Raw genomic sequence first — 57,671 nt, forward strand, 5'->3', positions numbered from 1 at the left:
TACAACAAGTAGCTTACAACAAGAAGCTGCACGTAAATTAAACTTTAGAACAAGAAAAACGATGATGGTTGCCCAACAATTATACGAAGGAATTTCACTTGGACGTGGCGGTGCAGTTGGTTTGATTACTTATATGAGAACCGATTCAACTCGAATTGCAGATAGCGCTAAAGCTGAAGCAGCTGAATTTATCGTAAAAGAATATGGTGAGGAATATTCTGCAACCAAATTTAAAAAATCAAAAAATGCTCAAGGTGCGCAAGATGCCCATGAAGCGATTCGTCCTTCAAGTGTGCTTAGAACACCTACAGAATTAGAAAAGCATCTATCAAAAGATCAATTAAAACTTTATAAGTTAATTTGGTCGCGATTTGTAGCTAGTCAAATGACACCAGCAGTTTTTGACACAATGAAAGTTGATTTGGTTCAAAATGATGTCTTATTTAGAGCAAATGGTCAAAAAATTAAATTTGCAGGATTCACTAAAGTTTATATTGAAGGCAATGACGAAGGTAAAGAAGAAAAGGACAATATTCTTCCTGAGATGGAAAAAGGGGATACTGTTAAATCAGTTGATATTGAACCTAAACAACACTTTACTCAACCACCTGCTCGTTTTACTGAAGCAACCTTAATTCGTTCTCTTGAAGAAAATGGCGTAGGGAGACCTTCCACATATGCACCTACATTAGAGACGATTCAACGTCGCTACTATGTAAAATTACAAAGCAAACGTTTTGAGCCAACAGAACTAGGCGATATCGTAAATACCATGATTGTGGAGTTTTTCCCACAAATTGTTGACATTCATTTCACTGCTGAAATGGAACAACAGCTTGATCATGTGGAAGAAGGCAAAGAAAACTGGGTTGGCGTAATTGATCGATTCTATAAACCTTTTGCGATTGAAGTTGAAAAAGCAGAAGAAGGAATTGAAAAAATTCAAATCAAAGATGAGCCAGCAGGATTTGATTGTGAATTATGTGGCCATCCGATGGTAATCAAATTAGGCAGATACGGTAAATTTTATGCTTGTAGTAATTTTCCTGAATGTCGAAATACAAAAGCCATTGTAAAAGAAATTGGCGTAACATGCCCTACTTGTAAAAAGGGTAATGTCATTGAGCGTAAATCGAAGAAAAATCGTTTGTTCTATGGGTGTGACAAGTACCCAGAGTGCGAATTTGTATCATGGGATAAACCAGTTGGACGCGATTGTCCTAAATGTGAGCATTATTTAGTTGAGAAAAAATTAAAAGGCGGCAAACAAGTTGTTTGTAGCAATTGTGATTACCAAGAAGCGGTTCAAAAATAATTTATTTAGGGAAAAAAGAAGTTTTTGCTTCTTTTTTTCTTTAATCTTTTAATGGAATAAGATGAAAGAAGGTAATATTATTGGTTGAAACAAGTTTTGTAAACGTTATCGGAGCCGGATTAGCAGGAAGTGAGGCGGCTTTTCAGATTGCTGAAAGAGGAATTGAGGTTCATCTTTATGAAATGCGTCCAGTAAAAAATACAGAAGCTCATCATACGTCAGATTTTGCTGAGTTAGTTTGTAGCAACTCATTGAGAGCGAACCAGCTAACGAATGCAGCGGGTTTATTAAAAGAAGAGATGCGACAATTTAATTCGCTTATCATTAGTGAAGCAGATCAAAATGCAATTCCTGCAGGCGGAGCATTAGCTGTTGATCGAGATAAATTTTCGCAAGGTGTAACGGAAAGAATTAAAAAGCATCCATTGATAAAAATTTTTTCTGAGGAAATCAAAACATTACCGAAGGGACCGACTGTTGTTGCAACAGGCCCGTTAACATCTGTTGCTCTAGCAAAAGAGATTGCAGAATTTACCGAATCAGATGGACTCTATTTCTATGATGCGGCTGCACCAATTATTGATAAAAATAGCATTGATTTTGATAAAGTATATTTAAAGTCCAGATATGATAACGGTGAGGCTGCCTATTTAAATTGTCCAATGAATGAAGAAGAGTTTAATCGCTTTTATGATGAATTAATTGGAGCTGAAGTAGCACCGTTAAAATCGTTTGAAAAGGAAAAATTCTTTGAAGGCTGTATGCCTGTTGAAGTGATGGCCAAACGTGGACGTAAGACATTGCTATTTGGCCCGTTAAAACCCGTTGGCTTAGAAGATCCTAAGACAGATAAGCGGCCATTTGCAGTTGTACAATTACGGCAAGATAATGCGGCAGGGTCTCTTTATAATTTAGTTGGTTTCCAGACGCATTTAAAATGGGGAGAGCAAAAACGGATTTTGCAATTGATTCCAGGTTTAGAACAAGCCGAAATTGTTCGATATGGAGTTATGCATCGAAATACGTTTATTAAATCTCCTGACTTATTAAAAGCAACCTATCAGTCAAAAAAACGTTCAGATTTGTTTTTTGCTGGACAAATGACCGGCGTAGAAGGATATGTAGAAAGTGCCGCAAGTGGTTTAATTGCGGGAATGAATGCAGCTAAGCTAGTTTTAGGAGAAGAATTAGTAACTTTTCCTATAGAAACTACGCTTGGCAGTATGGCTTATTATATTACCCATGCCGATAGCAACTATTTTCAACCAATGAATGCAAATTTTGGTTTGTTTCCACCCTTACCAGAAAAAATTAGAGATAAAAAACTTCGAAATGAAGCGTATGCAAATCGGGCATTAGAAAGTATTTTAAATTTAAAGAAAATTCTCTCAATAGAGGTCTGAATAGATTGAATTCTCTTTGTTGATATGATAAAGTATCTTTGTCGTATCAACAGGGGGGATTTTTTTGGATGAGTCACAATGGATTTCTATTTTTTTACAGTATTTAATGATTGAAAGACATTACTCTGAATTAACAAAAAAAGCCTATGAAGAAGATATTCTAGAGTTTAAAAAATTTCTTGAAGAAACTGGTGAAGCTTCTTTCAAAGCAGTTACGCTTTCTGACGTTCGAATTTATTTAGGTTTATTAAATGAAAAACAATTAAGTCGCAACTCAGTTTCAAGAAAAATATCAAGTATGCGAGCGTTCTATCAATTTTTATTGAAAGACCAACTAGTAGAAGACAATCCTTTTTCATATATTCATTTGAAAAAAAAATCACTAAGATTGCCACGCTTTTTTTATGAAAAGGAAATGGAAGCCCTGTTTACAGCCGTAAAAGGAGATAGACTGTTAGATTTTCGGAATGAAGCTTTATTAGAAGTATTGTATGGTACTGGTATTCGAGTTAGTGAGTGTAGCAATATCCAAATCAAAGACTTAGATTTTGAATTAGGGGTGCTGCTAGTTCATGGGAAAGGCAACAAAGAACGTTACGTTCCATTTGGGCATTATGCAGCAATTGCGATTAAAGAGTACCTTGAAAAATGCCGAACACCTTTAATGACAAAATACCATAAAGAACATCCCTATTTATTTGTAAATCATTATGGCGATCAGATAACGCCAACTGGAATTGAATATGTATTAAACCAAGTAATAAAAAAAAGCAGTTTAACCTCTAATATTCATCCTCACATGTTGCGCCATACATTTGCTACTCATTTATTGAATAATGGTGCAGATATGCGAACTGTTCAGGAATTATTAGGTCATGCAAGTCTTTCTTCGACACAAATTTATGCTCATGTAACGAAAGAGCATTTACAAAAAAATTACCGACAATTTCATCCAAGAGCGTAATGCTTTAAGAAGAAATGAATTAATAGGAGGAATAAACAATGACAACAACTTTTCACGCAACAACGATTTTTGCAGTGAGTCATAACGGGGAATGTGCAATGGCTGGCGATGGTCAGGTAACGATGGGAGAATCTGTTATCATGAAAGGCACAGCACGTAAAGTTCGTCGTATTTATAACGGTGAAGTGCTAGTTGGATTTGCTGGAAGTGTAGCAGATGCTTTTACATTAGAAGAAAAATTTGAAGCTAAATTAAATGAATACAAAGGCAATTTAAAACGAGCTGCAGTAGAGCTAGCTCAAGAATGGCGTACAGATCGTGCAATGCAAAAACTTGAAGCATTATTAATTGTCATGAATAAAGATGAAATGCTAATGGTGAGTGGCGGTGGTGAAGTGATTGAACCGGATGATGGTATCTTAGCGATTGGCTCTGGTGGGAATTATGCACTTTCAGCAGGCCGAGCATTAAAAAAACACGGTCAACATTTAAGTGCAAGTGAAATTGCCAAAGAGAGCTTAACGGTAGCAGCAGATATCTGTGTCTTTACCAATCATAATATTATCGTGGAAAAACTTTAAAAGGAAGTGTCTACAATGAATACAACTATTAATATGACTCCTAGAGAAATCGTTCAAGAACTTGATAAATACATTATTGGACAAAATGAAGCTAAAAAATCGGTTGCGGTAGCTTTACGTAATCGTTACCGTCGCCTACAGTTAGAAGAAGAAATGCAACAAGAAATTACGCCCAAAAATATGTTAATGATTGGGCCTACTGGCGTAGGTAAAACGGAAATTGCACGTCGTTTAGCAAAAATCGTCAATGCGCCTTTTATCAAAGTAGAAGCAACAAAATTTACTGAAGTAGGCTATGTTGGACGTGATGTGGAATCGATGGTTCGTGATTTAGTTGAAGTTAGTATCCAAATTGTTCAAAAGCAACAATATTCAAATGTCTATTCACAAGCTGAAAAACGCGCAATTGATCGTGTAGCCAAATTACTTGTTCCAGGAATTAAAAAGGAAAAGAAAAAGGCTGCTAATTTAAATCCTTTTGAAAATATGTTTCAAAATATGGGTGTTGATATGGCTCAATTTAATCAAGAAGAGGTCGAGGAAGAAGTGACCGAAACGATTTCATCAAATCGTGAAACAATGAAGCAACAAATTCGGGATGGCTTGCTAGATCAAAGAGAATTAACAATTGAAGTGAATGAGAGTAAAAAACCGGTCAATTCTCCTATGGGAGCTGGCCTTGAACAAATGGGGATTGATTTGAATGATACCTTAGGAGCCTTAACTCCAAAACGCAAAATCAAACGGACAGTGACTGTTCAAGAAGCAATTAAAATCTTTATCCAAGAAGAATCTGAAAAGCTCGTTAACCCAGAAGACATTCATTCACAAGCCATTAAACTTGCTCAAAATACAGGGATTATCTTTATTGATGAAATTGATAAAATAACTTCTAAAGCAAGTCAGTCTGGAGAAGTCTCTCGTGAAGGTGTGCAGCGCGATATTTTACCAATTGTCGAAGGATCACAAGTCAACACAAAATATGGCACAATCCAAACAGATCATATTCTATTTATTGCTTCAGGTGCGTTCCACGTTTCTAAACCAAGTGACTTGATTCCAGAATTGCAAGGACGTTTTCCAATTCGTGTAGAACTGAATGATTTAGATGCAAGTGATTTTGTTAAGATTTTAACAGAACCTAATAACGCATTGATTAAACAATACATTGCAATGCTTGGAACGGAAAATATCAAAGTAACCTTTACCTTTGAAGCGATTGAGCGTTTAGCAGAGATTGCCTTTAAGGTGAATCACGAAACCGATAATATTGGCGCACGCCGTCTGCATACAATTTTAGAAAAATTATTAGAAGATTTATTATTTGAAGCTCCAGATATGCATATGGGAGAAATTACAATTACAGAAAACTATGTGAACGATAAAATTGACTATATTGTCCAAGATAAAGACTTAAGTCGTTATATCTTATAAGAGCTGGAGGAAAAACGAGTGAACAATTTACTTCTTAAAATGCGTAAAATCAGCAGTATGCTGCAACAAAAAGGCGGTGTAGCGTCGGTTTCTGATCGTTTGCCATTTAACAATATGGCAGAGATATTAGGAGATACTCTAGATGCGAATACCTACTTGATTAGTGAGAACGGAGTATTACTTGGATACAATGAAAAACACGGGATTAACAATGAGCGAGTGAAACAAATGCTTGTTGATGAAAAATTCCCAGCAGATTATACAGCTAACATGTTAGGTATTACTGAAACAAAATCGAATATAGGTGTAGAAAGTGACTATACAGCTTTTCCAATTGAAAATCGTGACCTATTTGCTGAAGGGCTAACAACGATTGTCCCCATTCGTGCTGCTGGCGAACGATTAGGAACGATTATATTAGCACGTTTGCATTCGGCGTTTGATGATGGAGATTTAATTTTAGCAGAATACAGTGCAACTGTGGTGGGAATGGAAATTTTATACCACAAATCAAATCAAATCGAAGAAGAAACAAGAAGTTTGGCGATTGTTCAAATGGCGATTAAAACACTTTCTTATAGTGAACTAAAAGCCGTTAAAGCCATATTTAATGAACTAGATGGCTTAGAAGGACGTCTAACGGCATCTAGTATTGCTGATAAAATTGGCATCACTCGTTCAGTTATTGTTAACGCATTAAGAAAACTTGAATCAGGTGGGATTATTGAATCTCGTTCACTTGGAATGAAAGGGACCTATATTCGGGTAAATAATCCAAAATTTATAGAAGCCCTTGCTAAAGAATCTGTTTATTAAACAAAAATGATTTCGATAAAGTTTATCGAAATCATTTTTTATTTAAATTTACCTAAAAGCTGAAAATGGTTTCAAATAAAGAGTTAAACTATGATATAATCAATTTTATTGAATGCATTAAAAGGAGGGAAAGGATTATGATCAAACTTGAAAATGATACATTAACCGTTACTATTTTAACTAAAGGCGCAGAACTTACCAGTATTAAAAGAAAAGACAACAAGATTGAGTATTTATGGCAAGCAGATCCCAAATACTGGGGGAGACATGCTCCTGTTCTTTTCCCATTTGTCGGACGTTTAAAAGAAGACCGCTACGAAGTGGCTGGAAAAACATACCCAATGGGTCAGCACGGATTTGCACGAGATTGTGAATTTGAAATAATGCATCAAACAGATAGCACCGTGACATTGAAATTATCAGATAGTCCAAGTACTAAAGAGCGCTACCCATATGCGTTTCATTTGCTGATTACGTATACTTTAACTGGGAATACTGTGACAACAGCCTATCATGTTGAGAATCCAGCTTCTGATGAGCCACTTTATTTTTCAATTGGCGCACATCCTGGATTTAATATTCCGTTGACAACTGATACGAAGTTTGAAGACTATTATTTTTCTTTTTCACCAAGAAAAACCAGAACAACGATTCCGTTGTCAGGAGCGTATTTAAATACACCATGTAAAACATTGGCTCAAACAAATACAGATATTGCTTTGACTCGTAGTTTATTCGATAATGATGCAATGATTTATGAAACGAAAGGTGAAAATATTTTTACCATTAAATCTGAAAAAACAGAACATTCTGTAGCTGTTCGATTCGTTGACTTTCCGTATGTGGGCATTTGGTCGCCACCCCAAACGGACGCTCCTTTTGTTTGCATCGAACCATGGTTTGGAATTGCAGATGATATGAATGCTACCGGCAAGATTGAAGAAAAATTAGGCATTCAAACATTGGCCCCTCAAAAATCATTTGAAGCAGCTTTTGAAATAACTGTAAATTAATAAAAAACCTCTTATGGATTGAATTGTTCAATCCATAAGAGGTTTTTGCTAGTTTTTAGTTGTTTTCTTATAGCCTAAGCCAAAAGGTACTTTATTTTCAGTGCCATTTTTAATGCGCTTAATATTGTCTTTATGACGATACGTAATGAAAAATAATAAAATAAAAGCAATGGTTGTTAAAATCCAATCGTGATATACGAGACTAAGTGGGGCAATAATCAACATTCCCAACATACTTGATAGGCTCACCATTCGAGTCAGGTAAATCAGTGTGACAAATAGGCAAGCGCAGATAATGAAATATTGTGGATTATAAGCTAGCAATGTCCCAGCACTTGTCGCAACGGCTTTGCCACCTTTAAATTCAGCAAAAATTGGAAATGTATGACCAATAATGGCGCCTAGTCCAATAATCAATGGGTTAATGTCACTATGAAAGAAATAAGGCAAACTTGCAGCCAACGTTCCTTTTAAAATATCCATCGCTAAAACAATAGTTCCAGCTGTTTTTCCTAAAACACGGTACGTATTCGTTGTTCCAGAATTGCCACTACCAAATTGGCGAATGTCTTTTTTATAAAATAATTTTCCAATCCAGACACCAGACGGAATCGATCCTAATAAATAGGCGATAACAAACATAATTATGATTTTCAGCAAATGAATTCGCTCCTTATAACTTCAAAATATCCTTCACTCGCAATATTTTAGCATTTTAGCGTAGTCTTTACTAGTTAAATTACTGAAATTCACGATTTAGATTTGCTTTTTTCAAAAGAATGCGTTAGATTAAAGAAGCAGTTCATGTTAGATGAACGTATAAAAACACTGTGCTTTAACCTTATTTAGTAATGTGAATTTAAATCAAATTACATAAAAACTGAAAATAAAAGTTTTCTCAAATAAAGCGAACGTATTTTCGATAGTTTAGTAAAAAAGATGATTTTCGCTTTCCATTACTTGAAAGATAGAGTATCATTGTGTAGATGCGCCAGTTATACAAGTAATATGCGCCTATTTTCTATGGTCTAAGGAGTTTTGAGAATGCCAAAAAAAATAAATATGGAATACAACGATGAAGCAATCCAAGTTCTAGAAGGACTGGAAGCTGTCAGAAAACGCCCAGGAATGTACATCGGTTCAACCGATAGTAGAGGGTTGCATCACTTAGTCTATGAAATTGTAGACAATTCAGTAGACGAAGCTTTATCCGGTTATGGAACTGAAATCACTGTAACTTTACACAAGGATAATAGTGTAAGCGTTAAGGATAATGGACGTGGGATGCCAGTTGGGATGCATGCTTCAGGAATTCCAACCGTACAAGTAATCTTTACGGTGTTACATGCGGGAGGAAAGTTTGGACAAGGTGGTTATAAAACGTCAGGTGGACTTCACGGTGTTGGTGCCAGCGTTGTAAATGCTCTATCAGAATGGCTAACAGTTACCATCGTTCGTGATGGTGTAATGTATCAACAAAAATTTAAAAATGGCGGAATTCCCGCAGATACATTAAAAAAAGTTAAAACCACAAAAGAAAAAAATGGAACAATCGTGCACTTTAAACCAGATGAAACTATTTTCTCGACAGTTAAGTATTCATACGATATTTTATCTGAACGTTTAAGAGAATCTGCTTTCTTATTAAAAGGTTTAAAAATTGAGCTAATTGATGAGCGAACTGAAAAACAAGAGATTTTCCATTACGAAGAAGGCATCAAAGAATTTGTTGAGTATTTAAATGAAGAAAAAGATACATTAAATCCAGTTGCTTATTTTTCTGGCGAAAACAACCAAATCGAAGTTGAATTTGCTTTTCAATACAATGATGGCTATTCAGAAAATATCTTGTCTTTCGTTAATAATGTGCGAACAAAAGATGGTGGTACTCACGAATCGGGTATGAAAGCGTCTTTAACAAAAGCCTTTAATGAATATGCTCGCAAAGTAAGTTTATTAAAAGAAAAAGATAAAAACTTAGAAGGAAGCGACTTTAGAGAAGGATTAGCTGCAATTATTTCTGTGCGTATCCCTGAAGATCTTCTTCAATTTGAAGGACAAACAAAAGGCAAGCTAGGTACTCCGCAAGCTAGAGCTGCTGTTGATGCTGTTATTGGGGAACAACTTGGTTTCTATTTAATTGAAAATGGCGAAGTCAGTCAAATGTTGGTTCGTAAAGCCATTAAGGCGAGAGAAGCTAGAGACGCGGCTAGAAAAGCCAGAGAAGAAAGTCGTAACGGGAAAAAACGTAAAAAGAATGAATCGCTTTTATCAGGGAAATTAACGCCTGCACAAAGCAAAAATCCAAAACGGAATGAAATCTATCTAGTCGAAGGAGATTCAGCCGGAGGTTCTGCTAAACAAGGCCGTGATCGTAAATTTCAAGCGATTTTACCTTTACGCGGAAAAGTAATTAATACAGAAAAAGCGAAGCTACAAGATATTCTAAAAAATGAAGAAATCAATACCATGATTTATACAATCGGTGCAGGTGTTGGTCCTGAATTTGATTTAGCAGACTGTAACTATGACAAAGTCATCATTATGACCGATGCGGATACTGATGGTGCTCATATTCAAGTACTGTTATTGACATTCTTTTATCGTTATATGAAACCGTTGATTGAAGCTGGAAAAGTCTATATCGCATTACCGCCTTTATACAAATTGTCAAAAGGAACCGGTAAAAAAGAAGTGATTGAATACGCTTGGACAGATGAAGAATTAGAAGCTAAAACAAAAACCTTTGGTAAAGGATATATTTTACAACGTTACAAAGGACTTGGTGAAATGAACGCCGACCAATTATGGGAAACGACGATGGATCCAGAAACAAGAACTTTAATTCGTGTTCGAATTGACGATGCTGCTCAAGCAGAACGTCGTGTTTCCACCTTGATGGGAGACAAAGTAGAACCACGTCGTAAGTGGATTGAATCCCACGTTGAATTCTCATTAGAAGAAGGCGGAAGTATCTTAGAAAATAATCAAATGATGGATTCACTTGAACCGGAAATTGAGCAAGTTGAATTATTAGATGAGCTAGAAGGAAGTGGCGAAAATGGAGATTAGATCGGATATTCAGGAATTAACCCTGGAAGAAGTGATGGGGGATCGTTTTGGTAGGTACTCTAAATATATTATCCAAGAACGTGCACTCCCAGACATTCGTGACGGTTTAAAACCCGTTCAAAGACGAATTTTATACGCGATGAATGTTGAAGGCAATACTGCAGAAAAAGGGTTTAGAAAATCTGCTAAAACAGTCGGAAATGTTATTGGGAATTATCATCCACATGGAGATTCTAGTGTTTATGAAGCAATGGTTCGCTTAAGTCAAGATTGGAAATTACGAGAAGTTTTAATTGAAATGCACGGGAATAACGGAAGTATGGATGGCGATCCTCCAGCTGCAATGCGTTATACAGAAGCCCGTCTTTCTAAAATTTCGGCGGAACTTTTAAAAGATATTGACAAAGAAACAGTAGATTTTGTATTAAACTTTGATGACACGGACGAAGAGCCAACTGTTTTACCGGCTCGTTACCCAAACCTTTTGGTAAATGGAGCTACTGGTATTTCAGCTGGATATGCAACCGATATTCCTTCTCACAACTTAGGTGAAGTAATTGACGCAACTATTCATTTGATTGATAATCGCTCAGCAAGTGTGGCAGATTTAATGAAGTATTTAAAAGGCCCTGATTTTGCAACTGGTGGAATTTTACAAGGTTTGGATGGTATCAAACAAGCTTATGAAACGGGTAAAGGCAAAGTGATTGTGCGTTCTAAAACGCATTTTGAAGATTTGCGTGGTGGCAAACAACAAATTGTCATTAGCGAAATCCCTTATGAAGTGAATAAAGCTGTCCTTGTGAAAAAAATGGACGAAATTCGTTTAAATAAAAAAATTGATGGCATTGCAGAAGTTCGTGATGAATCCGATCGAACAGGCTTGCAAATTGTTGTTGAATTAAAAAAAGAAGCAAATGCTGAGGGAATTTTAAACTATCTCTTAAAAAATACCGATTTACAAGTTTCGTATAATTTTAATATGGTAGCAATCGATAAAAAACGCCCGCAACAAGTGGGAATTGTTCGTATGCTTACAGCGTATATTGATCATCAAATTGAAGTCTTAACTAGAAGAACGACTTTTAATTTAAATAAAGCTCAATCAAGACAACACATTGTTGAAGGTTTAATCAAAGCTCTTTCAATTCTAGATAAAGTAATTGAAACGATTCGTAGCAGTACGGATAAAAAAAATGCGAAAGAAAATTTAATCACAGCTTTTGATTTTTCAGAATTACAAGCTGAAGCGATTGTTTCCTTGCAGTTATATCGTTTGACGAATACAGATATTACTGCACTTGAAAAAGAAGCGAAAGAATTAGCAACAACTATTAGCCAATTGACAAAAATTTTAAAAGATCCTTCTGAAATGGCTCGTGTGATGAAAGAAGAGTTAACAGAAATCAAAACAAAATTTGCCAACCCAAGAAAAACGGTTATTCAAAATGAAATTGAAGAATTGAAAATTGATACCGAAGTTTTAGTGGCGCAAGAAGAAGTGATGGTCTCTGTTACAAAAGAAGGCTATTTAAAACGCAGTAGTTTACGTTCTTACAGCGCTTCGAAGCCAGAAGAACTAGGTATTAAGGATACTGACTTCCCTATCTTTGTGAAGCAAATGAATACCTTAAATCATGTTTTAATGTTTACAAGCAAAGGAAACTTGATTTATCGTCCAGTCCATGAAATCACAGATTTACGTTGGAAAGATATTGGGGAGCATATTTCTCAAACAATTGGTTTAGCGGTTGACGAAACCATCGTTAAAACCGTTGGATTAGTGGACTTTCTTCCAGAAGCAACCTTTACTTTTATTACCAAAGATGGAATGATCAAACAAACAGCAGCCAAAGATTTTATTGCTGGACGTGGTTATAAAACGAAAGCTTCCGTTGCGATTAAGTTAAAACAAGCAACAGATGAGTTAGTGAATGTTATTTACTCAACGGACACTGCAAATCAAGATGTCTTCCTAGCAACGAACCGTGGTTTTGGTTTAAGATACCCAGTTACTGAAGTTCCTGTTGTAGGTGCAAAAGCAGCGGGGGTTAAAGCCATTAATCTTAAAGACGGAGACAGCGTAATAGGCGGATTGCTGATTAATCGTAATCAAGCTAAAACCGATGTCATGATGATTACTCAACGTGGCAGTGTGAAGAAAATGAATCTTAGCGACTTTGACACATTAGGTCGAGCAAAACGTGGGCTGATGGTTCTAAGAGAACTTAAAAAAATGCCGCATCGTCTTGTTGCAATGGTTGAAGTAACGAAAGAAACTGAAATTGTTATCCTGACTACAAAAGATAAAGAAATTTTATTAAGTAGTCAAAACTATCAAGTAAGTGATCGCTACTCAAATGGCTCATTCGTTTTAGATGAATCAGTTGATGGGGAGCCTGTGTTAGTTCAAGTAGTTTTACCATATCCAGTAGTATCAAAAGATGCGCCAAAATAAAAATAGAAAGTGTCAAATTAAGAAGAAATTCTTAGTTTGACACTTTTTTTGTAAACTAATTCGTTCAAAAGTGAACTTGATTGAACTATCTGTATTATTTTTTATTTATTATAAGATGAAAAAAGATCTGTATTATAGTACAGATGGGGTGTTTCAAGTGTAACAGAAAACGGAAAAAATATAGAAAAAAAGGGAAGTTAAATAACTATTTCACATACTTGATATGTTGTTAAATCAATGTTTATAAGTATAATATTTAAATAAAATGAAAGTTTGTAAAATAAATACGAATAAAAACCTTGTTTTTTTAAATCGACGTGTTATACTGTCTTTGTAAGAACTGTTACATTTAGTTAAAAGTTCATTAAAAAACAAAAAACAGTTATCATAGGAGGCTCATTTTATTATGGAACAATGGAATGGATTTAAAGGCGAAAAATGGAGAACATCGGTTAACACAAGAGATTTCATCCAAGCAAACTACACAGAGTACACAGGCGACGATTCATTTTTAGAGCCAATCGCACCAAGTACTGACAAACTATGGACTAAACTGCAAGAATTATTCGATGTGCAACATGAAAAAAATGGCGTTTACGACATGGATCGCAATATTCCTGCAACAATTACCTCACACAAACCAGGCTATTTAATTAAAGAAGAAGAAAAAATCGTTGGATTACAAACAGATGTACCATTGAAACAAGCATTCATGCCTTTTGGCGGAATCAACATGGCCAACAACGCATTAACTGCTAACGGTTACGAAGTTGATGATGAAATGACAAATATCTTTACTGACTGGCGTAAAACACATAACCAAGGTGTTTTTGATGCTTACACTCCTGAAATGCGTGCAGCTCGTAAAAACAAAATCATTACGGGTTTACCAGATGCTTATGGCCGTGGCCGTATCATCGGTGACTACCGTCGTATCGCTTTATACGGTATTGATTTCTTAATGAAAGAAAAAGCTAAGGATCATGCAAATACTGGGAATAAAGTAATGACTGATGACGTTATTCGTTTACGTGAAGAAATTTCAGAACAATACAGAGCATTAGGTCAACTTAAAGAAATGGCAGCATCATATGGTTTTGACATTTCTAAACCAGCAAAAAATGCTAGAGAAGCCATCCAATGGTTATACTTTGGTTACCTTGCAGCAATCAAATCTCAAAATGGAGCAGCAATGTCAATTGGACGTATCTCAGCATTCTTAGATATCTATATCCAACGTGATTTAGAAGCTGGCTTAATTACTGAATTTGAAGCACAAGAATTAATTGACCACTTAATTATGAAATTACGTATGGTTAAATTTGCTCGTACACCTGATTACAACCAATTGTTCTCTGGTTACCCAATCTGGGCAACATTATCAATTGCTGGTATGGGATTAGATGGTCGTTCATTAGTTACTAAAAATGACTTCCGTATTCTTCATACATTAACAAATATGGGACCTTCTCCAGAACCTAACTTAACTGTTTTGTATTCTTCTAAAGAACCAGTTGGTTTCAGAACATTTGCAGCTAAAATTGCGAAAGAAAGCTCTTCAATCCAATTTGAAAATGATGACTTGTTACGTGCAAACTGGGGATCAGATGACTGTGCAATCGCATGTTGTGTATCTGCAACAGTTGTTGGTAAAGACATGCAATTCTTTGGAGCGCGTGCGAACTTAGCTAAAGCGGTTCTTTACGCAATCAATGGTGGCGTAGATGAAATGACTAAAGCACAAGTTGGACCTAAATTTAGACCAATGACTGGTGATAAATTAGACTACAACGAATTTATTGATCGCTATAAAGATATTATGGATTGGTTAGCAGAATTGTATGTAAATACATTAAACGTTATCCACTACATGCATGATAAATATGCTTATGAAGCACCTCAACTAGCTTTAATGGATAGCAACTTGAAACGTACTTTTGCAACTGGTATTGCAGGTATTTCTCATGCTGCTGATAGCTTAATGGCAATTAAACATGGTAATGTTGAAGTTATCCGTGACGAAAATGGTTTGGCAATTGATTACAAACCAACTCAAGAGTTCCCAACTTACGGAAACGATCAAGAAGAAGCAGATGCAACAGCTAACTGGATTCTTGATTACTTCATGACACAAATCAAACGTCAACACACTTACCGTAACTCAACACCAACAACATCATTGTTAACAATTACTTCAAACGTTGTTTATGGTAAAGCTACTGGGAACACTCCAGATGGACGTCGTGCTGGTAAACCTTTAGCACCAGGAGCAAACCCATCTTATCAAGATGGTGCATTCTTAGGTGAAAAGAACGGATTATTAGCTTCACTTAATTCAACAGCTCGCTTAAACTATGGTTGTGCATTAGATGGTATTTCGAATACTCAAACAATCAACCCAACTGGTTTAGGTAAAGATGAAGAAACTAGAATTGACAACTTACGTAACGTAATGGATGGTTACTTCGACAACAGCGGATACCACTTAAACGTGAACGTATTTACAAATGAATTATTATTAGATGCTCAAGCGCATCCAGAAAAATATCCAAACTTAACCATTCGTGTATCTGGTTATGCGGTTAAATTCCGTGACTTAACTCCAGAACAACAAGCGGATGTTATTGCAAGAACATCACACGATCATTTATAATTAAAATTAGATAAAAAGAGGTGGCAATTGTCATCTCTTTTTATTCAAAGAAATGAGGAGCAGTTATGACACAAGCTGTAATAGGTAGTATTCATTCAACTGAAAATTTTGGTACGGTGGATGGACCTGGTGTTCGTTTTATCGTCTTTACACAAGGGTGTCGGATGCGTTGTCAATTTTGTCACAATCCGGATACTTGGAAAATTGGCGGTGGCAAAGAACGTTCGACAGACGATATTCTTGCAGAAGCTTTACGTTATAAAACGTACTGGGGAAAAGATGGCGGTATAACAGTCAGTGGTGGAGAACCGTTATTGCAAATGGAATTTTTAATTGATTTGTTTAAAAAAGCCAAAGCAGCTGGTGTGCATACAACCCTTGATTCATGCGGAAAACCTTTTACCCGTGAAGAACCTTTCTTTAGCCAGTTTGAAGAACTGATGAAGTATACTGATTTAATTTTATTTGATATTAAGCATATTGACGATGAACAACATAAAGTGCTAACTAGTTTAGGAAATTCTAACATCTTAGAAATGGCGAAGTATCTATCTGAAATTAATCAACCTGTTTGGATCAGACACGTTTTGGTTCCGCAAAGAACCGATTATGATGAGTATTTAATTCGTTTATCTGATTTTATTAAAACACTTTCAAATGTTCAAAAAGTTGAAGTATTGCCTTATCACACAATGGGATTATATAAGTATCAAGAAATGGGTATTCCTTATCCCTTAGAAGGAATTGAAACGCCTACGACAGAACGTGTAGAAAATGCGAAGAAAATTTTGCAGACAGCGGACTATACAGGTTATTTAAATTAATATATAAGAAAAAAATAATGAAGAGAGCAACTTTTTGTTGCTCTTTTTCTTTTTTTTGATTATCATAGAATTAGTTATTATAATTAATTTTAAAGGAGAACACCTTATGAAAACAAAGTCGGATAATATTTTTTCATCCAAAACTTTAAATTACTTTTTACAGCTTGCTGAAACAATGAACTATACGCAAGCAGCTCAATTACTTGGAATTACTCAACCTGCCTTAACGCAACAGATTAAAAAATTAGAACGCATCGCTGGAGCACCATTATTTTATTCAGTTGGAAAAAAATTGCATCTCTCCGATGCTGGGAAAACAATGTTACGCACGACACATGAAGTGTACGACATCTTAAACGCCGCAACGGATGAAATTCAACAGACAACAAGCGCAACCATCGGAAAAATCAGAATTGGTTTATTATCTTCAATTGAGGATAAAGTATTTACTAATTTTATCATTGATTATTATCATGAAAATCCAGATGTTGAAGTAACGCTATTAATGTTATCTCGTAAAGAAATATGGGGAAAATTAGAAAATAACAAAATTGATTTAGCCATTATGTATTTACCTGATGAAAGCATTAAAAATTGGAAACCTTATAAATCCAAGAAAATTATGGAAGAAGAAATCCTTTTCTTACATCATGATGAAGCCCTTTCTAAAAAGAAAAAAATCAAAATGAAAGATACAACAGGGAATCGCTGGGTTACTTATCCTGAATCGTATTATATGAATGAAGTCATTAAAGAAAGCTATAAAAACCAATTAGCTGATTTACCTGAAGTGGCTGGCCAATACACAACACCTTCTCAGCTTTATAAATTTAGTAATGCAACTGAGTGTTATACTGCCTTACCAAATTCTTATGTTAAAGCCCATGAACGTGAGGCAGAGCTTCAAGCCATCCCTTTTGATCCAGCGATTAAATTTAAAATGGCCTTTGTTTATCGAAGTGATAAGGATCAAATTCCACGTATTGAAAACTTTTTAAGCAGTTTCGATGCCCATTTAATTGAATCTGATTATAATTCACGCTTGAAATCAGAAGACTAATCGGTTAAATTTAAGAAGTAGTGCTATTAATGAATTTAAAGGAGATTTTTTATATGAGTAATGTGTTAATTTTTGGTCATTTGAATCCAGATACAGATGCCATCACATCCGCAATTTCATTTGCGTATTTACAAAAGCAATTAGGGGTTGAAGCTGAAGCAGTTGCGCTAGGAAATGTTAGTGAAGAAACAGCCTTTGCTTTAAACTATTTTAATGTAGCTGCACCACGATTAGTTGAAACAGTTGCAAATGAAACCAATCAAGTAATGTTAGTAGATCATAATGAGTTTCAACAAAGCGTTTCAGATATTCGTGATGTTGAAGTATTGGCAGTAGTGGATCATCACCGTATCGCAAACTTTGAAACAGCAAATCCTTTGTATTACCGTGCTGAGCCAGTTGGATGTACCAATACAATCATTTTGAAAATGTACAAAGAACAGCAAATCGCTATTCCTAAAGAGATTGCTGGTTTAATGGCTTCTGCGATCATTTCAGATAGCTTATTGTTTAAATCACCTACTTGTACCCAAGAAGATATTGCAGCTGCTAAAGAGCTTGCTACGATTGCTGAAATCGATTTAGAAACCTATGGCTTAGATTTATTAAAAGCTGGTACTAACTTAGCAGATAAATCAGCAGCTGACTTATTAAATATGGATGCTAAAAGCTTCCCAATGGGTGACAAAAACGTTCGTATCGCGCAAGTCAATACAGTCGATATCAATGATGTTTTTGTCAAACAAGCAGATTTAGAAGCAGCTATGAAAAAGGAAGATTTTGACTTATTTATCTTAGTAGTAACCAATATTTTAGATAGCGATTCGGTTATCTTAGCAGTTGGGGAGCCTATTTCCGCTGTTGAAAAAGCATTTGATGTTACTCTAGAAAATAATAAAGCGTTATTAAAAGGTGTTGTATCACGTAAAAAACAAGTTGTCCCTCAATTAACAGAAGCTTTAAGTTAATAAAAAAAAGTCCCTACTAGTTTTTAGTAGGGACTTCTTTTTAGTTAAGAGGTAATTATATAAGTAATCGTACAATTGCTTATTTCTTATAAATCATGATAAACTAAATAGAATACTTTATGAAAGGACGTAATCGATGTTTAATTTATTTATTATGATGATGGAACGAGTAGGTTTAATTATTTTGCTCGCTTATTTATTAGTAAATGTTTCTTATTTTAAAATAATTTTATTAAATCGAGGATGGTTGAGTTCTAAGTTTCAATTAATGGCAATTTTTACTTTATTTGCTATTATTTCCAATTTTACAGGTGTTGAAATCACAGAAAATAAAATTATTTCTACTGATTTTTTAACTGTTCTATCGGATAATGCTTCCATTGCCAATACTCGAACATTAGCGATTGGCGTTTCCGGCTTGATTGGAGGGCCTGTTGTTGGAATAGGAGTCGGATTGCTTGCAGGGATGCATCGCGTCATACAGGGTGGGGGAACTTCCTTATTTTATTTGTTCTCATCTAGTTTAGTTGGTATTTTTTCCGGCTTAGTGGGTGATCGTTTCGCAAGGAAAAATCAATTTCCTTCTCCTATACAAGCAGCGGGGATTGGAGCACTAATGGAGTTAGTTCAGATGCTCTTTGTTTTTATTTTTAGCGGAACATTTGCTGAAGGTTGGTTATTAGTAAAATTTATTGCCTTTCCAATGGTTTTGTTAAACAGCATAGGAACCTTTATTTTCTTATCTATTATTACCTCAACACTTAAACAAGAAGAGCAAATGAGGGCGGTTCAAACCCATGATGTTCTCGAATTGGCAGCAAAGACGCTCCCTTATTTTAGAGAGGGGCTAACAGAAAATTCGTGTCGTGAAGTAGCCAAAATTATAAAAAAATACACAAAAGTAGCCGCCATTAGTATGACGGATACACATCAAATTTTAGCTCATGTAGGTGCTGGAAGTGATCACCATATTCCTGAATTAGAAGTGATCACCGAACTTTCAAGAGATGTTTTAAAAACTGGCCAACTGGCCATTGCAAAATCAAAAATTCAAATAGGGTGTAGCAATCCAAGTTGTCAGTTAAGTGCAGCGATTGTTATTCCATTAACTTCAAAAAAAGAGGTTGTAGGCACATTAAAAATGTATTTTACCGATGCAACAAAGTTAACTCATGTGGAAGAACAGTTGGCAGAAGGGCTAGGTGCTATTTTTTCAAGTCAATTGGAGCTAGGTGAAGCAGAAATTCAATCAAAATTATTAAAAGATGCTGAAATTAAATCATTACAAGCACAAGTGAACCCACACTTTTTCTTTAATGCCATGAATACGATTTCAGCTCTAATGAGACAAAATTCAGAACAGGCTCGGATCTTACTACTTCAATTAAGCACTTATTTTAGAGCGAATTTACAAGGAGCTAGACAAGTGTTAATTCCCTTAACCGCTGAATTAAAACATGTAGAAGCCTATCTATCACTAGAACAAGCACGTTTTCCACAACGCTACCAAGTGAATTTTAAGATTGATTCTGATTTAGATGCCTTGTTATTGCCTCCATTTTTACTTCAAGTTTTAGTCGAAAATGCGATTCGCCATGCATTTGGAAATCGAAAAGTAGATAATCAAATAGTGGTGCAGTTAACAAAGCAAGTCCATACTGTGGCAATCGAGGTTCGCGATAATGGGATTGGAATTTCACCAGATCGTTTAGAAAAAATTGGGAAAGAGGCAATCGAGTCAGAAAAGGGAACTGGAACTGCCTTAGACAACTTAAATAAACGTTTGGTTGGCTTATTTGGTTCAGCATCACAGTTGCATTTTTTTCAAAATGAAACAGGTGGTACAACAGTTTTATTAACTATTCCAATTGAAGAGGAGCGGTAAAAAGATGCGTATATTAATTGTTGATGATGAACCATTAGCTCGCGATGAGTTAGCCTACTTAGTTGAACTACACGGTCATGTAGAATCAATTGACAAAGCAGAATCGATTGAAGAAGCTTTAGAAAAGATGGTCAATCAAAAACCGGACTTAGTTTTTCTTGATATTCATTTGACAGATGAAAGTGGATTTGACTTGGCTGAAAAATTCAAAAGAATGCAGCATCCTCCACAAATAGTTTTTGCAACAGCATATGATGAGTATGCATTAAAAGCGTTTGAAGTAGATGCAATTGATTATATTTTAAAACCGTTTGAAGCGAAACGTGTGAAGCAGGCAGTAGAAAAAGCGTGTTTAAAATTAACCAATTCTACAAAAGAAACAACACATTTACAGGAAAAAGAGGGGAGGGAAACGTTAGCTGTACAGGTAGATGAGCGTATTTTTATCCTGAACGTTGCAGATATTATATATATAAGTGTAGACAATGGGGCTAGCCATATTTTTACAACAGATCAACAGTATGATACAAGTGAAACATTGACTCATTTGGCCAATAGATTGGACTCCAATCGTTTCTTTAAAACGCATCGTAGCTTTATTGTAAATCGTGAAGCTATTCAAGAAATTCAACCATGGTTTAATCATACGTATCAGATTACGGTTAAGAATGGGGATAAGATTCCCGTAAGTCGATCTTATGTTAAACAGCTTAAGGAGCAAATTGGATTAAGTTAAATCAAAAGAGAAGTCAAATGGACTTCTCTTTTTTGTTTACGGTCAGTCAGCTAGTGATTTGGGTAACTCAGCTTAACATACTGTCATTTCAGCGTTGAAAGCGTACACAATCCTTGGAAATTAGTATAATAAACCTATCAAAAGAACTTGAGGGAGCGATAAGATATGGAAACTAAGAAAATTTATTCATTTTTACAACAAGCTTTTGTTTTTGCACTTATTATGTTACTAGCCAACTTTATTGTGGGAGTGTTACCATTTCCAATGCCGGCTTCAGTCATGGGGTTAATTTTATTATTTATTGCACTCTGTTTAAAAATTGTTAAATTAGAACAAGTAGAGGCATTAGGAACTAGTTTAACTGGATTGATTAGCTTTTTGTTTGTTCCATCTGGTATTTCTGTTATAAATTCTTTGGGAATTATGGGTCAATATGGACTACAGATTGTTTTGATTATTATTATTGCAACTACGATTTTATTAGCCATTACTGGTTGGACAGCAACTGCGTTATTGAATTTAAAAAAGAAACAAATATTTTCTTGGAATGGATTGAAACGGCGTCTTTCCGTTAAGAAACACTCTAAAAAATTAGAAGAGGTGAATTAGGATGACTCCTTATTTTGGTATTATTGTCTCAATGGTTGCATTTGGAATAGGTACTTTTTTATTTAAAAAATCAAAAGGTTTCTTCTTATTTACGCCATTATTTGTAGCAATGGTGTTAGGGATTCTCTTTTTAAAAGTAGGTCATTTTAGTTATGAAGAGTATAGCAGCGGAGGAAAAATGATCAGTTTCTTTTTAGAGCCTGCAACCATCGCCTTTGCAATCCCTCTATATAAACAAGTAGATGTTTTGAAAAAATATTGGGTACAAATTGTTTCAGCAATCATTGTCGGTTCATTTGGTTCTGTAGTTGTTGTGTATCTTTTATCAGGTGTCATTCATGTAGATCATTCAATTATGGCCTCATTATTACCAGAAGCTTCAACTACAGCAATCGCAGTCCCTTTATCAGAATCAATTGGAGGTATTGCTGCTATTACGTCCTTTGCTGTTATTTTCAATGCGGTGATTGTCTACGCATTAGGACGTTTTTTATTAGAAAAATTCAATATTAAAAATCCGATTGCACGAGGTTTGGCATTAGGAGCAAGTGGACATGCACTAGGAGTTGCTGTTGGAATTGAATTGGGTGAAGTTGAAGCTGCGATGGCAAGTATTGCGGTTGTTGTAGTAGGGGTTGTAACAGTCATTGTTGTACCCGCATTTGCTGTTTTTATTGGATTATAAATTGTATTAAATAGAAAAATTTCTCATATTAATTTAATGTGGATTTTAAAAATAACTAATATAGAAATATACCTATAATTTTTAAATAAAGATTAGATTAATTCCTACAACTAGAGTATACTTTAGTTGTATTTCTTTTAAGCTTATACTTTTAGGTTCATATGAAAATTTATTAAAAGGAGAAAAGTTGCTGATGAAAAAAAATGGGAAATCAAGAGTGGGAAAGAAAAAAAACAGTACGAAGAAACAATTAATGTATGTAGGTATAGTAATTGCAATTGTTTTAATTGGAGCATTTATAATAAGTATTTCTATAGGTAAAAGTAATAGCAATAAAAATAAAGCAGACATAGAAAAAAGTAGTATACAAGATAAAAAAATAGGATCTGAAAAAGCAAAAACATCGGAAAATAAGGAAGACAGCAAAAGTAATTCCACTGCAGATGAATCAGTATCTAATGAATCGGAAAATGAGTCTAAAGTAACTGATTCATCAAATGAAATAGATAAGAAAAAAGAAAATTCTAATTCTTCAAGCGATAATAAAAATTTGGCGAAAGTCTATACAGAAGAAGAAAAACAAGGAATAAATAATCAATTTCTTGAGTGGTCTGATGGTCGTGCGAAAATAGCTGGTATGGCGGTTAGTGGGAATTATTTTAATCATGGAGCAAGTGGTATAGGTGATTGGTATGCACTCTCACCTGATGGTTTTATTCAAGTACAACAACAAGATTTAGAAGGGAAACCAGGATATAGTCACTTTCCAATCCACTCTCTAGGAGGAGTTGTTTTTTATTATTCGAATTTTGGAACAACTGGGAATACTAATGAAGTTGATAATCCAGAAAATAACTCATCTACTGCAACTGGATTTAGTACAGTTGCGAATAGTGAAAAACCTATTGTTAAATATCTTTTAGGTGATAATGGAGTAGTTTATGAATCTCCTAGTAACGGAGCATTTTCTGATTGTTTTTATGTTGCAGATAATACAGGAAATTTAACTGCATTATACGAACCTAATACTCAAAAATCATTTAAAGTATCAGATGATAAAGAAGCACAAGAGAAGTTAAAAGAAATTTTAGAAAAATACAATAACTAGACAATTAAATTGAGATAAAAAGCAAAAAGAAATGACTATAAATTAAATAGTTATTTCTTTTTTACTTATCTGTACTTTGTATAATATATATTATGTAAACTAGAATCTGATAATTTTTTAGGTCATAAATTCTATCATCCCTCACTGTTCATTTTTCCAAATAAAAGCATGTGTATCTTGTGTTATGCGGAAAAACAATTGATCTGAAATTTTTTATTTCATCTAGATATAGTTTGTATTTGTCAGTTGCTGTTTTATGAGTTTGTATTCCATAAATGTCTTTTAAAATATGAACAATAATTGTTACCTATTTAACTTTTTCTAAATAGAAACTACATTAAATAAGTTACCGATTATAGTTAACAACTTACCTGATATTGATTTATGGGCAACGAGTCCATTTTTTAAGTTGTATACTTTCAACCTTTAGCCTGATCTTACAGCAAAAGAAAATAGTTGTTTTTTCTCAAAAATTACCATTACAAGTATCTATAATTCAATATCTTACGTAGAATTGCTGAAAGCCCAAACCATAGAATCGCACTAATAAAAATTGCAATAATCCATCCAAGAGCATTATGCTCTAATGGAAGGGGCATATTCATACCAAAAAAGCCTGTAATGATTGTGGGAACGGTTAACAAAATGGATAAAACGGTTAAGATTTTCATCGTATCATTCAAATTATTGTTCAAAATATTATTATAAGTTCCAGATAGCTGCTGTAAAATTTGTGAAGATAATTGAGTCATTTCAACTAACTGTCTGGCTTCAATTAAAGCATCTTCATACTGCTCTTTCTCGTTGGTATTTAGTGTCCGATAAATAATGTGCGTTTTTACTTGCTCCAATAATACTAAGTTTTGTTTTGAGGCAGAAACAAAATAAACAATTCCTGTTTCTAAATCAGATAATGAAAGTAAATTTTGTTTCGTTGTTTTTTCTTTCAATTTGTCATTGATTTTTCTTCGATCAAAATTCATTTCTTCTATATAAGGGAAAAATAGATCTGTAATGGTAAACAGACAACCAAATAAAAATTTAAAAATCGTGGTACTCTCATTTTTAGTCAAATAATGCTTAATTTTCTGAACAACGTATTGATTTTTAGTATTGGTAACCGTAATTAATTGCATATCTTTAATGATAAAAGTCATGGGAATGGTTTCGTAGTGATTGTCTATTTTTTCTTGATTTGGTAAATTAAAAATTAAAACAAAAGTATTTGTGGTCGGATCGTAATCTAAATGAGCACGTTCATTTCTATCTAGCGAATAAGCAACGACTTCATTATCAATGCCGTATTCTTCGTAAAAATTTTCTAGTTCACTAGCATCCTCCAGATTAATGTTAATCCAATTATATTTATGATTGTTAAAAGATGTTTTAGTAATCATTGAGATTCCTCCTCTTTCGTATTGATTCCTTTTGAATTGTAACAATAATTTCCCATAATTAAAATAAAGAATTGATTCGCTTATTAAACTTGATCACTCACAAAAAAACACCCTAATTAGTTAGGGTGTGGTTGGAAATTCAGATAATTTTGAGTTTAAATTTATCTGAACAATTCATAATAAATTGGATCATCTGGTAATTTAAAATTAAAGCCTAATTCTGCAACAATTGCTAAAAAGATAACAGCAGTAGTAAATAAAAATACATATAAAACAATTTTGATCCCAAAATCTACTAATTTATTTGATTTTGTATAATTTGGCAATAATAGATCTGAAAAAATCATCATTACGGCTGAATAAAAAATAACAAAGATAAACGTGATAAATGACCATGTATAGAAATGAAGGCCTAAAAATACGCCTCCATATCCTGGATCATTGGCTGGAATATGCAATAAAATTTGTCTAGCAGAAAATAACATTCCAGCTAATGAGCTAAGAATAGAAATGCCATGTCCTATCATATATTTTTGTAAATCTAACTCCCCTTTTTCCCGACAAATAAGAATATAAATCGGACCTAAGCAGACTAAAAGCATCGAATAACGTTGCAGTACACACAGTGGACAAGGTAGCTCATGTAGTAAAAATTGAGCACTTAAACTGCCCCATAAAACAAGAAGAAAAGCACCTATCATTCCTGTAGTTGCTAATAAACCTAATAATGATCCATATTTTTTTAATAATTTCTGAGTACTTCCTAGCATAATGTGATCTCCTTATAATGATATATTTAGTGCATTTGTTGCATGTAAGAAATAAAGAACTAAGCATAATAGACAAATAACTGACCATAATCCTATTATTTTAATGTTTGTAACCTTTTTCACAATCACTAAGAAAAATAAGATTAAAATTAATAATGTAATTAAAATATCCAAAATAACCCTCCTCTCGTAATTATTAATATAGCACATATAATTATTATAATTCCCTTTATTCTTCTTATATTTGTATTTTCTAATGCATTCATTTTATTTAATTCCTTATTTTTTAATTCTATAATCATCTATGGAATGGTTTTAATGGACATTTCCCTTCCCCTCTTGTATCTTATAATTATATGAAAGGAGTGTTGAAAATGTTTGAAAATACGAAGCTACTATCTACTTTTTTGACGTTTAAAGGAAATGCCGAAGAAGCAATGAATTTTTACGTCTCTCTCTTTCCTAATGAAGCTAAAATCCACTCGGTTGTTAAATTTGAAGAAGGACAAAATGGGCCAGTTGGAAAAATATTAAATGCAACGGTTGAAATAAAGGGCCATTCCCTCATGTTTATGGATATGGAGCCTCAGTTTGCACCAGATTTTAGTTGGGCCACTTCCCTACTCGTTGTATGTAATGACGAAGCTCAATTTGACTCTTTGTTTAACTCTCTTTCAAAAGATGGCTCGATTATGATGGGGCCAGAAGCCATTCCTCCCATGCGAAAAGTTGCTTGGATTACAGATCGTTTTGGAGTTACTTGGCAATTGGTTTGGAGCTAATAACAAATTGACCAAAAAACCTCTCAAAGTTAGTTCCTTTAAGAGGTTTTTTCTGAGTTTAATTTCGGCTAAACTTTTTTAAAGACTTGGCAATGAATGGCGCAATCACGCCCGCTGCAATGGCTTCCGCCACACCATTAGTTAAAACGATAGTTCCTAAGAATTTGACTAGATTTGACATGTCTACTTTCATAGCTGTAGCATAATCATCTTTGTAAAATACATAAATGAAGAATAACACTAAAATCGTATTGGTTAAAGAAGCTAAAACAGAAGCAATCGTCATGGCTGTTGTTGTTTTTAAATGGTTTTTCAGCTTGAAGTATGCATAACCTGCTATAAATCCAACTAAAATTCTTGGTACGATTGAAATCATCGGATTTGTAAAAAGTAATAAATCTAATGGGCTACTTGGCATAACAAATGCTTTTATCAAACGGATAACGCCCCACACAGCTCCGACAATCATACCGTCTTTTACACCTAGTGTTAAGGCCGCTACAATTACTGTAATATGGATAATCGTTGGGTTTAAAGGTGGAATTGGAATATACCCTAAAAATGGTACAAAATTTTGAATCAATATAATTCCTGTTAAAATTCCTAAAATCGCAATGCGATAGGTTTTATTGGGACGATTTTGCATAAAAGGTTCACTCTCCGAATATCAATTGCATCTCTTTAACAAGATGCTTTTAAAAGAATAGCATGTTTTTAAATTTCTGACAAATTAATTTTTTGTAGGAACAAATTGTTTTAATGCTTTTGCAACGATGGGGGCAATAATTCCCGCAGCAACAGCTTCAGCTACTCCACTAGTAACAATGACGATTCCCATAATACCTATTAGTTTTCCTTGGTCTACATTCAGGAAACTCGCGTATTCTACACGATAGAATAAATAGATAAAGAGCAGTACAAAAATGGTATTCGTTAAAGACGCCAATACTGCTGAAATAATCATTGAGATGCTGTCCAGTAGTTTGGTTTTTTTGAGTAACTGATAAACATAGCCTGCTACAAAACCCACCAATATTCTCGGAATAATCGCAATAATCGGATTTGTGAAAAATAAAATATCCAAAGGGCTTGTTGGTGTTGTAAATGCACGAATAATACAGGCAACGCCCCAAACAAGACCTAGAATCATTCCATTTTTATATCCTAGCGTTAACGCTGCTATGATGACAGTAATATGAATAATTGTAGGATTAATTGGTGGAATTGGAATATACCCGACAACAGGCACAAAATTTTGAATGAGAACAATCGCTGTTAACATTCCTAAAATAGCAATTTGATAGGTTTTCTTTGATTGATTAAACATAGTCTTCCTACTCTCTTATTTAGAAGTTTCTCTTTTATTTTTTAAAGAATAGCATGTTTCTAAGAGATTCACAACGCTTTTGATCGCGTGCCAATTAAAACTGGTTTTGACATGCTAGAATGTCCGATTTCTTGTGTTTGAGCAATTGAAAAATGATACTTGGATGCATAGGATAAAATCAATTTCTTTAAATCATTGATTTGTTGTTTTTCATTCAGTTCAGTAAATTCTCCCAACAAGATACCTTTGCACTCTTCTAAATAACCAATTTGTTCTAATTGGGCAAAGTAACTGCTAATCGTTGCAATATCACCACTGCGGGCTTCTAATAATAACCAATTATTTTTGGCTGAAGGTAAAAAACGCGTTCCTGCTAATTTTAATAGACAGCGAATGTTCCCGCCAATCATTGTTTCGTTTGAAGAAATCATCTCTGTACTTCCCAAAGTTAAGTCTAATTCTACTGACTTATTTTCCATAAATACCTTTGAAAAATAGCTTTCTTGTAAAGTAGCATCTTTTTTTACTAAATTCAATAATTGATAGTTAAAGCCATTAATTCCAGTTTTATGGAGGATTGCATTAATTAAAACGGTTAAGTCACTATAACCTACAAAGGGTGTGTTTGCTTTTTGAATCATCTTAAAGTCTAGTAACGGCAATAGTTCATTCGCTACATCTCCACCAGATAAATCAAAAATCATTTTTACCTTTGGATTCAAGTAAAGATTCATTAACGCGTCCCTTCGTTCGTACTTAGTGCCACTAAAAAGCGAGTTTGATTGTTGATATAGTGTAGTGGCCTCTATTGTTTGAATTCCAAATTGAAGCTTTAGTTTTTCTTTTAAAGCTTCAATCAACGGACGATCTACTTTGGATTTTCCATTTGAACATGCGATTATTCCGATTGAATCTCCAATATTTAACATCTTCTCACCTACTTCTAGCTTTCATTTTACCATTTTTATAACGTTCTTCCTACAAAAAAAGAGTCCCAGTTACAAACACTAGGACTCTTTTTGTTAGTTTTCAAATGCCGCTAAAAATTGGATCATATATTCTGGCAAATCAGGAGGTCTACGGCTTGAAACGATGTGTCCGTCCGTAATTGCTGGAGTGTCGTGCCAAATCGCCCCTGCATTCGTTAAATCGTCCTTAATACCAGGTGTGCTGGTAACATTGATGCCTTTTAAAATCCCTGCTGAAGCAAGCACCCAACCCGCATGACAAATTTGCCCAATTGGTTGTTGTTTCGTATTGAAATGTTGGACGAATTCAATTACTTTTGGGAAACGTCTCAATTTATCTGGTGCCCAACCACCTGGAACTAAAATTCCAGCATAGTCATTTAGATCAATTTCTTCAAAAGCGTAATCACTAGTTGCTGGAACGCCATATTTCCCGATATAGGTGTGGTTCTTTTCTTCTCCAACCAAATGAAAAATTCCACCGGCTTCTCTCACACGCATAACCGGGTACCATAATTCTAAATCTTCAAAATCATCACTAACTAACGCAATAATTTTTTTATTTTTTACTGTCAATGGGATGTCCTCCTAAAAATAGATTACTATCAGTTTAACAGTGAATAGATTCCTCTGTAAACATATTTGCTTTTATAAAAAATTCCTTGCAGCTATTAGATCAATTTCTAATAGTGCAAGGAATTTTTTTAATCTTCTAAAAATTTATTTAGTTCTGTTTTATTTTTGGCCGTATCAATTTCAAGAACACTACCTGCATGTTCGTAATAACCATTTTCCCACGATCCCTCAATAGGTAACGTTAAGGTTTCAATCGGTTTTGTTTTTCCTAATACAAAGTCTGTTCCAGCAGATAACAACAAACTACTTGGTAAGTTGGTAACTGTGTATCCTTCAACCTTACCTAAGACGCTTGGTAACTTTGTAATATTGGTGACTTTAACGCCTTGCTCTGCAACAGCATTCAGAACTTGTTGTTGTCTTCTTACACGTCCAAAGTCGCTCTCAGCATCATGTCTAAAGCGAGCGTATTGTAGTAAGGTTTCGCCATCCATTTTTTGTGGTCCTTTTTTTATGGAAGCTTCGATATATTCAGACATATCTTTTTCGGCATCAATTTGAACACCATCTGGTAGCAAAGTATCAATAATTTTTGGAAAACTATCAAAATCAACAATTACAAAATATTCAATGCCAATACCAAAGTTTTCACTGATGGTTTTTCTTAGTAGTTCAGGTCCACCATATGAATAAGCAGCGTTGATTTTATCTTTATCATGACCAGGTATATCAACATACATGTCTCTCATTAGCGAAACTAATTTTGGTTGTTTTGACTTTGAATCGTAATGGGCAATCATTAAAGAATCGGAACGACCTTGGTCATCGCCTCTTGAATCACTCCCAATAAATAAAATATTGACGTCATTTAAATCTTCCGCTTTTTCTCCATTAAATGTAATATCCGATTTATCCGGTAAATTTTGATCAGATCGAGCTTCTTTCAAGCTATTGCGATAGCTTGCATAAGCAAAACCACCTCCCGCTATCAATAAAATTAGTAGGATAAGTACGCTATTTCGAAAAATATGGCGTTTTTTCTTGTGTTGATTTCTCATAGTTTGCCTTCTTTCACCTTTTTTTGTTTTTATAAGTAGTTTCTTTTCATAATCCTTTCTTATTAAAACATAAAGAGATTAAGGAATCTTAAAGGAAATCAAAAATATTTTTCAAGGCTTAATGAATTAATTGAAAGGAACGATTCATTCGACCTAGTAAAACCATTAATAGTTGTTTTTCTTCATCTGACCATGATTGGAAGATTAGTTCCCATTGTTGGGTTAAGTTTTGATTGATTCGATTTTGTAAATTTTGTCCCTCTTCACTTAATTGAACATTTCTTAAACGTCGATCTTCGTTTTTAATTTCAATAACTAAATTTTTTTTGACTAAAATATCTAATTGTCGACTCAAAGTTGATTTATCTAAGTTCGTTTCAAAGCTAAGTTTTTTTATCGTTTTAGGAATATCAATAAGATTATTTAACAGTGTAAAGGTTGCTTTTGTTAACGCGTTCTCTTTTAATAATTTATTTTCAAATTGATTGAACTCATTATAAAAATGTTCCAGTTGAATTTTAATTTCATTGATTTGAGTGTACTTACCCATGAAAATCCCTCCTACTATAAAAATAGTTGCATAACACAACTATTATCGTTGTATTATGCAACTATATACTAAAAAGCGTTTAAATTCAATGTTTTTAACTCCCTAAAAGCATCTCATCTTTTAGCTGCCCATCTTTTGTCGCAGTTTGAAATAAGTTCATTACGTCATTGACAGAAAGTCGAGCTTTTTCATCACCTTTGATATCTACAACTACTTTTCCATAATCTAACATAATTAAACGATTGCCATAGTTCAACGCGTCTTTCATATTATGAGTAATCATCAATGTCGTTAATCCTTCATTTTGAATGCGCTGATTGGTTAAATCCAGCACTACTTTTGCTGTCTTTGGATCTAATGCGGCTGTGTGTTCATCTAATAGTAAAATAGCTGGTTTTTTCAAAGTAGCCATCAATAACGTAATCGCCTGTCGTTGACCACCTGAAAGCAATCCAATTTCACTATCAATTCTATTTTCTAAACCTAATCCTAATTGGGCTAGTTGCTCTTTAAAATAAGTTCGCTCTTTTTGAGTATTGCCTTTACGCAAAGTTCTTTTTTGACCTCTGCGGTAAGCCATCGACATGTTTTCTCCAACCGTCATTCGCGAAGCCGTCCCCATTCTAGGGTCTTGGAACACTCTTCCAACCATTGCTGCTCGTTGGTGTTCTTTTAGTTTTGTCACATCATTCCCCTCAATAGAAATATGTCCAGTATCTGGTAAAAAATTTCCTGCTATGCTATTAAGCAGCGTCGATTTCCCAGCTCCATTCCCACCAATAATCGTGATAAAATCTCCTTCGTTGACTGCTAAATCAATTCCCTTTAAAACTTGATTTTGATTAATAGTTCCTTTATTAAATGTTTTCTCAATCTGCGAAAGATTTAAAATTTCTTGAGTCATTAGGCTTCCTCCTTTTTAGCAAAGAAATTTAAGTTTAATTTTGAGCGTAAACTCGGTAATGCTAAACAAATCGCTAAGATAATAGCTGAAAAGAGTTTTAAATCATTGGGTTGTAAGCCGATAACTAACACGAAAGTAATAATCAAACGGTAGATAATCGCTCCAAGAATCACACAAATCAAACGATTTCCTAAAGAGAGATTGCCAAAAACGACTTCTCCGATGATAACTGAAGCTAATCCGATAACAATTGTCCCAATCCCCATGCTGATATCTGCATAGCCGTTGTCTTGTGTAATTAGCCCACCAGCAAAAGCAATCATGCCGTTGGATAACATTAACGCTAAAATTTTAGTTTTATTTGTAGAAACACCTAGAGAACGAGCCATGATTTCATTGTCTCCTGTAGCAATTAGGGCTTGACCTAATTCTGTATTGAAAAAGAGAATCAATAAAAGAATAACGGCCACTACGATAATCAAACCAATTAAAATCGTATCAAACTGCGCAGGTAAATGTAATGGTCGAAGCAGATCATTAAGCTTTTCCTTGCCAAGTAGGCTTAAATTAGCACGTCCCATAATTCGAAGATTAATGGAATACAAACCCGTCATCGTTAAAATTCCAGCAAGTAGTCCTGGAATGTTGCATTTTGTAATTAAAAATCCTGTGATGGCACCCGCCAACATTCCACTAATAAATGCGACTAGTGTTGCGATTATTGGGTGTACACCTGATAATATTAACTTGGCACAAACGGCAGCTCCTAAAGGAAAGGACCCTTCTGCTGTCATATCAGGTAAATCTAAAATTCTAAATGTAATAAAAATTCCTAGCGCCATTACGCCCCATAATAATCCTTGTGAAGTTGCTGTAACGATTAAATTCATTCATTCTTCCTCCAATACTCATTAATTGATGATTGCGTGATCTAACATTTCTTGCGGAATGGTGATGCCTAGTTTTTCTGCTTTTTTAGGATTAATAATGGTATCTCCATGTTTTAAATATTCAATTGGTGTAGTTGCTGCTTTTTTCTTACCTTTTAATAAATCAGCCGTCATTTTTCCAGTCATTTTTCCTAGTTCATATTGGTTTAATCCAACGGTTGCTAAGCCACCTTCAGCTACCATTGTATCGACAGCTGGAAATATAGGAATTCCTTTGGCATCTGTGACTGAAATTAAAGTGTTCATGGCACTAGCCACGGTATTATCAGCAGGAACATAGATAGCATCAACTTTTCCAGCTAAGCTAGTGGCTACTTGATTAACATCATTAGTTGAAGAAACAGTTGCTGTAATAGGTTCTAAACCCGATTTTTTGGCTTCGGCTTCGGCTTGTTTGCCTTGAACAACTGAATTATCTTCACTTGATGAGTAGATAATACCTATTTTTTTAGCGCTTGGAAGAAGGGTTTTTATTAAGTTAAACTGTGCTTTGATTGGTGTTAAATCACTCACACCAGTAATGTTACCTCCTGGATGCTGATTGTCTGCCACTAATCCTGCACCTTTTGGATCTGTTACAGCACCTAAAACGATTGGGATTTCTTTTGAAGCATTTGCTAATGCTTGTGCAGAAGGCGTAGCAATTCCTACCATTACAGCAGCTTGTTCATTGGCAAAACGTTCACTCATTGTTTTTAAATTGCTTTGATCTCCTTGTGCATTTTGAAAATCAATTTTGATGTTTTTTTTATCGACAAAACCTTCTTCTTTTAGAGCATCCACGATTCCTTGATAAATCTTATCCAATGCTGGATGGCTCGTAAGTTGCAAAATCCCTACAACTGGAATCTCTTTTTCTTTTGTTGCTTGTTTTTTAGTTTCTGTTACAAAGGCAACGCTTAACAAAATAATCAATACAGTAATAAAACCAATCATTTTTTTCATTGTTTTTCCTCCAATAAATTTTTATTTAATTGTTTAATGTCATCTATTTGCTTTGCCATCGTTGACTAGTCCATTGTCTCATTATTAAAACTCCTCTATCTAATTTATGAATAAAAAAACAGCTTCCCAATGAATAAAACCATTGTGGAAGCTGTTTTTAACAAAACAAAAACCACATAGAATCAGGGTATCCGTTTCTATGTGGTGGAATTTTAATTTAAATTCTCAAATAAACCAACATAGATACAAGTTCAGAAAGTCTGTCTGAAGGCTGCATCTATGAGTACTCTCATGAAATCCAACCTATCTATTTTGGCTTTGCCAATTGCGATTCAATTGTTTTAGATTCGTTGGTGTTGTTTTCATGTGTGGCACTCCTTTGTTTTCTTTGATAAATCAATCTTACTATGTTTCAATCTTATTTGTCAAGCAGATTTTTATAATTAGGGTTACTTGTCTGCTAAATAAATTGGTCGCCCTTTTCTTTCTTGAACAGGACGATTGGTTTTGCCAATCTGCTCTTCAAAAGCTTTTAAGAGTCCTTGGCGCATGTAAACAGGCATTTTAAATACAAGCCATTCAACAGGACCTTCAGTTGGTGGTGTTGTAAGTGACCCACTATAATTAAAAAAAGTACGTTTTTCAGGTAGCAATTGATTTAACAGAATAGGAACTACAAACCCTCTAGCTGCATTTCTTGGATTTAATGCAATATTATCAATTTTAGCTAATTTTTTATTTAAGGGTACTTGAGTAGGTTCTGCTACTACCCCAATAACGAGCAATTCATTTTTTGCTGAACGATGAACAAGGTGCATTTCTAAAGGGAATTGCTGACTGTTAATCAGATGTTCACTAGGGAGATGAAAATGAATATCTTCTAGTGTATAGCGTTTATGATTAAAGACTACGTGATTGATTTTTTCTCCTGCAACAGGATTTAAATGAACCGTGTGATTAAAAAAAGAAGATCTAAAATTTGTTGCGTGGTAATCAAAAGCTAGTAGATTTCCATCCATCTCAGCTGTAACCTCTTCTTCTTTTAAATTAATAGGCGATTGTAAGCTTTCATTTTCAGCTTTATGAAAAATCGCACAGATATTTTTCCAATTTTCTGGACCTCTGGGGCCTTCTTCGTAGAACCAATCCAAAATCATTCCTCCTAGAATACACAAACTTTCATTTATTCTACCTTTTTTTGAAAAAAAAAGTCAACTGATATTGTTTGAAGTTTCTTACCATTTTTCTTAGTTATAAAATTAGGTCCTGTTTATCTTCCATATACTTTTAGTGAAATAACCGTTATAATAAGAGCGTTAGCGACAATAAGAAAAGTCTTTTTTTGTCCATATTCAATTAATGAAAGTGAGGAAATCCTATGTCATTTGATGGAATTTTCACTCATGCCATGGTCGATGAATTAAAGAGTTTGTTAAAAAACGGACGCTTGTCAAAAATTCATCAACCTTATCAAAGTGAAATTATTTTAGTGATGCGCGCAAACGGTAAAAACCACCGTGTGTTATTATCTGCTCATCCAAGTTATGCAAGAATACAAGTTACACAGATTCCATATGAAAATCCAAATACGCCTCCTAATTTTTGTATGTTATTGAGAAAACAATTAGAAGGGGCTATTTTAGAGGATATCCAACAAATTGGAAACGATCGTATCATTCATTTTACCTTTAAAAGCCGCGATGAAATCGGTGATATTCATAACGTCGTCTTGATTGTTGAACTAATGGGACGTCATAGTAATATTTTCTTAATCGACCAAGAATCAAAACGTATTATTGACTGTATTAAACATGTCCCAGCAAGCTTAAATAGCTACCGATCTGTTATGCCTGGCGCTACCTACCTAAACCCACCACATCAAGATAAATTAAATCCTTTTACTGTTACTAAACAAGAAATTAGCGAAAAATTAGATCTTGATTCAGAGTTGTCCGTTCAAAGACAACTTCAAACGACGTATCAAGGAATTGGTGGAGATACTGCTGCAGAAATGATTTTTCGAAGTGAAAGTAACCCAGCCTTATTACCGGACGTTTTTGTAAGCTTAATCGACGAAGTTAAAGACGGCAATGCGACACCAACGTTGACTGAAAACACACAAAAAGATTTTTTTACCCCTACCCCATTTTTAAGTTTGGATGGCGAACAAAAAACCTTTCCGTTACTTAGTGAATTATTAGATGCTTACTATGGCGGGAAAGCTGAAAAGGATCGTGTTCATCAACAAGGATCTGAATTGATTCGATTGGTAAACAATGAGCTGCAAAAAAATGTGAAAAAATTAGAAAAATTGCATAAAACAATGGCGGAAACGGAATTGGCGGATGATTATCGAATTAAAGGTGAAATTTTAACCGCCTATCTTCATGAATTTAAACGTGGTGCAACAGAGATTGAACTGCCTAACTTCTATGAAGAAGATGCTCCTATTACAATCAAATTGGATATTCGAAAAAATCCTTCCCAAAACGCACAAAAATATTTTGCAAAATATCAAAAACTCAAAAATGCCATTTCTTATGTGACTGAGCAAATCGATTTAACGATGGGAGAAATTGATTATTTAGAATCGGTTTCTACTCAGTTATCTTTAGCAACGCCAAAAGATGTGGCTGAAATTAAGGAAGAATTGACGCAGGTTGGTTATCTTAAAAAGAAAAAAACTAAGAAAAAACAAATGAAAGCACAAAAAAGTAAGCCAGAAAAATACCACGCAACAGATGGAACCGTCATTTTAGTAGGGAAAAATAATTTACAAAATGATGAACTGACACTTAAATTAGCAAGAAAAAGTGATATTTGGCTACACACAAAAAATATCCCAGGTTCTCATGTCATCATTCAAAATTCAGACCCTAGTGAAGAAACGATTCTTGAAGCTGCCAATATTGCGGCGTACTATTCGAAGTCACAACTTTCAGCGCTTGTACCAGTTGATTTCGTACCCGTTAAAGCCATCCGGAAACCAAATGGAGCGAAACCTGGCTTTGTGATTTACGAAGGTCAAAAGACGGTCTATGTAACGCCTGATAAGGAACTGGTTGAATCATTGCGTGTAAATAAAAAAAACGACCTAATTAGTTAAATTAGGTCGTTTTTTCTATTTCAAAAGATAGAACGGTTTTTAATTGTTTAGGAGTATGATTTCTAAAATCAGCTACATAAATCTCTTCGTAGTCTTTGCCAATTCGTTGGTATCCTTTACTTTGACAATAGTGTGTCATTTTGTTTAAACAATCTGCTTCTGTGTGGTAAGAACCTTTATGTAGGCAAAAAACTCGTAATGTTGGTTCAGGTTTTTTTAAAAAGAACTGATGCGTTAAATTATTTTTACTTAACACGGCTTGCTGAAGTAGTTTCTCGTTAATAAATTGAGGTTGACGAATCATTAATTGAAAATCAACTTGTTTGCTAGAATCTGATTGAATCCAGCGGCATTCAATCGGGAAAAGTTGATAATCGGGATTTTTATTCGTTTGATTTGATTTCAATTTAATTGCTTTTGAGATAGCAAGTAATAATTCCATTTCTTCGATAAAGCTTTCCATTGAGAGTGCTTTTGACCGTTTAATTATCAAGTATTGAAAAGCTGGTTTTTTAAGAATATAGGGTTTAGTTGATGGAAAATAAAATTGTTTTTCTACCTTACGCCAGTCGTAATAGATCATTTTATCGTCTCCTTTTTAGTTAGATGGGTTATTTATTATCGAATGGTGGTTTTAGATACTCTTATCAGTATACTTAACTTTTATTTAAAAAACAGCAACTTCTTTTTTTTACGTTTTTTTGTTACACTATTCTAATGGAAGGTGATCGAATGAAAGTCTTAGTTTACACATGGGGGCTTGTTATTTTAAAGCTACTTTTTTTATTTTTTTTCTTATGTTTCTTTTTTTCACCTCTAGATGGTCCTAGATCGAAAAATGTCAAAATCGAGTCTCGTATTCCATCCAATAGCGCACCACTTAGCTTTCCACAAGGAGTATTGGGTATTCCTAAATCCAATTCAAAAATAATTGCACATAGAGGGTATAAAGCTGGTGGCGTTGAAAATACACTTTCGTCCATTCAAGCAGCTATTCCTTATAAACCAGCATATATTGAATTAGATGTTCGGCAAACAAAAGATGAGCATTTTATTTTAATGCATGATGCAAGTTTAAAACGGTTAGCGCGTAAAAAGAAAAAAGTTCATCAGTTAACACTGGCAGAATTAAAGAAATTGACGTTAAAGCAGAATAATTTTGAATCTTCAATTACAACATTGGAAGAAGCAATCGATTTAGCTAAAACTTCGAAGCAACCTCTTTTATTAGATATCAAAACAAGTAAGCAAGACAGTTTAGATATGCCTAAACAATTAGCCGAGTTATTGGCAGATAGAGACGTTGTTGATTCCTATTTGGTTCAATCAACCAATGAGGCTTTTTTAAATCAGATTAAAGAAGTAAATCACGACTTACAGGTGGGAATGATTGTCTCAATGTTACCTAGCAAGGAATATCCAGATTTCCAATTTTTAACGTTAAAGCACACAATGGCGGCACCAGAATTTTTTGAAAGTAAACAACCAGTCTTTCTATGGACAGTTGACGAACCGGCTGAATTTAATCAATATTTAGCTACTACTGCTCACGGAATTATTACAGATAATGCTTTGATGGCAAATTCAATTGAACAACGTGGTACAATCAACGCTCTGATGACTTCTTATATTGATGTGATTCAAAAAAATGAAACATTATAGAAAAAACGATCGAAATCAACTAAGATTTCGATCGTTTTTTAGTTATTCTTAAAACATAATCTAAACTAGTTGTTAGTCAATTTTTTTGCTAATTTCAACATAATGAGACCAATTAGTAAAAAATAGCAAGGCATTGCCCAGAGCGTTCCATTGTGAACAAAGCTCATGCCAAATGTAACCACACTTACTAGTAAATAGTAACCTAGACTAAACAGTCCACCAGCAGATCCAATGACATCTTGAAAATCCACTAATGCAAGGCTTAAACAATTAGGTAAAGCCGTTCCTGTTCCAAGCAGCGTGATAAAAATACCTACTAGCAGCATAAACCATTGCCATTCTGAGGCGAAAAAAGTTGATACACTAACAGCTAAAATAATAATTATACCTACCAGCATTATTTTGATTCCATCTAAAATAATTTTTTCTGGTTGTCTAGTTGTGACTAAACGCTTTGACAAAAGTGAACCTAAAATACTTGCTACTGCGACAATCATTCCAAGGAAGCCATAGGTAGCTGTTGAAAAATGAAAATACTCAATAAAAATAAATGGCGCTTCTGCATAGTAACTAAATAAAATGCCATTGATTGTTCCAATCAAAAAACCATAAATTAAAGTTGGTTGGTTTTTTAAAAAGCGGTTTACAATAGGAAGCAATTTCACTTTTGATCGTTGTTTAACATCATAGGTCTCACCTAAGCTAAAATAAGCATAACTAAAAACGAAAAGACTCATTATAACTAATACAAAAAAGACGGCTCGAAATCCCCAAAATTGATCTACTACTCCACCAATTAAAGGACCAATAGCAGGTGTAAAGGCTAGTGCTGCAGAAATTTGAGCAAATAAAGTATGTCGTCTCAAACCATTTGTACTTTCTCTTAAAATTGTTTGGGTAACGACTGAACCCGTACTTGCTCCAAAAGCTTGCATAAAACGGGCAGCTAATAAGAATTCAATTGATTTTGCTTGAAAGCATAGAAAGCTACCAATTCCGTAAAGAATCACACCATATAGAATTGCAGGGCGACGTCCAATAAAATCAGAAACAATTCCCCAGCAAAAGACTCCTAAGGCAAAAGCTAAAAAGTAAATACTTAAGGTTAGCTGTACCGTTCCTAGTGTCGTCTCAAAATCACTTGCGATGTCGGGCAAGGAAGGTGTAAAAATCGTTTCGCTAATTTGTGGAAAACCAACTAAAACAATGAGTAATAATAAAGATGGTGCTTGAGTTGTGATGCTTTTTTTCAAAATAATTCCTCCTAATAATGATTAAAGGGTTGAAAAAAAACATCTCACTGCGGGAAGCGGCGGGAGCATAATCAATATTAATTTGTAGGTATTCATCATCTCACTCACCTCTTTTGCTCTTTTTATTTTAATTATTAGCTAGTTTACCATATTTTTTCATCAGGAACAATCTGGTATCTCCACTAGCTTGAGTGAAGTGCTCTTCTTATTTTTTCCACTTAGTTGGATCTTGCTTCCACTCTTTTAATAAACTTAAGTCGTTGGCTTCAATCGTTCCAAGCTCTAACGCAACATCAATCAGAGTAGAGTAATTGGTTAAGGTTGCAAAGGATAATTGATGCTTTTTAAAATTTTCAATCCCTTTTGGCAATTCGTATGTAAAGATGGCGGCTGCCCCTATTACATCTGCACCTTCATTTTTTGCAGCCCCAGCCGCGTCAATCACACTTCCACCAGTGGAAATCAAGTCTTCAATGATGACCATTTTTTGGTTTTTAGTAATGCGTCCCTCAATTTGATTGCCTTTGCCGTGGTCTTTTGCTTTTCCACGAATATACACCATTGGCAAATCTAATAGCTCTGCAACCCATGCAGCGTGAGGAATTCCAGCCGTAGCCGTGCCAGCAATCACTTCTGCTTCAGGGTAATCACGCTTGATCAGTTCTGCTAAACCCTTTGCAATTTCACGTCGCACGCTTGGGTAGCTCATCGTAATACGGTTATCGCAATAAATTGGACTTTTAATACCACTTGCCCATGTATATGGCTTATTCGGACTTAAACTCACTGCTTTTATTTCTAATAAATCTTGGGCAACTTTTTTTTCAATTGACATCTATTCTTCGACTCCATTCCATTGGTTTTTAATTGTGTGATAGCTCTTAACTGGATCTGCTGATTGAGTAATGGGACGACCTACTACGATAAAGCTTGAGCCTGCTTCTTTGGCGCGACTTGGTGTTGCAACACGTTTTTGATCGCCTTTTTCATCCCCACTTGGACGAATCCCAGGAGTTACACACAGGAATTCACTTGCTGTATTTTCTTTGATTAGCTGCGCTTCTAAGGCGGAACAAACAACTCCGTCTAATCCTGCACTTTGTGTTAATTTTGCATAGTGAATCACGCTTTGGAGCAAGGGAACTTGAATCAATTGTTCGGTTCGCATGGCTTCTTGTGTAGTAGAGGTCAATTGCGTTACAGCGATGAGGCTCGGTCTTTGGCTACCGGCTGGCGTACCTGAAATAATTCCACTCATTGCGGCTTCCATCATTTGTTTTCCTCCTGCAGCATGAACATTAATCATATCGACATCCAATGCAGCTAAACCTTTCATTGAACGTTCAACTGTATTTGGAATATCATGTAATTTTAAATCTAAGAAAATTTGATGTCCTAAGCTTTTCATCCATTTAACTACTTCTGGTCCGTTCTGGTAATACAGCTCCATTCCAACTTTAACAAATAATTGTTCATTCTTGAAATGAGTTAAAAAGGTTTTAATTTCGTCGCTTGTTGAAAAATCTAATGCGATAATTGGTTTTGATTGCATGTTATCTTCCTTCCCTTACTTCTTTAATGAGCGCTTCTAGTGAAGGTATTCCAAGTTCATCCATTCGTCTTGGAAGCTCTTCAATCAGTTTAGGGCAAATCATGGGATCTGTAAAGTTGGCTGTTCCAACAGCTACTGCACTTGCTCCAGCCATAAACATTTCTAGCACGTCATCAACCGTATAAACGCCTCCCATTCCAATTATTGGAATGTTCACGCTGTGACTCACTTGATGAATCAATCGAATGGCAACAGGTTTAATGGCTGGCCCTGATAAACCGCCTGTCTTATTTGCTAAAATCGGTTGCTTGGTTTTTAAATCGATACGCATACCTAACAATGTATTAATCATTGAAATCCCATCAGCGCCTGCTGCTTCAACTGCTTTGGCAATGGGAACGATATCTGTTACATTTGGTGAAAGTTTGACATAAATTGGCACGCTTGAAACAGCTTTAACAGCTTGAGTCAGCTCATAAATCACTTTTTCATCCGTTCCAAACGCGATACCACCATGTTTTACATTGGGACAAGAAACATTTAACTCAATTGCAGCTACATTAGGTGCTTTTGAAATTTCCCTACAAACCTCTATATAATCCTCTTTAGTTGATCCAGCTACATTGGCAATGATAGGAACCTTGAATTGCTCTAGTTTAGGTAATTTTTCTGTTAAAATAACTTCTAATCCTGGATTTTGTAATCCAATTGCATTTAGCATTCCGCTTGTGGTTTCAGCAACTCTTGGAGTAGCATTGCCAAAACGTGGTTCTAGTGTACAGGCTTTTATCATCATGGAGCCTAATTGGTTTAAATCGAAATATTTCGCATATTCTTCACCAAAGCCAAAGCATCCACTTGCCGGCATGATTGGATTTTTTAAATCTAAACCGGGTAATTTAACGGCTAAACGATTCATTATAAAACCACCTCTCCCACTTTAAACACTGGTCCTTCGTCACAAACTTTATAGCTTGTTTGACCCGTTGAATCGGATTTTTTAGGACAAACACAGGCATAACAAGCACCCATTCCACAAGCCATTCGTGCTTCCAGTGATAAAAATGCGTTTTGATTTTCATAACGATTTTCAACAGCCATCAATAGACCTCTTGAGCCACAAGCATAGACTACATCAGGCTTACCTTGTAAAGTATCTAATAAATGCCCCACATGACCATGTTGACCTTTAGAACCATCATCTGTGGCTAAATGAACTTCTCCTAATTCAGAAAATTCCTTTTCATAAAAAATGACGTCTTTTGTTGCAAAGCCAAAAATAAGCTCCACTTTTACACCCTTTTTAACCAGCTGTTTAGAAAGCTCATATAGGGGAGGAACTCCAATTCCCCCACCGATAACAAAGGCTGTTTGCCCTTTTTGAACTGATTCTAATGGAAATCCATTGCCAAGCGGCCCCATGACATCTAATAAGTCACCTGTTTTTAAGTGGCTCATCGTTTCGGTTCCTGCTCCTTCAATCCGATAAATAATACTACATTCTTTTTTTTCTGGGATAATTTCAGCAATACTGATTGGTCTTCTGAGTAAAAGATCTGATTGAGGTACTAAAATATGCAAAAATTGACCTGGCACCTGCATTTCATTAACTAATTCCCCCGTTAAGCGCATTTCAAAAATTTTAGGTGCTAGTTGTTTTTGATCAACAACCGTCATGAGTTCTTGTAACATAAAATTCCTCCTAACAAGTTTGACTATAAGGGTGCTGTATCGAATGAGCGTGATTCTAAGACTTTTAAAATAGCGTTAGCCGTATCTAACGAGGTGAACAACGGTACCCCATGTTCAACTGCTTCACGGCGAATTAAAAAGCCGTCAGTTTGCACTTCTTTATCCCGTCCCATTGTGTTTACAACCACTTGCAAACGATTTTGTCTGATGGCATTTAACACATTTTTTTCGTCTTCATTTGCTGAGATTTTATCCACTTCTTTTACTTGAATGCCTTTGTGTTTGAAATAATTAGCTGTCCCAGTAGTTGCCATAATTTGGTACCCAATTGTATTAAAACGTTTGGCTAATATGACAGCTTCTTCCTTATCTTCATCCGCAATGGTGAATAGGACGGTTCCGTAATCAGCTAAATGAAGGTTGCTTCCCTCAAAAGCTTTGTACAAGGCTTTTTCAAGTGTTTTATCCGTTCCCATAACTTCGCCAGTAGATTTCATTTCAGGTCCTAAGTTTGTATCTACACTAAGCAGTTTGGCAAATGAAAAGACAGGCGCTTTTACATGGACACGATTCGATTCTGGGTATAAACCGCTTTGGTAACCTTGTTTAGCTAAGGACTCTCCTAAGATACAATGGGTTGCTACTTGTGCCATTGGAATACCTGTGACTTTACTTAAAAAAGGCACTGTTCGGCTTGCTCGTGGGTTTACTTCTATGACATAAACTTCTTCTTCGAAAATAACAAATTGGATATTCATCATGCCGATACAATTTAATCCAATCACCAATCGTTTGGTATAATCAACAATTTTTTGTTTTAGCGCTTCGCTTAATTGTTGTGGCGGATAAACGGCCATCGAATCTCCAGAATGGACACCAGCTCGCTCGATATGCTCCATAATTCCTGGAATCAATACGTCTGTTCCATCACTAATGGCATCGACTTCACATTCTTTTCCAAGTAAATAGCGGTCGATTAAAACGGGATGCTCTGGAGAAGCTTTTACAGCATTTCCCATATAGTTTTCTAAGTCTTTTTGGTTTTCAACAATTTCCATTCCTCGTCCGCCTAAGACGTAGCTTGGTCGAACCAAGACAGGATACCCAATTTCGTTGGCTATCGTGACAGCTTCCGTTGTACTTAAGGCAGTTGCACCAAGTGGCTGTGGGATGTTTAGTTCTTGTAAGGCTTGCTCAAATAAATCTCGATTTTCAGCTCGATCTAGATCTTCCACGCTTGTTCCTAAAATATGAATGCCTAATTTGGTTAAGGGTTCAGCAAGGTTAATTGCCGTTTGTCCGCCAAATTGAACGATAACACCTTTTGGTTTTTCCAATCGAATGACATGCATCACGTCTTCAACTGTTAAGGGTTCAAAATACAATTTATCTGAAATTGAGAAATCCGTTGAAACTGTTTCTGGATTGCTATTCATAATAATGGCTTCATAGCCTAATTTTTGGATAGCTTTAACCGAATGTACCGTAGCGTAGTCAAATTCCACTCCTTGTCCAATTCGAATGGGACCTGATCCGATAATCAGAATCGATTCTTTTTTAGTAATGATGCTTTCATTTTCCTCTTCGTAGGTGCTGTAAAAATAAGGCGTTGTAGATTCAAACTCAGCTGCACAAGTATCAACCATTTTATAAACGGGAACTATCTCATTTTGGTAGCGTAATTCGGCTACTTCATTCGTTTTTTTTTGCCATAACTCTGCAATGACACTATCTGAAAAACCATACTCTTTTGCCATTTTCAAAGTAGCTATATTTTCTGGTTGGGCTTGTAGTTCGTTTTCAATTTCTACGATATGCAACAATTTGTCTAAGAAAAACAAGTCGATTTTCGTTAATTCAGCTAATTCTTCAATTGTGTAGCCTCGTCTAATTCCTTCTACTAAATAAAACAAACGATCGTCTTGAGCTTTAATCATTTTTTCAACTAATGCTTCATCACTGACTTTTTTTGCAGCAGGGATTGAAACATGAAGGGCTCCAATTTCTAAAGAGCGCACGGCTTTTAAAAGGGACTCTTCAATTGTTCGACCAATTGCCATTACCTCACCAGTTGCTTTCATTTGGGTTCCTAGTTTACGATCGCCATTTTCAAATTTATCAAAAGGCCATCTTGGAATTTTAGTCACCACATAATCTAATGCCGGTTCAAATTGCGCATAGGTTGTTCCAGTCACTGGATTTTTCATTTCATCCAATGTTAATCCAACTGCAATTTTTGCCGCTAGCTTAGCAATGGGGTAACCTGTAGCCTTACTTGCAAGTGCGGAAGAACGACTCACTCTTGGATTAACTTCGATAATATAATATTGGAAGCTATTTGGATCAAGGGCTAACTGAACATTACACCCTCCTTCAATTCCCAAGGCACGAATAATTTTTAAGGAAGAATCTCGTAACATCTGGTACTCGACATCAGATAACGTTTGACTTGGAGCAACAACAATCGAATCCCCTGTGTGAATCCCAACTGGATCAAAATTTTCCATGTTGCACACAACCATCGCATTGTCATGACTGTCTCGCATCACTTCATATTCGATTTCTTTAAATCCTGCAATGCTCATTTCGACTAAACATTGATTAGCAGGTGAAAGCTTTAATCCATTGGCTACGATTTCTTCCAGTTCTTTTAAGTTGTCACAAATTCCGCCACCTGTACCACCTAGGGTAAAAGCAGGTCGAACAATTAATGGAAATCCGACTTGTTCTGAAAATTTAACCGCTTCAGCAACCGTATGAACAATGTCACTTTCAGGAACCGGCTCGCCAAGTTGATGCATTAATTGCCTAAATAAATCGCGGTCTTCAGCTTGGTCAATTGCACTTAATTTTGTCCCCAGTAATTCAATGGATAACTCTTCTAAAATCCCTGAATTCGCTAGCTCCATCGCCATATTTAAGCCAGTTTGCCCTCCCAAGGTTGGTACGATTGCGTCAGGTAACTCTTTTCTAAGGATACTAGATACAAATTCCAAGGTAATCGGCTCAATGTAAACTTTATCTGCAATCTCTTGATCCGTCATAATAGTTGCTGGATTTGAGTTGATTAAAACAACTTCATACCCCTCTTCTTTTAATGCTAAACAGGCTTGCGTACCGGCATAGTCAAATTCTGCTGCTTGTCCAATGACAATTGGTCCGGAACCGATTACTAATATTTTCTTTAAATCACTTCTCTTAGGCATCAGACTGTTGCTCCTTTCCAGCATCGATTAATTCCATAAATTGATCAAATAAATGAACAGCGTCATGTGGCCCGGGTGCTGCATCTGGATGAAATTGAACACTAAAAACTGGATGATAACGATGTTTGATTCCTTCAACTGTCCCATCATTTAATTCGGTATGGGTAACAATTAAATCAGTTCCAGCTATTGTTTTATCATTTACTGCGTACCCATGATTTTGAGAGGTGAAGTCAATGCGTCCAGTCGCAATCTCTTTTACTGGATGATTAAAACCACGGTGACCAAATTTTAATTTAAACGTATCGGCTCCATTAGCTAGTGCAATCAGTTGGTGTCCTAGACAGATTCCAAAAATCGGAACCTTTCCTTGAATCCCTCGAATCATCTCTAGCGCTGTTGGGACATCTTTTGGATCTCCGGGTCCGTTTGTTAACATCACGCCATCTGGTTTTAAATCTAAAATAGTTTGGCTATCTGTATCATAAGGTAAAACCGTTAAGTGGCAGTCGCGATTGCTTAACTCTCTTAAAATACTGTGCTTAAGACCAAAATCAATCACAACAATATTTCGACCATTTCCGGGACTTGGATATGCTTTTGTTGTTGACACTTGAGCGACTTGATTGGTTGGCAACACAGTCGCTCTTAATTGATCAAAAGCATGTTCCAGATCCTCTGTATCATTCGTAATCATGCCTTTAATCGTTCCTTTATCTCTTAAAAGACGGGTTAGTTTCCTCGTATCAATTCCGGATATCCCTGGAATGTTGCGCTTTTTTAGAAATTCATCTAGGGTCATTTGGTTACGCCAATTCGACGCAACTCTCGCATGCTCCTTTACAATAACGCCTTTACAGGTAGGTTCAATGGACTCAAAATCGTCACGATTAATGCCGTAATTGCCAACAAGAGGAAATGTAAAAGCAATCATTTGACCGTTGTAGGACTGATCGGTAATCGTTTCTTGGTAACCCGTCATGCCGGTTGTAAAAACCACTTCCCCTGTTACTTCTTGTGGCGCTCCAAAACCTTTTCCTTTAAATATTGTGCCGTCTTCTAATAGTAATAAGCGATTCATTGATTATGCCCCTTTCGTATATACCACTTTCCCGTCAACCATAGTCATTTCTGTTAAACCTGATACCTTCCATCCAATAAATGGTGTGTTGCTTGCTAGTGATTTAAAATCAGCTGCATCGATGACTTCTTCTTCATCAAGATTAAAAAAGGCTAAGTCGGCTGTTTCGCCAACAGCTAGTCTTCCTGAATTTAATTTGAAAACGTCGCTTGGTTTGGTGCTCATCCATTCAATCAGTTGAGTTAAGGTTACAATTCTCGTTTTTACAAAATGGGTATACATTAAAGCAAAAGCCGTTTCGATACCGACAATTCCAAAGGGTGACGTTAACATAGAAGCTTCTTTTTCTTCCTTGCCATGAGGAGCATGATCCGTTGCAATAAAATCAAGTGTTCCATCTAATAATCCTTCAAGTAAAGCTGCTTGATCGTCTTCACCTCTAAGTGGTGGATTCATTTTATAAATGCCAGTGTCTCCAGGTATATCGTCTTCACAGAGTAATAAATGATGGGGAGTAACCTCTGCAGTTACGTGAATTCCAGCTCGTTTTGCCTCGCGAATCACTCGGACACTTTCTTTTGTTGAAACATGACAGACATGATAATGAGCTCCAGTTGCTTCACTTAATAACACATCTCGAGCAATTTGAGACGCTTCGGTAATGCTTAAAATCCCTGGTAAATTTAGTTTTTCAGACATGGCACCCTGATGCATGACGCCTCCAAATAATAAGGAATCATCTTCTGTGTGAGCGACGATAGCTACGTTATTTTTAGCAGCTTCTTCCATGGCTAAATACATTGTACCTGCCGTTTGAACTCCAACTCCATCATTTGTAAAGGCAAACGCGCCTTCTTTAATTAATGCTGTTTGATCTACAAGCTCCTGACTTTTCAAACCTGTTGTTATGGGTGCATATTGCAACACCTTTATGACCGCATCGTCTTTAATTTTTTGTTGAATGGCAGCGAATTTTTCTGGTGTATCTGGAACCGGATTGGTATTCGGCATTGCACAAACCGTTGTAAATCCTCCTCGTGCAGCCGCTAAACTTCCTGAAGCAATGGTTTCTTTATACGTGAATCCTGGTTCTCTTAAATGAACATGGACATCTACTAAGCCTGGTGTCACTAGACTTCCCTTAGCATCAATGATAGTATCTGCTGTTAAGCCTATTTTTTCTAACTCTAGCCCAATTGCCTCGATTTTAGTGTCTTTAATTAGCAATTCAATAGGTTCTAATGTATCATTGTGTGTCAGAATTTTTGCATTTTTTATCCATGTGATCATTTTTAAACCGCCTCTTTCCATTCCGAATTTTTTTTTCGCATAAAATCAGCAACAAATTCAACAATCGAACCTGTTGCTGATTCATATCTTTATAAAACTGCTTCTAAAATTGCCATTCTTGTATACACACCATTGGTCATTTGTTGAACAATACGTGAACGCTCACACTCGACTAACGTTCCTTGCAGTTCAACATCGCGATTAACAGGCGCTGGGTGCATGATAATCGCCATTTCTTTCATTTTTTGTTCTCTTTCTTCTGTTAATCCGTGCATTGCAAGGTATTTTTCTTTTGAAAAGTTTCCATAATATTCATGGCGTTCGTGTTGAACACGTAACAACATCATGACGTCAACAAGTGGTGCAAGTTCATCTATTGGAAGATAGGTGCCAAATTCGTCAAAAGCTGGATCATACCATTCTTCTGGACCTGAAAAATAGACTTCTGCTCCTAATCGTTTTAACATTTGCATGTTAGAATTAGCTACTCTTGAATGCGTTAAATCGCCTACGATGGCTACTTTTAATCCTTCAAAACGGCCAAATTCTTCATAAATTGTCATCAGATCTAGCAGACACTGGCTTGGATGTTGTCCACTTCCATCACCGCCGTTTACGACGGCTAGTTTAATTCCGGTACTAGCAATCAATTCTTCATAATAAGCTTCGTCTCCGTGTCGAATAACAGCGACGTCAACTCCTAAGGCATCCATTGTTAAGACGGTATCGTACAACGTTTCTCCTTTATTCACACTACTAGTAGAAACTTCAAAATCAATGATATCGATGCCTAATTTTTTTTCAGCCATTTCAAAACTTTTATGGGTTCGGGTACTATTTTCAAAAAAAAGGTTGACTGCATATTTTTGCTCTGGCGGCGCGTATACGGCACCTTTTTTAAATTCTCCAGCGCGTTTGATTAAGGACATTACCTCTTTGTTTGATAGTGCTTCAACAGATACAAGATTCTCTAAATGTAATTTTTGAATAGTTGTTGTCATATGATTTTCCCCTCCATTAAATGTTTTGCTTGCTGTTAGATTATATTAATTGGTTTCACTTTTTGCTTGCTTTGGTAATACTAAGTTTAAAATAATTCCTACGACTGTTGCTAAACTCATACCAGAAAGGGTTAGCGAACCAAATTCTAGGAACGCACCGCCAATTCCAATGACTAAGATAACTGAAGAGATAATCAAGTTGCGTTTTTTATCAAAATCAATTTTGTTGTCAATCAAGATTCTTAAGCCGCTTGAAGCGATGACTCCGAATAATAGGAAGCTGATGCCGCCAATAACTGGCCCCGGTATACTTAAGATAACGGCGCTAACCTTGCCGATAAATCCAAACAGGATGGCTAAAGTTGCAGCTCCTCCGATAACGAAGACACTGTGCACTCTTGTTAATGCTAAGACACCAATGTTTTCTCCATAACTTGTTGCAGGTGGACCACCAAGTAGTGAAGCTAGAATTGTTGCAGCACCGTCAGCAAAGATCGTTCTTGATAATCCTGGTTTTTTGAAAAAGTTGCGTGTAGTGATTTTATTTAATACCATCAGATGACCGATATGTTCACTCATTGTGACAAAGGCGATTGGCGCCATCGTAGCTAAGGCAGCTAGTGAAAAAGCTGGTTTATATGAAACAAATGGGATTTGGAAGTTTGGAACTTGGAACCATGCGGCTGCTTCGACTCCTGATAAATCGACAATTCCAACCATTAACGAGATGACGTAGCCTGAAACAATACCGATTAAAATCGGAATTAAACTTAGAAATCCTTTTAAATACATGTTGCAAATAATGGTAATCGCTAGTGTTGCAAGTGCGACTAAAATGTAAGTCACACTATAATTTTCAGGAGCAGCTGTGGCTCCAATATACATGGCTTGGTTTGCCGCTGTACCTGAAAGACTTAATCCGATTACCATCACAACGGGTCCTACAACGATTGGTGGTAGAACTTTGTCTAACCAATCCGATCCAATCATTTTGATGACTAGAGCAACAATCCAGTAAACGAGTCCAGCATAAAGGGCTCCTTGGAAAGCTGCAGGATAGCCACCTCCATTTTTGATTACCATAAGCATAGGTGTAATAAAAGCAAAGCTACTTCCCAAATAGGCAGGGATTTTTCCTTTTGTGATTCCGATATAAAGTAACGTTCCTAACCCAGATGTTACTAAGGCAATTCCTGGATTTAAGCCAACTAAGATGGGCACTAATACAGTAGCTCCAAACATGGTGAACAAGTGTTGCAAACTTAACCCAAACCATTGAATCCCTGGTGGTTTTTCATGAATATCTAAGACAACATCTGGATTTCTTTTAACTTCTTTAACTGACATTTTTAATTGCTCCTCGTTTTTAAAAGTCAACATTAAGTGACTTCAATGCATTTTTTGTAAAGAAAAAGAACCTGAAAGTCTATGTGAGACTCCCAGGTTCTTTAAATCATTGAATTTGCTAAAGTTTCCCTGTTTTCATCTAAAACGAGAGATTCCAAACATTCAATTCATTATGGTGACCTTCTGTGCCTCTCTGGACTCAGTTAAAGTTTCACGATTCTTTTTTATTCGATTTGTTAGTTAATTTTTTTAATGGATACTTTATCTAATCCATCGATTTCTTCGACTTCGACTTTAATTTGTTCGTCTAATGAGGTTGGAATATTTTTCCCAACAAAATCAGCTCGAATCGGTAATTCTCTGTGTCCTCTGTCTACAAGGACTGCTAATGAGATTTTTTGTGGTCTTGCGATATCCATCAGTGCGTCTAAAGCGGCGCGTATCGTACGACCAGTAAACAAAACATCATCAACTAGAATGACTTGCTTGCCTTCAATTGAAACCGGAATGTGTGAGCCATTTAGCTCTGGATCTCGTCCGTCGCTTGTGTGAACATCGTCTCTATATAATGAGATGTCTAGTTCTCCGACTGGAATTTCCACGCCTTCCAGTTGTTTTAATCGACTTGCAATGCGTTTAGCCACATAAATCCCTCTTGTTTTGATTCCGACTAAAACCAAATCTTCTATTCCTTTGTTCCGTTCGATGATTTCATAGGTGATACGAGTTAAGGCCCGTTTCATCGCTGCTTCATCTACTACTTCAACTTCCTTTTGAATCACGTTCATCGCCTCCTTAATTTTTCCCGAAAAAAAACCTCTTACCTAGTTAGAGTAAGAGGGCACAATGTTATCTTTGAGGTGTAAAACTATTCCTAGTTTTACTTATGCTCCTTCTTAGCCTCACAGGACTATTGTTAAAGGAAAGTATTAAATTTTTAACTGAATTAAGAATACCTAATTTTAAAGGAGATGTCAATTGTTATTTCTTAATTCTTCTAAAGTATTTTCAAATATTGTTGGTAGCGGTGCTTCAAAGGTTAAAAATTCACCTGTTGTAGGGTGTTTAAAGCCTAATGTTTTCGCATGTAAAAACTGTCCGTTCCCTTTTAAGGTTTTCTTTGGCCCATATGTTGGATCTCCTGCAATAGGATAACCGATATAACGCATGTGAACACGAATTTGATGGGTTCTTCCTGTTTCCAATTTCAATGTGACTAAAGTAAAATCACTAAATTGTTCAATAACTGTAAAATGGGTCACAGCTGGTCTGCCATCGTCAATTATTGCTTGCTTTTTACGATCTTCCTTTGCTCTGCCAATTGGTGCATCAATGGTTCCTTTTTCATGTGGAATTTCGCCATGAACCAAGGCTACATACTCTCTAAGAGAGGTTTTGTCTTTTAATTGAGCAGCTAATTTTTCATGGGCTTGATCGTTTTTAGCAACCATTAACAAGCCAGAAGTATCCTTATCAATACGGTGGACAATACCTGGACGAATCACGCCATTGATTCCAGACAAGTCTTTTACATGATACATCAAGGCGTTTACTAAGGTTCCCGTCATGTGGCCTGCTGATGGATGAACCACCATTCCTTGAGGTTTATTCACGACCATTACATCTTCGTCTTCATAGACAATATCAAGAGGAATGTCTTCTGCAATAATCTCTAAAGGAACCGCATCTGGTTCTGTTGCTTGAATAAGGTCCCCTGCTTTGACTTTATAATTCTGTTTTACCGCTTCATCATTTACATAAACGGCTCCCTCTTTTACCCATTGTTGAATTTGTGAACGACTATGTGTGGGAAGTAATTCTGCTAAAACTTTATCGATTCTACCTTTTTCTTCGTTAATTGTAAATGTATAAATTTGTGTCATGTGCTTCTTTTCCTCATTCCATTAAGCTAATTTTTTATTTTTCTCATCTAATAAAACATAGACGATAATCAAGGCTACTCCAATACTAAGCGACATATCCGCTACATTAAAAATCGGAAAATCAAATAGTTCAACACGAACCATGTCCACTACGTATCCTAATCGAATGCGGTCAATAAAGTTTCCTAAAGCGCCTGCTAATATCAAGGCTAATCCCATTGAAAATAAGCGACTTTCCTTAGCGTACTTTTGCATGATATAGAGAACACCAATGATCACGACGGTTGTAATCACGTAAAAAAACCACATTTGTCCTTCTAAAATACTCCATGCAGCTCCTGTATTTTGAATGTACATCCAAGATAAAACACCGGGTAAAAATGCTTTTACTTGGTATAATTCAATGTTTTGTACGACCAAATATTTTGTCACTTGATCTACTATCAGGACGACTAGGGCTAATAGATAATAATAAATCATTTTTTAACCTCACTTTATAAACTTTCATTTAAAATATAAAATTGTTCCTATCTTTCCTATTCTACCTTATTAATTGCTTTAGGGATAGTTTTTTTATCATGAACTTTTTAAAATTGATTTTTTTTGCAAATTTTTTGTTATCTTAGTATTTGGTTCAATGAACAGGTACAATCTAGCGAAGCTATTGCTTTTAAATGCAACGCCTAATACGGTATACTTAGTAAAATGAGATTAAAGGAGGAGTCTATTTTGAAGTGGTATGAAAATGTACTAAATGGTTGTCTTAGAACCATTAAATTTATCTTTGTTTGTTTGATAGCCTTTATGATTTATCAAAATCTATTTGCATCCATTCTTACAAAAAAAATTCATATTTTTATTTACATTGTTTTTTGGGCATTTACAGCGTATCTTTTTCTTCCCTGGTTAAATCGTTTATTAACAAAATTTTATGTCCCCGATTATTTTATCGGACGAACTAAAACAAATGATGGTTTACTAGGTGACCCAATCAATTTGGCTTTTTATGGCACTGAAAAAGAGTTGGTTGCGGCTTTTAAAGCTAGCGGTTGGCATATTGCAGACCCACTTTCTATTCGTAGTTCATGGAAAATTACTCTTTCAAGTATTTTAGGTAAATCTTACCCTACTGCACCTGTCAGCTCACTATTTTTATTTTCTAGAAAACAGGATTTGGCATTTGAAATGGAAATTGATGGCAACCCCCGAAAAAGACATCATATACGAATTTGGCAAACACCAAAAGATTGGCATTTGCCAGGCGGGAAAACGGCTGATTGGTTAGGTGCTGCAACCTATGATAAACATGTAGGCTTGTCTTTATTTACCGGACAAATCACTCATAAAATCGATGCAAACGTAGACCACGAAAGGGATTTTGTTATCGATTGTTTAAAAAAAGGAACGTTTGTTAAAGCAATTGAAGTTGTTCCTCATTTTACAAGTAGTTATCATGCTCGTAACGGTGGTGGCGATCGTATCCATACGGATGGTGCCTTGCCCTTCATCACAATTAAGAATGAAAAATCTAGTTGAATGAATTTACTCTTGGCCTCTATGTAATTATGTAGAGGTTTTTTTGTTCAAATAAACGATTTTTTTATCGAAACTATTCATTCTAGCTAAAGACATTTTTTCCTTTTGTCCGCTTCATCCAAAGAATTCGTTTATTTGTCATGTTATATTTATGATGATAACGCTTACTTAGGAGGGATGCTATGTTAGAAGATAATCAAAAGCCTTTAAAAAATTCAAAGTATAAAGGCTATCAAGCTGATTTACTTCCTAAAACAAAAAGACAACAAACGTGGGGAACTTTTAATTACTTTACTTTATGGATGGGATCCGTACACAATGTTCCCAATTATGTAGCTGTTGGTGGCTTTTTTTTCTTAGGAATTGCTCCTCAATACATTATGTTGGCGATTTTTTTTAGTTCGATTTTAATTGCGGGCATGATGATATTTAATGGAAAGGCTGGTTCTAAATATGGAATTCCATTTGCAATGTCACTGCGTGCTTCCTATGGAGAAAAAGGAGCATTGATTCCTGGCATTCTAAGAGGCTGTATTGCTGCCATTATGTGGTATGGCTTGCAAACCTACACGGGCTCATTGGCTTTGCTCATTTTAATCGGAAAAATTTGGCCTACTTTTTTAAGCCTTGGTGGTGATTTTCAATTTTTAGGAATTACAATGCCTGGTTTAATTGCATTTACTATCTTTTGGTCTTTAAATTTAATGATTGGCTTAGGTGGTGGAGCAATTCTAAATAAGTTCACAGCACTGCTTAATCCTTTAATTTATGTATTGTTTGGTGGAATGACAATTTGGGCTTTAAATATTGGTGGAGGCTTATCCGAAATTTTAGCCTATATACCACAACAGATTTCCAAAGAGTACGCCCCACTTATCATTTTCTTTATGATTATTAACGCAAATCTTGCTGTTTGGGCAGCTCCTGGCGTTAGTGCTTCTGATTTTACACAACATGCTAAGAGTTTCAAAAGTCAGGCCTTTGGTCAATTTGCGGGACTAGTTCTTTCTTATGGATTATTTGCCTTTTCAAGTGTCACGATTTTAGCTGGCGCAAGTATTCATTATGGTGTAGATACTTGGAATATTTTAGATATCGTGACGAAATGGGATCACTTAGCAGCTACAGCCTTTGCAACACTAGTTTTACTCTTAACAACGATTTCAACAAATGCCACAGGAAATATTATACCTGCTGGCTATCAATTAGCAGCTACTTTTCCAAAAAAGATTTCATATAAACAAGGTGTTTTAATTGCTAGCATTATTAGTTTTTTAATTTGTCCTTGGAAATTAATGGAAAATCAAGCAAGTATTTATACATTTTTAGAAATTATTGGTGGTATTTTAGGGCCTGTTTTAGGTGTAATGTTGGCGCATTACTTTGTAGCAATCAAGCAAACTCTTGTGCTTGATAAACTTTATGTCACAAAAGGAACCACGGGCTATTATCAAAGTGGGATCAATTGGCTAGCATTAAGTATCACTTTTGTCTCTACCGTACTATCTTTTACAGGGAAAATCATTCCAAGTTTATCTATTCTTTCTGGCTTCTCGTGGATGATTGGAAGTGTATCTGCTTTTGTACTTTATAGTTTTTCTATTTTAATTTTCAAATCATCAACCAATATAAGGAGGAAATAAAATGAATTATGATTTACTAATTAAAAACGGGACAGTCATTTTAGAAGATCAAGCAATTGTCACCAATATTGCTGTTAAGGATGGAAAAATTGCAGCCATTGGAGCAGATTTAACACAAGGAACTGAAACGATTGATGCGAGAAAATTGATTGTTTCACCTGGAATGGTGGATGCTCATGTGCATATTTCAGAACCTGGTCGTACTCACTGGGAAGGATACCAAACAGGAACAAAAGCTGCAGCTAAAGGTGGCGTGACTACCTTTATTGAAATGCCTTTAAATCAACTTCCTGCCACTACTAGTCGTGAAACATTGCAACTGAAATTTGATGCGGCTAAGGGAAAACTTTCCATGGATGTCGCACTTTTTGGTGGCCTTGTTCCATATAATTTAGAGGACTTAGAGGATTTAGATGAAGAAGGTGTCGTTGCGTTTAAATGCTTCTTAGCCACCTGTGGTTTTCCTGATGAACCAACGGATTTTCAAAATGTAGACGATTATTCGTTTTTTGCTGGAATGAAAAAAATTGCTAAAATGGACAGTTTACTAGCTATCCATGCAGAAAATGCATTAATTTGTGATGAGCTAGGAAAAGTTGCCCAAAGTAAGGGGCAAACATCAACGGATGATTACGTGGCATCAAGACCACCTTTTACAGAAGTTGAAGCCGTTCGCAGAGCCATTTATTTAGCAAAAGTTGCAGATTGTCAAATTCATATTTGTCATTTAAGTACACCAGAAGCGATTTCGGAAGTCACAAAAGCTAAACAATCCGGTCAACGAGTGACTTGCGAATCCTGTACGCATTACTTTGCCCTCAATCAAGAACAGTTTGCTGATATTGGCATGAGTGCTAAGTGTGCACCGCCATTAAGAGATCAAGCAAATCAAGAATTACTATGGGAAAAATTATTTAATGGCGAAATTGATTTTGTTACATCTGACCACTCTCCCTGCCCTCCTGAAATGAAAATTGGAAATGCTTTTACTGCTTGGGGAGGTATCTCTGGTTTACAAAATAATATGGACATTCTTTTTGATGAAGCCGTTCAAAAACGTGGAATGTCTCTAACTCAATTTGCGGACTTAATTGCTACGGCGCCAGCAAATTTATATCAATTGAAAACGAAAGGCAGTATTGCGATCGGAAAAGATGCAGATTTTACATTTATTAAACCAAAAGCACCTTATACACTAAAAGAATCAGACTTAGAATATAAAAATAAAATTAGTCCCTACATTGGCCGAGAAATTGGCTGTCAAGTTGTCAGAACCATTTTACGTGGCGAAACGATTTACGATAAACAAACAAAAGCATTTAAAGAAGCTACTGGTCACTTTTTATTAAAATGACAGTTAAAAGAAATACCTTTTTAAGTAAAGGTATTTCTTTTTTTCTGAAACTAAAAAAACCTTTAGAAAAAATACTTTCTAAAGGTTTTTTAAATTTAACGGTGATAGACTTCTAAAGCTTTTGCAACGGCTTTACCAACATGAATTTTTCCACCATGTAATAAAATTGCCGCTTCAAGAGCGCCCAAAGTTTGCAAGACATTGGCTTTTTGGCTGCTGTATCCCATATTGCCAATACGCCAAATTTTCCCTTT

The 57,671-nt window shown here is 35.5% G+C and carries 52 protein-coding genes (2 of these 52 running past the window's edge); 24 read left to right on the forward strand and 28 right to left on the reverse strand.

All coding sequences use genetic code 11. The features are described 5' to 3' along the window. From topA to BR52_RS04600, 7 genes are all read left to right on the forward strand, one after another. A protein-coding gene (topA, locus tag BR52_RS04570) for a type I DNA topoisomerase (RefSeq protein WP_034569661.1) crosses the window boundary here: on the forward strand, nt 1–1,315 show its 3' portion. Its footprint begins 764 nt before the window's first position; only the last 1,315 of its 2,079 coding nucleotides appear in the window; its start codon lies beyond the left edge, outside the window; its stop codon occupies nt 1,313–1,315. An 80-nt stretch (nt 1,316–1,395) separates the two neighbouring features. After that, the gene (gene trmFO, locus BR52_RS04575) at nt 1,396–2,718 is read left to right on the forward strand and encodes an FADH(2)-oxidizing methylenetetrahydrofolate--tRNA-(uracil(54)-C(5))-methyltransferase TrmFO (RefSeq protein WP_034569662.1); all 1,323 of its coding nucleotides are present in this window, start codon (nt 1,396–1,398) and stop codon (nt 2,716–2,718) included. 64 nt (nt 2,719–2,782) lie between these two features. Next, on the forward strand, nt 2,783–3,682 hold the full coding sequence (xerC, locus tag BR52_RS04580) for a tyrosine recombinase XerC (RefSeq protein ID WP_034569664.1): 900 nt from the start codon (nt 2,783–2,785) through the stop codon (nt 3,680–3,682). Between the two features lie 38 nt (nt 3,683–3,720). Then, entirely contained in the window at nt 3,721–4,263 is a 543-nt protein-coding gene (gene hslV / locus BR52_RS04585; protein WP_034569666.1) for an ATP-dependent protease subunit HslV, read from the forward strand. 15 nt (nt 4,264–4,278) lie between these two features. Continuing rightward, the gene (gene hslU, locus BR52_RS04590; RefSeq protein WP_034569669.1) at nt 4,279–5,697 is read left to right on the forward strand and encodes an ATP-dependent protease ATPase subunit HslU; all 1,419 of its coding nucleotides are present in this window, start codon (nt 4,279–4,281) and stop codon (nt 5,695–5,697) included. An 18-nt stretch (nt 5,698–5,715) separates the two neighbouring features. Continuing rightward, nucleotides 5,716–6,513 carry a GTP-sensing pleiotropic transcriptional regulator CodY gene (codY, locus tag BR52_RS04595; protein ID WP_034569672.1) on the forward strand — a complete coding sequence of 266 codons (798 nt, stop codon included), beginning with the start codon at nt 5,716–5,718 and terminating at the stop codon, nt 6,511–6,513. 134 nt (nt 6,514–6,647) lie between these two features. Then, nucleotides 6,648–7,526: an aldose 1-epimerase family protein gene (locus tag BR52_RS04600; protein ID WP_034573501.1), complete on the forward strand. Its 879-nt coding sequence runs from the start codon at nt 6,648–6,650 to the stop codon at nt 7,524–7,526. A gap of 48 nt (nt 7,527–7,574) precedes the next feature. Here the strand turns inward: BR52_RS04600 and plsY are convergent, their stop codons facing one another. Next, nucleotides 7,575–8,183 (reverse strand): glycerol-3-phosphate 1-O-acyltransferase PlsY, encoded by a 609-nt coding sequence (gene plsY, locus BR52_RS04605; RefSeq protein WP_269845361.1) that lies wholly within the window; start codon nt 8,181–8,183, stop codon nt 7,575–7,577. A gap of 387 nt (nt 8,184–8,570) precedes the next feature. Here plsY and parE point away from each other — a divergent pair, with 387 nt between their 5' ends. From parE to BR52_RS04660, 11 genes are all read left to right on the forward strand, one after another. Then, entirely contained in the window at nt 8,571–10,598 is a 2,028-nt protein-coding gene (parE, locus tag BR52_RS04610; protein ID WP_034569676.1) for a DNA topoisomerase IV subunit B, read from the forward strand. Next, nucleotides 10,588–13,056 carry a DNA topoisomerase IV subunit A gene (gene parC / locus BR52_RS04615; RefSeq protein ID WP_034569677.1) on the forward strand — a complete coding sequence of 823 codons (2,469 nt, stop codon included), beginning with the start codon at nt 10,588–10,590 and terminating at the stop codon, nt 13,054–13,056. Before parE ends, parC begins: the two co-directional genes overlap by 11 nt. A gap of 406 nt (nt 13,057–13,462) precedes the next feature. Then, nucleotides 13,463–15,709 carry a formate C-acetyltransferase gene (gene pflB / locus BR52_RS04620; protein ID WP_034569678.1) on the forward strand — a complete coding sequence of 749 codons (2,247 nt, stop codon included), beginning with the start codon at nt 13,463–13,465 and terminating at the stop codon, nt 15,707–15,709. Nucleotides 15,710–15,774: 65 nt separating this feature from the next. Beyond that, nucleotides 15,775–16,533 (forward strand): pyruvate formate-lyase-activating protein, encoded by a 759-nt coding sequence (gene pflA / locus BR52_RS04625; RefSeq protein WP_034569680.1) that lies wholly within the window; start codon nt 15,775–15,777, stop codon nt 16,531–16,533. A 106-nt stretch (nt 16,534–16,639) separates the two neighbouring features. After that, nucleotides 16,640–17,593, forward strand: coding sequence for a LysR family transcriptional regulator (locus BR52_RS04630; RefSeq protein WP_034569683.1), 954 nt, complete (start codon nt 16,640–16,642; stop codon nt 17,591–17,593). Nucleotides 17,594–17,646: 53 nt separating this feature from the next. Beyond that, nucleotides 17,647–18,561, forward strand: coding sequence for a manganese-dependent inorganic pyrophosphatase (locus tag BR52_RS04635; RefSeq protein ID WP_034569684.1), 915 nt, complete (start codon nt 17,647–17,649; stop codon nt 18,559–18,561). Nucleotides 18,562–18,697: 136 nt separating this feature from the next. Next, on the forward strand, nt 18,698–20,446 hold the full coding sequence (locus BR52_RS04640; RefSeq protein ID WP_034569687.1) for a sensor histidine kinase: 1,749 nt from the start codon (nt 18,698–18,700) through the stop codon (nt 20,444–20,446). Between the two features lie 4 nt (nt 20,447–20,450). Further along, the gene (locus tag BR52_RS04645; RefSeq protein WP_034569689.1) at nt 20,451–21,182 is read left to right on the forward strand and encodes a LytTR family transcriptional regulator DNA-binding domain-containing protein; all 732 of its coding nucleotides are present in this window, start codon (nt 20,451–20,453) and stop codon (nt 21,180–21,182) included. Nucleotides 21,183–21,347: 165 nt separating this feature from the next. After that, complete coding sequence (gene lrgA / locus BR52_RS04650; RefSeq protein ID WP_034569690.1) at nt 21,348–21,791, forward strand: antiholin-like murein hydrolase modulator LrgA; 444 nt, start codon at nt 21,348–21,350, stop codon at nt 21,789–21,791. Nucleotide 21,792: 1 nt separating this feature from the next. After that, the gene (lrgB, locus tag BR52_RS04655; protein WP_034569692.1) at nt 21,793–22,476 is read left to right on the forward strand and encodes an antiholin-like protein LrgB; all 684 of its coding nucleotides are present in this window, start codon (nt 21,793–21,795) and stop codon (nt 22,474–22,476) included. A 193-nt stretch (nt 22,477–22,669) separates the two neighbouring features. Beyond that, complete coding sequence (locus tag BR52_RS04660; RefSeq protein ID WP_051915632.1) at nt 22,670–23,584, forward strand: hypothetical protein; 915 nt, start codon at nt 22,670–22,672, stop codon at nt 23,582–23,584. Nucleotides 23,585–24,063: 479 nt separating this feature from the next. Here BR52_RS04660 and BR52_RS04665 read toward each other — a convergent pair whose 3' ends face one another. Further along, nucleotides 24,064–24,981, reverse strand: coding sequence for a magnesium transporter CorA family protein (locus BR52_RS04665; RefSeq protein ID WP_034569694.1), 918 nt, complete (start codon nt 24,979–24,981; stop codon nt 24,064–24,066). 161 nt (nt 24,982–25,142) lie between these two features. Then, nucleotides 25,143–25,751, reverse strand: a complete 609-nt coding sequence (locus tag BR52_RS04670) for a disulfide bond formation protein B (protein ID WP_051915633.1) — start codon at nt 25,749–25,751, stop codon at nt 25,143–25,145. A 374-nt stretch (nt 25,752–26,125) separates the two neighbouring features. Here BR52_RS04670 and BR52_RS04675 point away from each other — a divergent pair, with 374 nt between their 5' ends. Further along, nucleotides 26,126–26,533: a VOC family protein gene (locus tag BR52_RS04675; RefSeq protein WP_034569696.1), complete on the forward strand. Its 408-nt coding sequence runs from the start codon at nt 26,126–26,128 to the stop codon at nt 26,531–26,533. Between the two features lie 58 nt (nt 26,534–26,591). Here BR52_RS04675 and BR52_RS04680 read toward each other — a convergent pair whose 3' ends face one another. The 10 genes from BR52_RS04680 to BR52_RS04725 all read right to left on the reverse strand — a co-directional run bounded on the left by BR52_RS04680 (nt 26,592) and on the right by BR52_RS04725 (nt 34,968). Beyond that, nucleotides 26,592–27,179 (reverse strand): ECF transporter S component, encoded by a 588-nt coding sequence (locus tag BR52_RS04680; protein WP_034569698.1) that lies wholly within the window; start codon nt 27,177–27,179, stop codon nt 26,592–26,594. Nucleotides 27,180–27,263: 84 nt separating this feature from the next. Further along, entirely contained in the window at nt 27,264–27,860 is a 597-nt protein-coding gene (locus tag BR52_RS04685) for an ECF transporter S component (RefSeq protein WP_034569699.1), read from the reverse strand. Between the two features lie 68 nt (nt 27,861–27,928). Beyond that, on the reverse strand, nt 27,929–28,789 hold the full coding sequence (locus BR52_RS04690; protein ID WP_034569700.1) for an LD-carboxypeptidase: 861 nt from the start codon (nt 28,787–28,789) through the stop codon (nt 27,929–27,931). Nucleotides 28,790–28,882: 93 nt separating this feature from the next. Continuing rightward, a complete protein-coding gene (locus BR52_RS04695; protein WP_034569701.1) occupies nt 28,883–29,404 on the reverse strand; it encodes a type 1 glutamine amidotransferase domain-containing protein in 522 nt (173 codons plus the stop codon). A 128-nt stretch (nt 29,405–29,532) separates the two neighbouring features. Beyond that, nucleotides 29,533–30,462 carry an LCP family protein gene (locus tag BR52_RS04700; RefSeq protein WP_034569704.1) on the reverse strand — a complete coding sequence of 310 codons (930 nt, stop codon included), beginning with the start codon at nt 30,460–30,462 and terminating at the stop codon, nt 29,533–29,535. 118 nt (nt 30,463–30,580) lie between these two features. Further along, nucleotides 30,581–31,012 (reverse strand): MarR family winged helix-turn-helix transcriptional regulator, encoded by a 432-nt coding sequence (locus BR52_RS04705; RefSeq protein WP_051915634.1) that lies wholly within the window; start codon nt 31,010–31,012, stop codon nt 30,581–30,583. 94 nt (nt 31,013–31,106) lie between these two features. Further along, nucleotides 31,107–31,916 carry an ABC transporter ATP-binding protein gene (locus BR52_RS04710; protein WP_081890699.1) on the reverse strand — a complete coding sequence of 270 codons (810 nt, stop codon included), beginning with the start codon at nt 31,914–31,916 and terminating at the stop codon, nt 31,107–31,109. Next, entirely contained in the window at nt 31,916–32,806 is an 891-nt protein-coding gene (locus tag BR52_RS04715) for an ABC transporter permease (RefSeq protein ID WP_034569705.1), read from the reverse strand. Before BR52_RS04715 ends, BR52_RS04710 begins: the two co-directional genes overlap by 1 nt. 21 nt (nt 32,807–32,827) lie before the next feature. Next, a complete protein-coding gene (trpX, locus tag BR52_RS04720) occupies nt 32,828–33,811 on the reverse strand; it encodes a tryptophan ABC transporter substrate-binding protein (protein WP_034569707.1) in 984 nt (327 codons plus the stop codon). 449 nt (nt 33,812–34,260) lie between these two features. Next, nucleotides 34,261–34,968 (reverse strand): carbonic anhydrase family protein, encoded by a 708-nt coding sequence (locus BR52_RS04725; RefSeq protein WP_034569709.1) that lies wholly within the window; start codon nt 34,966–34,968, stop codon nt 34,261–34,263. Between the two features lie 221 nt (nt 34,969–35,189). On the opposite strand from BR52_RS04725, the gene BR52_RS04730 reads away from it, so the two are divergent. Continuing rightward, nucleotides 35,190–36,917, forward strand: coding sequence for an NFACT RNA binding domain-containing protein (locus BR52_RS04730; protein ID WP_034569711.1), 1,728 nt, complete (start codon nt 35,190–35,192; stop codon nt 36,915–36,917). A gap of 1 nt (nt 36,918) precedes the next feature. Here the strand turns inward: BR52_RS04730 and BR52_RS04735 are convergent, their stop codons facing one another. Then, nucleotides 36,919–37,500 (reverse strand): GyrI-like domain-containing protein, encoded by a 582-nt coding sequence (locus BR52_RS04735; RefSeq protein WP_034569714.1) that lies wholly within the window; start codon nt 37,498–37,500, stop codon nt 36,919–36,921. A gap of 149 nt (nt 37,501–37,649) precedes the next feature. Between BR52_RS04735 and BR52_RS04740 the strand changes: the two genes are divergently transcribed. Next, the gene (locus BR52_RS04740; protein WP_034569716.1) at nt 37,650–38,579 is read left to right on the forward strand and encodes a glycerophosphodiester phosphodiesterase family protein; all 930 of its coding nucleotides are present in this window, start codon (nt 37,650–37,652) and stop codon (nt 38,577–38,579) included. A 65-nt stretch (nt 38,580–38,644) separates the two neighbouring features. On the opposite strand, the gene BR52_RS04745 is transcribed toward BR52_RS04740, so the two are convergent. From BR52_RS04745 to lspA, 13 genes are all read right to left on the reverse strand, one after another. Continuing rightward, nucleotides 38,645–39,832: a multidrug effflux MFS transporter gene (locus BR52_RS04745; protein ID WP_034569718.1), complete on the reverse strand. Its 1,188-nt coding sequence runs from the start codon at nt 39,830–39,832 to the stop codon at nt 38,645–38,647. A gap of 205 nt (nt 39,833–40,037) precedes the next feature. Beyond that, on the reverse strand, nt 40,038–40,667 hold the full coding sequence (gene pyrE / locus BR52_RS04750) for an orotate phosphoribosyltransferase (protein ID WP_034569720.1): 630 nt from the start codon (nt 40,665–40,667) through the stop codon (nt 40,038–40,040). Beyond that, entirely contained in the window at nt 40,668–41,384 is a 717-nt protein-coding gene (pyrF, locus tag BR52_RS04755) for an orotidine-5'-phosphate decarboxylase (RefSeq protein ID WP_034569724.1), read from the reverse strand. A 1-nt stretch (nt 41,385) separates the two neighbouring features. Beyond that, nucleotides 41,386–42,303, reverse strand: a complete 918-nt coding sequence (locus tag BR52_RS04760) for a dihydroorotate dehydrogenase (protein ID WP_034569727.1) — start codon at nt 42,301–42,303, stop codon at nt 41,386–41,388. Continuing rightward, on the reverse strand, nt 42,303–43,076 hold the full coding sequence (locus BR52_RS04765) for a dihydroorotate dehydrogenase electron transfer subunit (RefSeq protein WP_034569729.1): 774 nt from the start codon (nt 43,074–43,076) through the stop codon (nt 42,303–42,305). Before BR52_RS04765 ends, BR52_RS04760 begins: the two co-directional genes overlap by 1 nt. 23 nt (nt 43,077–43,099) lie before the next feature. Beyond that, on the reverse strand, nt 43,100–46,282 hold the full coding sequence (gene carB, locus BR52_RS04770; protein WP_034569732.1) for a carbamoyl-phosphate synthase large subunit: 3,183 nt from the start codon (nt 46,280–46,282) through the stop codon (nt 43,100–43,102). After that, nucleotides 46,275–47,363 (reverse strand): carbamoyl phosphate synthase small subunit, encoded by a 1,089-nt coding sequence (locus BR52_RS12940; protein WP_034569735.1) that lies wholly within the window; start codon nt 47,361–47,363, stop codon nt 46,275–46,277. Before BR52_RS12940 ends, carB begins: the two co-directional genes overlap by 8 nt. Nucleotides 47,364–47,366: 3 nt before the next feature. Beyond that, nucleotides 47,367–48,653 (reverse strand): dihydroorotase, encoded by a 1,287-nt coding sequence (pyrC, locus tag BR52_RS12945; RefSeq protein ID WP_034569738.1) that lies wholly within the window; start codon nt 48,651–48,653, stop codon nt 47,367–47,369. A gap of 89 nt (nt 48,654–48,742) precedes the next feature. Then, nucleotides 48,743–49,654 (reverse strand): aspartate carbamoyltransferase catalytic subunit, encoded by a 912-nt coding sequence (locus BR52_RS04785; protein ID WP_034569741.1) that lies wholly within the window; start codon nt 49,652–49,654, stop codon nt 48,743–48,745. A 45-nt stretch (nt 49,655–49,699) separates the two neighbouring features. Continuing rightward, a complete protein-coding gene (uraA, locus tag BR52_RS04790) occupies nt 49,700–51,001 on the reverse strand; it encodes a uracil permease (protein ID WP_034569743.1) in 1,302 nt (433 codons plus the stop codon). 236 nt (nt 51,002–51,237) lie between these two features. Continuing rightward, nucleotides 51,238–51,783, reverse strand: coding sequence for a bifunctional pyr operon transcriptional regulator/uracil phosphoribosyltransferase PyrR (gene pyrR / locus BR52_RS04795; protein WP_272947520.1), 546 nt, complete (start codon nt 51,781–51,783; stop codon nt 51,238–51,240). 192 nt (nt 51,784–51,975) lie between these two features. Further along, on the reverse strand, nt 51,976–52,884 hold the full coding sequence (locus BR52_RS04800) for an RluA family pseudouridine synthase (RefSeq protein ID WP_034569748.1): 909 nt from the start codon (nt 52,882–52,884) through the stop codon (nt 51,976–51,978). A 21-nt stretch (nt 52,885–52,905) separates the two neighbouring features. Then, nucleotides 52,906–53,364, reverse strand: coding sequence for a signal peptidase II (gene lspA / locus BR52_RS04805; RefSeq protein ID WP_034569751.1), 459 nt, complete (start codon nt 53,362–53,364; stop codon nt 52,906–52,908). A 249-nt stretch (nt 53,365–53,613) separates the two neighbouring features. Between lspA and BR52_RS04810 the strand changes: the two genes are divergently transcribed. The 3 genes from BR52_RS04810 (at nt 53,614) to allB (ending at nt 57,417) form a co-directional block, all read left to right on the forward strand. Next, nucleotides 53,614–54,420, forward strand: coding sequence for an LssY C-terminal domain-containing protein (locus BR52_RS04810; protein ID WP_034569753.1), 807 nt, complete (start codon nt 53,614–53,616; stop codon nt 54,418–54,420). A gap of 182 nt (nt 54,421–54,602) precedes the next feature. Continuing rightward, entirely contained in the window at nt 54,603–56,063 is a 1,461-nt protein-coding gene (locus tag BR52_RS04815; protein ID WP_034569755.1) for an allantoin transporter, read from the forward strand. Nucleotide 56,064: 1 nt separating this feature from the next. Then, nucleotides 56,065–57,417: an allantoinase AllB gene (gene allB, locus BR52_RS04820; RefSeq protein WP_034569757.1), complete on the forward strand. Its 1,353-nt coding sequence runs from the start codon at nt 56,065–56,067 to the stop codon at nt 57,415–57,417. A 95-nt stretch (nt 57,418–57,512) separates the two neighbouring features. Here allB and BR52_RS04825 read toward each other — a convergent pair whose 3' ends face one another. Beyond that, nucleotides 57,513–57,671, reverse strand: partial view of a pyridoxal-phosphate-dependent aminotransferase family protein gene (locus tag BR52_RS04825; protein WP_034569760.1) — the 3' end only. Its footprint extends 1,050 nt past the window's final position; the window shows 159 of its 1,209 coding nt (coding positions 1,051–1,209); the start codon falls outside the window, past its right edge — the gene reads right to left on this strand; its stop codon occupies nt 57,513–57,515.

It is taken from the genome of Carnobacterium divergens DSM 20623 (assembly GCF_000744255.1).
Lineage (GTDB): Bacteria > Bacillota > Bacilli > Lactobacillales > Carnobacteriaceae > Carnobacterium > Carnobacterium divergens.

What these genes read in the sequence shown, in the direction of transcription:
- BR52_RS04645 (WP_034569689.1), top strand. Translation starts at nt 20,451, where the DNA reads ATGCGTATATTAATTGTTGATGATGAACCATTAGCTCGCGATGAGTTA.
- lspA (WP_034569751.1), bottom strand. Translation starts at nt 53,364, where the DNA reads ATGATTTATTATTATCTATTAGCCCTAGTCGTCCTGATAGTAGATCAA.
- pyrC (WP_034569738.1), bottom strand. Translation starts at nt 48,653, where the DNA reads ATGATCACATGGATAAAAAATGCAAAAATTCTGACACACAATGATACA.
- BR52_RS04690 (WP_034569700.1), bottom strand. Translation starts at nt 28,789, where the DNA reads ATGTTAAATATTGGAGATTCAATCGGAATAATCGCATGTTCAAATGGA.
- trpX (WP_034569707.1), bottom strand. Translation starts at nt 33,811, where the DNA reads ATGAAAAAAATGATTGGTTTTATTACTGTATTGATTATTTTGTTAAGC.
- hslU (WP_034569669.1), top strand. Translation starts at nt 4,279, where the DNA reads ATGAATACAACTATTAATATGACTCCTAGAGAAATCGTTCAAGAACTT.
- BR52_RS04640 (WP_034569687.1), top strand. Translation starts at nt 18,698, where the DNA reads ATGTTTAATTTATTTATTATGATGATGGAACGAGTAGGTTTAATTATT.
- BR52_RS04685 (WP_034569699.1), bottom strand. Translation starts at nt 27,860, where the DNA reads ATGTTTAATCAATCAAAGAAAACCTATCAAATTGCTATTTTAGGAATG.
- pflB (WP_034569678.1), top strand. Translation starts at nt 13,463, where the DNA reads ATGGAACAATGGAATGGATTTAAAGGCGAAAAATGGAGAACATCGGTT.
- BR52_RS04785 (WP_034569741.1), bottom strand. Translation starts at nt 49,654, where the DNA reads ATGACAACAACTATTCAAAAATTACATTTAGAGAATCTTGTATCTGTT.
- BR52_RS04725 (WP_034569709.1), bottom strand. Translation starts at nt 34,968, where the DNA reads ATGATTTTGGATTGGTTCTACGAAGAAGGCCCCAGAGGTCCAGAAAAT.
- pyrE (WP_034569720.1), bottom strand. Translation starts at nt 40,667, where the DNA reads ATGTCAATTGAAAAAAAAGTTGCCCAAGATTTATTAGAAATAAAAGCA.
- BR52_RS04715 (WP_034569705.1), bottom strand. Translation starts at nt 32,806, where the DNA reads ATGAATTTAATCGTTACAGCAACTTCACAAGGATTATTATGGGGCGTA.
- uraA (WP_034569743.1), bottom strand. Translation starts at nt 51,001, where the DNA reads ATGTCAGTTAAAGAAGTTAAAAGAAATCCAGATGTTGTCTTAGATATT.
- lrgB (WP_034569692.1), top strand. Translation starts at nt 21,793, where the DNA reads ATGACTCCTTATTTTGGTATTATTGTCTCAATGGTTGCATTTGGAATA.
- BR52_RS04800 (WP_034569748.1), bottom strand. Translation starts at nt 52,884, where the DNA reads ATGACACAAATTTATACATTTACAATTAACGAAGAAAAAGGTAGAATC.
- carB (WP_034569732.1), bottom strand. Translation starts at nt 46,282, where the DNA reads ATGCCTAAGAGAAGTGATTTAAAGAAAATATTAGTAATCGGTTCCGGA.
- BR52_RS04665 (WP_034569694.1), bottom strand. Translation starts at nt 24,981, where the DNA reads ATGATTACTAAAACATCTTTTAACAATCATAAATATAATTGGATTAAC.
- BR52_RS04815 (WP_034569755.1), top strand. Translation starts at nt 54,603, where the DNA reads ATGTTAGAAGATAATCAAAAGCCTTTAAAAAATTCAAAGTATAAAGGC.
- BR52_RS04630 (WP_034569683.1), top strand. Translation starts at nt 16,640, where the DNA reads ATGAAAACAAAGTCGGATAATATTTTTTCATCCAAAACTTTAAATTAC.
- BR52_RS04730 (WP_034569711.1), top strand. Translation starts at nt 35,190, where the DNA reads ATGTCATTTGATGGAATTTTCACTCATGCCATGGTCGATGAATTAAAG.
- BR52_RS04735 (WP_034569714.1), bottom strand. Translation starts at nt 37,500, where the DNA reads ATGATCTATTACGACTGGCGTAAGGTAGAAAAACAATTTTATTTTCCA.
- BR52_RS04710 (WP_081890699.1), bottom strand. Translation starts at nt 31,916, where the DNA reads ATGACTCAAGAAATTTTAAATCTTTCGCAGATTGAGAAAACATTTAAT.
- BR52_RS04680 (WP_034569698.1), bottom strand. Translation starts at nt 27,179, where the DNA reads ATGCAAAATCGTCCCAATAAAACCTATCGCATTGCGATTTTAGGAATT.
- parE (WP_034569676.1), top strand. Translation starts at nt 8,571, where the DNA reads ATGCCAAAAAAAATAAATATGGAATACAACGATGAAGCAATCCAAGTT.
- BR52_RS12940 (WP_034569735.1), bottom strand. Translation starts at nt 47,363, where the DNA reads ATGAATCGCTTATTACTATTAGAAGACGGCACAATATTTAAAGGAAAA.
- hslV (WP_034569666.1), top strand. Translation starts at nt 3,721, where the DNA reads ATGACAACAACTTTTCACGCAACAACGATTTTTGCAGTGAGTCATAAC.
- BR52_RS04700 (WP_034569704.1), bottom strand. Translation starts at nt 30,462, where the DNA reads ATGAGAAATCAACACAAGAAAAAACGCCATATTTTTCGAAATAGCGTA.
- BR52_RS04670 (WP_051915633.1), bottom strand. Translation starts at nt 25,751, where the DNA reads ATGCTAGGAAGTACTCAGAAATTATTAAAAAAATATGGATCATTATTA.
- BR52_RS04740 (WP_034569716.1), top strand. Translation starts at nt 37,650, where the DNA reads ATGAAAGTCTTAGTTTACACATGGGGGCTTGTTATTTTAAAGCTACTT.
- pflA (WP_034569680.1), top strand. Translation starts at nt 15,775, where the DNA reads ATGACACAAGCTGTAATAGGTAGTATTCATTCAACTGAAAATTTTGGT.
- BR52_RS04705 (WP_051915634.1), bottom strand. Translation starts at nt 31,012, where the DNA reads ATGGGTAAGTACACTCAAATCAATGAAATTAAAATTCAACTGGAACAT.
- BR52_RS04765 (WP_034569729.1), bottom strand. Translation starts at nt 43,076, where the DNA reads ATGTTACAAGAACTCATGACGGTTGTTGATCAAAAACAACTAGCACCT.
- BR52_RS04635 (WP_034569684.1), top strand. Translation starts at nt 17,647, where the DNA reads ATGAGTAATGTGTTAATTTTTGGTCATTTGAATCCAGATACAGATGCC.
- BR52_RS04660 (WP_051915632.1), top strand. Translation starts at nt 22,670, where the DNA reads ATGAAAAAAAATGGGAAATCAAGAGTGGGAAAGAAAAAAAACAGTACG.
- allB (WP_034569757.1), top strand. Translation starts at nt 56,065, where the DNA reads ATGAATTATGATTTACTAATTAAAAACGGGACAGTCATTTTAGAAGAT.
- lrgA (WP_034569690.1), top strand. Translation starts at nt 21,348, where the DNA reads ATGGAAACTAAGAAAATTTATTCATTTTTACAACAAGCTTTTGTTTTT.
- parC (WP_034569677.1), top strand. Translation starts at nt 10,588, where the DNA reads ATGGAGATTAGATCGGATATTCAGGAATTAACCCTGGAAGAAGTGATG.
- BR52_RS04675 (WP_034569696.1), top strand. Translation starts at nt 26,126, where the DNA reads ATGTTTGAAAATACGAAGCTACTATCTACTTTTTTGACGTTTAAAGGA.
- BR52_RS04760 (WP_034569727.1), bottom strand. Translation starts at nt 42,303, where the DNA reads ATGAATCGTTTAGCCGTTAAATTACCCGGTTTAGATTTAAAAAATCCA.
- pyrF (WP_034569724.1), bottom strand. Translation starts at nt 41,384, where the DNA reads ATGCAATCAAAACCAATTATCGCATTAGATTTTTCAACAAGCGACGAA.